52 protein-coding genes and 1 pseudogene (2 of these 53 cut by a window edge) are annotated in these 57671 nt (G+C 36.9%); 11 read left to right on the top strand and 42 right to left on the bottom strand.

What is annotated here, in order from left to right; translation table 11 throughout:
• The 4 genes from IGJ04_RS14425 to IGJ04_RS14410 all read right to left on the bottom strand — a co-directional run.
• A protein-coding gene (locus tag IGJ04_RS14425) for an ATP-binding cassette domain-containing protein (protein ID WP_202577579.1) crosses the window boundary here: on the bottom strand, window positions 1-762 show its 5' portion. Its footprint begins 6 nt before the window's first position; only the first 762 of its 768 coding nucleotides appear in the window; its start codon is at window positions 760-762; its stop codon lies off the left edge, out of view.
• The gene (locus IGJ04_RS14420; RefSeq protein WP_002357879.1) at window positions 759-1646 is read right to left on the bottom strand and encodes an ABC transporter permease; all 888 of its coding nucleotides are present in this window, start codon (window positions 1644-1646) and stop codon (window positions 759-761) included. The genes IGJ04_RS14425 and IGJ04_RS14420 overlap by 4 nt, the downstream gene beginning before the upstream one ends.
• 28 nt (window positions 1647-1674) lie before the next feature.
• Window positions 1675-2661 (bottom strand): tryptophan ABC transporter substrate-binding protein, encoded by a 987-nt coding sequence (trpX, locus tag IGJ04_RS14415; RefSeq protein WP_438840309.1) that lies wholly within the window; start codon window positions 2659-2661, stop codon window positions 1675-1677.
• Between the two features lie 940 nt (window positions 2662-3601).
• Window positions 3602-4261, bottom strand: coding sequence for a hypothetical protein (locus IGJ04_RS14410; RefSeq protein ID WP_002386659.1), 660 nt, complete (start codon window positions 4259-4261; stop codon window positions 3602-3604).
• 219 nt (window positions 4262-4480) lie between these two features.
• Between IGJ04_RS14410 and efbA the strand changes: the two genes are divergently transcribed.
• The 3 genes from efbA (at window position 4481) to IGJ04_RS14395 (ending at window position 7027) form a co-directional block, all read left to right on the top strand.
• The gene (efbA, locus tag IGJ04_RS14405) at window positions 4481-6193 is read left to right on the top strand and encodes a fibronectin-binding protein EfbA (protein WP_002407011.1); all 1713 of its coding nucleotides are present in this window, start codon (window positions 4481-4483) and stop codon (window positions 6191-6193) included.
• A 155-nt stretch (window positions 6194-6348) separates the two neighbouring features.
• On the top strand, window positions 6349-6612 hold the full coding sequence (locus IGJ04_RS14400; protein WP_002381957.1) for a hypothetical protein: 264 nt from the start codon (window positions 6349-6351) through the stop codon (window positions 6610-6612).
• Window positions 6613-6685: 73 nt separating this feature from the next.
• Window positions 6686-7027, top strand: coding sequence for an iron-sulfur cluster biosynthesis family protein (locus IGJ04_RS14395; RefSeq protein WP_002391631.1), 342 nt, complete (start codon window positions 6686-6688; stop codon window positions 7025-7027).
• 38 nt (window positions 7028-7065) lie between these two features.
• Here IGJ04_RS14395 and IGJ04_RS14390 read toward each other — a convergent pair whose 3' ends face one another.
• The 3 genes from IGJ04_RS14390 to IGJ04_RS14380 form a co-directional block, all read right to left on the bottom strand.
• Entirely contained in the window at window positions 7066-7524 is a 459-nt protein-coding gene (locus IGJ04_RS14390) for a DUF441 domain-containing protein (RefSeq protein ID WP_002357887.1), read from the bottom strand.
• Window positions 7525-7997: 473 nt separating this feature from the next.
• Window positions 7998-9047, bottom strand: coding sequence for an oxidoreductase (locus tag IGJ04_RS14385; RefSeq protein WP_025186595.1), 1050 nt, complete (start codon window positions 9045-9047; stop codon window positions 7998-8000).
• 24 nt (window positions 9048-9071) lie between these two features.
• A complete protein-coding gene (locus tag IGJ04_RS14380) occupies window positions 9072-10505 on the bottom strand; it encodes a glycoside hydrolase family 1 protein (protein ID WP_438840308.1) in 1434 nt (477 codons plus the stop codon).
• Between the two features lie 242 nt (window positions 10506-10747).
• On the opposite strand from IGJ04_RS14380, the gene IGJ04_RS14375 reads away from it, so the two are divergent.
• Entirely contained in the window at window positions 10748-11461 is a 714-nt protein-coding gene (locus IGJ04_RS14375) for a GntR family transcriptional regulator (RefSeq protein ID WP_002363775.1), read from the top strand.
• 270 nt (window positions 11462-11731) lie between these two features.
• Window positions 11732-12262, top strand: a complete 531-nt coding sequence (locus IGJ04_RS14370; protein WP_002384665.1) for a DUF5067 domain-containing protein — start codon at window positions 11732-11734, stop codon at window positions 12260-12262.
• Window positions 12263-12294: 32 nt separating this feature from the next.
• Here IGJ04_RS14370 and IGJ04_RS14365 read toward each other — a convergent pair whose 3' ends face one another.
• The 23 genes from IGJ04_RS14365 to IGJ04_RS14255 form a co-directional block, all read right to left on the bottom strand.
• Window positions 12295-13260, bottom strand: a complete 966-nt coding sequence (locus tag IGJ04_RS14365; RefSeq protein ID WP_002363772.1) for a LacI family DNA-binding transcriptional regulator — start codon at window positions 13258-13260, stop codon at window positions 12295-12297.
• Between the two features lie 15 nt (window positions 13261-13275).
• Window positions 13276-16551, bottom strand: coding sequence for a GH36-type glycosyl hydrolase domain-containing protein (locus tag IGJ04_RS14360; RefSeq protein ID WP_016627165.1), 3276 nt, complete (start codon window positions 16549-16551; stop codon window positions 13276-13278).
• Between the two features lie 17 nt (window positions 16552-16568).
• Window positions 16569-18719, bottom strand: a complete 2151-nt coding sequence (locus IGJ04_RS14355; protein ID WP_033626810.1) for a glycoside hydrolase family 3 N-terminal domain-containing protein — start codon at window positions 18717-18719, stop codon at window positions 16569-16571.
• A gap of 4 nt (window positions 18720-18723) precedes the next feature.
• A complete protein-coding gene (locus IGJ04_RS14350) occupies window positions 18724-19488 on the bottom strand; it encodes an endonuclease/exonuclease/phosphatase family protein (protein WP_002357896.1) in 765 nt (254 codons plus the stop codon).
• Window positions 19469-20386 carry an acetylxylan esterase gene (locus IGJ04_RS14345; protein ID WP_002382200.1) on the bottom strand — a complete coding sequence of 306 codons (918 nt, stop codon included), beginning with the start codon at window positions 20384-20386 and terminating at the stop codon, window positions 19469-19471. Before IGJ04_RS14345 ends, IGJ04_RS14350 begins: the two co-directional genes overlap by 20 nt.
• A complete protein-coding gene (locus IGJ04_RS14340) occupies window positions 20379-20972 on the bottom strand; it encodes a DUF624 domain-containing protein (RefSeq protein WP_002357898.1) in 594 nt (197 codons plus the stop codon). Before IGJ04_RS14340 ends, IGJ04_RS14345 begins: the two co-directional genes overlap by 8 nt.
• Before the next feature lie 56 nt (window positions 20973-21028).
• Complete coding sequence (locus IGJ04_RS14335) at window positions 21029-22627, bottom strand: sugar ABC transporter substrate-binding protein (RefSeq protein ID WP_438840307.1); 1599 nt, start codon at window positions 22625-22627, stop codon at window positions 21029-21031.
• Window positions 22628-22644: 17 nt separating this feature from the next.
• Window positions 22645-23526 carry a carbohydrate ABC transporter permease gene (locus IGJ04_RS14330; RefSeq protein WP_002357901.1) on the bottom strand — a complete coding sequence of 294 codons (882 nt, stop codon included), beginning with the start codon at window positions 23524-23526 and terminating at the stop codon, window positions 22645-22647.
• A 14-nt stretch (window positions 23527-23540) separates the two neighbouring features.
• On the bottom strand, window positions 23541-24452 hold the full coding sequence (locus IGJ04_RS14325; RefSeq protein ID WP_002382199.1) for an ABC transporter permease: 912 nt from the start codon (window positions 24450-24452) through the stop codon (window positions 23541-23543).
• Window positions 24453-24743: 291 nt separating this feature from the next.
• Window positions 24744-25634: a metallophosphoesterase gene (locus IGJ04_RS14320; RefSeq protein WP_002384670.1), complete on the bottom strand. Its 891-nt coding sequence runs from the start codon at window positions 25632-25634 to the stop codon at window positions 24744-24746.
• Window positions 25635-25891: 257 nt separating this feature from the next.
• Complete coding sequence (locus IGJ04_RS14315) at window positions 25892-26566, bottom strand: AP2 domain-containing protein (protein WP_002397195.1); 675 nt, start codon at window positions 26564-26566, stop codon at window positions 25892-25894.
• Window positions 26517-28007, bottom strand: a complete 1491-nt coding sequence (locus IGJ04_RS14310; protein ID WP_331457902.1) for a helix-turn-helix domain-containing protein — start codon at window positions 28005-28007, stop codon at window positions 26517-26519. The genes IGJ04_RS14315 and IGJ04_RS14310 overlap by 50 nt, the downstream gene beginning before the upstream one ends.
• A 411-nt stretch (window positions 28008-28418) precedes the next feature.
• Window positions 28419-29675, bottom strand: a complete 1257-nt coding sequence (locus IGJ04_RS14305; RefSeq protein WP_002357906.1) for an NADPH-dependent oxidoreductase — start codon at window positions 29673-29675, stop codon at window positions 28419-28421.
• A gap of 18 nt (window positions 29676-29693) precedes the next feature.
• Window positions 29694-30302 carry an NADPH-dependent FMN reductase gene (locus IGJ04_RS14300; RefSeq protein WP_024797184.1) on the bottom strand — a complete coding sequence of 203 codons (609 nt, stop codon included), beginning with the start codon at window positions 30300-30302 and terminating at the stop codon, window positions 29694-29696.
• A gap of 26 nt (window positions 30303-30328) precedes the next feature.
• On the bottom strand, window positions 30329-31264 hold the full coding sequence (locus tag IGJ04_RS14295; protein ID WP_002413405.1) for an FAD:protein FMN transferase: 936 nt from the start codon (window positions 31262-31264) through the stop codon (window positions 30329-30331).
• A 219-nt stretch (window positions 31265-31483) separates the two neighbouring features.
• Window positions 31484-32374 (bottom strand): helix-turn-helix domain-containing protein, encoded by an 891-nt coding sequence (locus IGJ04_RS14290; RefSeq protein WP_002385979.1) that lies wholly within the window; start codon window positions 32372-32374, stop codon window positions 31484-31486.
• 184 nt (window positions 32375-32558) lie between these two features.
• Complete coding sequence (locus IGJ04_RS14285) at window positions 32559-33887, bottom strand: amidohydrolase (RefSeq protein ID WP_002388842.1); 1329 nt, start codon at window positions 33885-33887, stop codon at window positions 32559-32561.
• Complete coding sequence (locus tag IGJ04_RS14280; protein WP_033626812.1) at window positions 33871-35655, bottom strand: adenine deaminase; 1785 nt, start codon at window positions 35653-35655, stop codon at window positions 33871-33873. The genes IGJ04_RS14285 and IGJ04_RS14280 overlap by 17 nt, the downstream gene beginning before the upstream one ends.
• Window positions 35631-36695, bottom strand: a complete 1065-nt coding sequence (locus IGJ04_RS14275) for an ABC transporter substrate-binding protein (protein WP_002357914.1) — start codon at window positions 36693-36695, stop codon at window positions 35631-35633. The genes IGJ04_RS14280 and IGJ04_RS14275 overlap by 25 nt, the downstream gene beginning before the upstream one ends.
• A gap of 26 nt (window positions 36696-36721) precedes the next feature.
• Entirely contained in the window at window positions 36722-37762 is a 1041-nt protein-coding gene (locus IGJ04_RS14270) for an ABC transporter ATP-binding protein (RefSeq protein ID WP_002384674.1), read from the bottom strand.
• 38 nt (window positions 37763-37800) lie between these two features.
• A complete protein-coding gene (locus IGJ04_RS14265; protein ID WP_002357916.1) occupies window positions 37801-38580 on the bottom strand; it encodes an ABC transporter permease in 780 nt (259 codons plus the stop codon).
• Entirely contained in the window at window positions 38573-39409 is an 837-nt protein-coding gene (locus IGJ04_RS14260; protein WP_002382189.1) for an ABC transporter permease, read from the bottom strand. Before IGJ04_RS14260 ends, IGJ04_RS14265 begins: the two co-directional genes overlap by 8 nt.
• A 207-nt stretch (window positions 39410-39616) precedes the next feature.
• Window positions 39617-39997 carry a hypothetical protein gene (locus IGJ04_RS14255; RefSeq protein ID WP_033626813.1) on the bottom strand — a complete coding sequence of 127 codons (381 nt, stop codon included), beginning with the start codon at window positions 39995-39997 and terminating at the stop codon, window positions 39617-39619.
• A 230-nt stretch (window positions 39998-40227) separates the two neighbouring features.
• Here IGJ04_RS14255 and IGJ04_RS14250 point away from each other — a divergent pair, with 230 nt between their 5' ends.
• Window positions 40228-40989: a WxL domain-containing protein gene (locus tag IGJ04_RS14250; RefSeq protein WP_002357920.1), complete on the top strand. Its 762-nt coding sequence runs from the start codon at window positions 40228-40230 to the stop codon at window positions 40987-40989.
• A 114-nt stretch (window positions 40990-41103) separates the two neighbouring features.
• Here the strand turns inward: IGJ04_RS14250 and IGJ04_RS14245 are convergent, their stop codons facing one another.
• The 3 genes from IGJ04_RS14245 to alsS form a co-directional block, all read right to left on the bottom strand.
• Window positions 41104-42186, bottom strand: a complete 1083-nt coding sequence (locus IGJ04_RS14245; RefSeq protein ID WP_016627175.1) for a PA2928 family protein — start codon at window positions 42184-42186, stop codon at window positions 41104-41106.
• Between the two features lie 157 nt (window positions 42187-42343).
• Window positions 42344-43048 carry an acetolactate decarboxylase gene (budA, locus tag IGJ04_RS14240; protein ID WP_016627176.1) on the bottom strand — a complete coding sequence of 235 codons (705 nt, stop codon included), beginning with the start codon at window positions 43046-43048 and terminating at the stop codon, window positions 42344-42346.
• Between the two features lie 11 nt (window positions 43049-43059).
• Window positions 43060-44712: an acetolactate synthase AlsS gene (gene alsS, locus IGJ04_RS14235; protein ID WP_002357923.1), complete on the bottom strand. Its 1653-nt coding sequence runs from the start codon at window positions 44710-44712 to the stop codon at window positions 43060-43062.
• A 277-nt stretch (window positions 44713-44989) separates the two neighbouring features.
• Here alsS and IGJ04_RS14230 point away from each other — a divergent pair, with 277 nt between their 5' ends.
• Window positions 44990-45901 carry an LCP family glycopolymer transferase gene (locus tag IGJ04_RS14230; protein ID WP_002385983.1) on the top strand — a complete coding sequence of 304 codons (912 nt, stop codon included), beginning with the start codon at window positions 44990-44992 and terminating at the stop codon, window positions 45899-45901.
• 52 nt (window positions 45902-45953) lie between these two features.
• On the opposite strand, the gene IGJ04_RS14225 is transcribed toward IGJ04_RS14230, so the two are convergent.
• From IGJ04_RS14225 to IGJ04_RS14215, 3 genes are all read right to left on the bottom strand, one after another.
• Window positions 45954-47297 (bottom strand): NADH peroxidase, encoded by a 1344-nt coding sequence (locus tag IGJ04_RS14225; RefSeq protein WP_002379347.1) that lies wholly within the window; start codon window positions 47295-47297, stop codon window positions 45954-45956.
• A gap of 185 nt (window positions 47298-47482) precedes the next feature.
• Complete coding sequence (locus tag IGJ04_RS14220) at window positions 47483-48175, bottom strand: response regulator (protein ID WP_438840306.1); 693 nt, start codon at window positions 48173-48175, stop codon at window positions 47483-47485.
• Window positions 48156-49706 (bottom strand): Spo0B domain-containing protein, encoded by a 1551-nt coding sequence (locus IGJ04_RS14215; RefSeq protein ID WP_002379345.1) that lies wholly within the window; start codon window positions 49704-49706, stop codon window positions 48156-48158. Before IGJ04_RS14215 ends, IGJ04_RS14220 begins: the two co-directional genes overlap by 20 nt.
• A gap of 147 nt (window positions 49707-49853) precedes the next feature.
• Between IGJ04_RS14215 and IGJ04_RS14210 the strand changes: the two genes are divergently transcribed.
• Together IGJ04_RS14210 and IGJ04_RS14205 are read left to right on the top strand one after the other, a co-directional pair.
• The gene (locus tag IGJ04_RS14210; RefSeq protein WP_002363749.1) at window positions 49854-51179 is read left to right on the top strand and encodes a 2-hydroxycarboxylate transporter family protein; all 1326 of its coding nucleotides are present in this window, start codon (window positions 49854-49856) and stop codon (window positions 51177-51179) included.
• Window positions 51180-51210: 31 nt separating this feature from the next.
• Window positions 51211-52379 (top strand): annotated as a pseudogene (locus IGJ04_RS14205) (NAD(P)-dependent malic enzyme).
• A 72-nt stretch (window positions 52380-52451) separates the two neighbouring features.
• On the opposite strand, the gene IGJ04_RS14200 reads toward IGJ04_RS14205, so the two are convergent.
• From IGJ04_RS14200 to ireB, 4 genes are all read right to left on the bottom strand, one after another.
• Window positions 52452-53300 carry a helix-turn-helix domain-containing protein gene (locus IGJ04_RS14200; RefSeq protein ID WP_002385984.1) on the bottom strand — a complete coding sequence of 283 codons (849 nt, stop codon included), beginning with the start codon at window positions 53298-53300 and terminating at the stop codon, window positions 52452-52454.
• Window positions 53301-53800: 500 nt separating this feature from the next.
• Window positions 53801-54106 carry a DUF1292 domain-containing protein gene (locus tag IGJ04_RS14195; protein ID WP_002357933.1) on the bottom strand — a complete coding sequence of 102 codons (306 nt, stop codon included), beginning with the start codon at window positions 54104-54106 and terminating at the stop codon, window positions 53801-53803.
• A gap of 37 nt (window positions 54107-54143) precedes the next feature.
• Complete coding sequence (gene ruvX, locus IGJ04_RS14190) at window positions 54144-54566, bottom strand: Holliday junction resolvase RuvX (protein WP_002357936.1); 423 nt, start codon at window positions 54564-54566, stop codon at window positions 54144-54146.
• The gene (gene ireB, locus IGJ04_RS14185; RefSeq protein WP_002357937.1) at window positions 54563-54832 is read right to left on the bottom strand and encodes a regulatory phosphoprotein IreB; all 270 of its coding nucleotides are present in this window, start codon (window positions 54830-54832) and stop codon (window positions 54563-54565) included. The genes ruvX and ireB overlap by 4 nt, the downstream gene beginning before the upstream one ends.
• Before the next feature lie 435 nt (window positions 54833-55267).
• Between ireB and IGJ04_RS14180 the strand changes: the two genes are divergently transcribed.
• Window positions 55268-56020 (top strand): threonine/serine exporter family protein, encoded by a 753-nt coding sequence (locus IGJ04_RS14180; protein WP_002379344.1) that lies wholly within the window; start codon window positions 55268-55270, stop codon window positions 56018-56020.
• 5 nt (window positions 56021-56025) lie between these two features.
• Complete coding sequence (locus tag IGJ04_RS14175) at window positions 56026-56526, top strand: threonine/serine exporter family protein (protein WP_002382172.1); 501 nt, start codon at window positions 56026-56028, stop codon at window positions 56524-56526.
• A 51-nt stretch (window positions 56527-56577) separates the two neighbouring features.
• Here IGJ04_RS14175 and IGJ04_RS14170 read toward each other — a convergent pair whose 3' ends face one another.
• Both IGJ04_RS14170 and IGJ04_RS14165 read right to left on the bottom strand, forming a co-directional pair.
• On the bottom strand, window positions 56578-57444 hold the full coding sequence (locus IGJ04_RS14170) for a TIGR03943 family putative permease subunit (RefSeq protein ID WP_002379343.1): 867 nt from the start codon (window positions 57442-57444) through the stop codon (window positions 56578-56580).
• 18 nt (window positions 57445-57462) lie between these two features.
• Window positions 57463-57671: the 3' end of a permease gene (locus IGJ04_RS14165; protein WP_002379342.1), read on the bottom strand. Its footprint extends 706 nt past the window's final position; the window shows 209 of its 915 coding nt (coding positions 707-915); the start codon falls outside the window, past its right edge; it ends in the stop codon at window positions 57463-57465.

The raw sequence follows: 57671 nt of genomic DNA, 5'->3' as shown, positions 1-57671 counted from the left end.
TACTTCTTCAAAGAACAGCAACAAATCTTGTAGCGTTAATTGTGCTTTTTCAGCAACGTTTAAATCTTGAACAATTTTACCTTTTTGTAAAACAATTAAACGATTGCCATATCGTAAAGCATCTTCCATTCGATGGGTAATCATCAAACAAGTTAAGTTCCCTTCTTCAATCCGTTGTTCCGTTAAGTGCATCAACTGCTTGGATGTTTTGGGATCTAAGGCAGCAGTATGTTCATCTAAAAGTAATAATTCTGGTTTTGTGATAGTGGCCATTAATAAACTTAAGGCTTGGCGTTGACCGCCAGAAAGGTTACCTGTCGGTGTATCCAGATGATTTTCCAAGCCATTGCCAACTTCTTGACAGATTTTTGTAAACAAGGCGCGTTGCTCATTTATCTTCCGTAATGTTAAGGGACGTTTTTGTCCGCGTTTCATGGCAAGCAATAAATTTTCTGCCACGGTCATTCTTGGTGCTGTCCCCATTTTAGGATCTTGAAAAACACGCGCTAGAGATTTAGCCCGTTTGACTTCAGAAAGATTGGTGCGATTGACTCCTTCAATTAAAAATTGTCCTTCTGTTAGTGTCAAAGTTCCTGCTAAACTATTGAATAGCGTACTCTTGCCTGCGCCATTTCCACCTAAAACAGTAATGAAGTCCCCAGGATAAATGGCTAAGTTCACATGATCCAAAATCACTTTTTTTTCATTCATCCCATTATCAATGATTTTTGTCGCATTTTTTAATTCAACAACTGGTTTCATTTCGTTTCCCCCTTATCAGAAAAGCCGTGTAGTCGCAATGCTTTTTTTAATTGCGGGATCATTAAACAGATTGCTAAAATCACTGCTGAGAAGATTTTCAAATACGTTGTATCAAAGCCTAATTTAATCACTAATAAAATCAATAGTTGATAAATAATACTGCCTACAACAATCGCCATCAACCGTTCACCAAACGTTAATTCTCCAAACAGTACTTCACCAATAATGAGTGAAGCCAAGCCAATCACAATGACGCCGGTTCCTTTACTTACATCCGCATATCCATCATTTTGAGCAATCAAAGCGCCAGATAAGCCAATCAAGCCATTCGATAAAACTAATCCTAAAATTTTCATGCGATCCGTTTGAATGCCAATTGAGCGAGCCATTTCTTCATTGTCACCTGTCGCAATATAGGCTTGTCCTAAACTAGTGTTAAAGAAAAATAACAGTAAAATCATTACCACAGCCAAAACGCTAATCCCTAAAAAAATAGTATCATAATAATCTGGTAAGGCCATTTTTTGAAAAACATCTTGAATCTTCGGTTGGTTTAATAAAGACTTATTTGGCGATTTCATCACAAATAAAATCACGGAATTTAAACCAGACATCACTAAAATTCCTGCTAAAATAATTGGAATTTTTCCTTTTGTAAACAGTAAACCAGTCACTAAACCGGCAAGCATTCCTGCTCCGACCCCTAAAAGAGTCGCTACAAATGGTGAAACCCCTGTTGTAATGGCGGTTACACAAACCGCCCCCCCTAACGGAAATGAACCTTCTGTGGTCATATCTGGAAAATTTAAAATACGATAAGTCATAAAAATACCTAGTCCTAACAAGGCCCATAACATTCCTTGTCCAATTGCTGAAACAATCATCGCTTCTCCTACTTTCTTTGATAATTAGTTAATCAATTTCGATTTTTTTTGCTAACTCTGCGGGAATCGTAATTCCTAACTTTTGCGCTTGTTTTTCATTGATAATTGTGTCGCCTGTATTAAAGGTATAAATGGGTGTAGTTGCTGGTTGACTTTTTCCAGACAGAACCTCTGCTGCCATTTTTCCGGCTTGTACCCCCAACGCATGTTGATTAATCCCTACAGTTGCTAAACCGCCTTGTTCTACCATCGTATCCACCGAAGGAATAATCGGCGTCTTGGTTCGATTTGCTTCTCCGACTACCGTTTGCATGGCGTTAGCAATCGTATTATCAGTTGGTATATAAATCACATCTGTTTCCTTAGTCATCACTTGAACCGTTTGTGCAATTTCATTACTTGATGGCACAGCATATGTTTTCACTGTCAATCCTTTGGCTTCAGCTGCTTTCTGCGCTTCAGCTACTTGGTATCGAGAGTTTTCTTCTGAGGAAGCATAGAGAATACCTATTTTTTTGGCAGCTGGTATCAATTCTTTTAGTAAATCCATCTGGGCTGACAAAGGAGATTGATCACTAACACCCGTGATATTACCGCCTGGCTTTTGATTGTCTTTCACCAATCCTGCACTAACAGGATCCGTAATGGCGCCTAAAATGATTGGGATTTCTTGGGTAGTGTTGGCTAAAGCTTGCGCAGCTGGCGTGGCGATGCCAATTAAAACGTCTGCCTTTTTTTGTACTAATTGTTGACTCATGATTGCTAACTTACTCTGGTCGGCTTGACCATTTTGAAAAATAATTTCTAAGTTTTTGCCTTTGTCATAGCCATTTTCCTTTAACCCTTCCTCAACACCTTTATAAATTTCATCCAATGCGGGGTGACTGACAAACTGCAAAACCCCTACAGTAACTATGTCTTTCTTTGAATTCGTCACTTTTTGATTCACAAAAAAAGCACCAATTAAATAAATAGCTAATAAAGACACGACAAACGTTAAACGTTTATTTTTCATTTTGCATTCTCCTAACTGCCCTTTTGTTTGGCAACTTTTTCTTTTTAATAATAAAACCATTATCTATAGGGCGTTTCTTCCGTTGAAAGTGAAACTGAGATTCGTAATCCTCTGCTTAGTCAAAATCCTAGGAACACTTTTTTACAAATGTCAGGATTTAGCTGCGACGAGGATCACAACTTTGGTGAGAATCGCAGGAGCACTTTTCTACGATTGTGACAACGTTCTCTTCGCTCACCTTGTACTACTCATCATCTACTCTGTCACTTCGTGCCAATCGTAGTGATTGTACGAATGGGACAACGTTCTCTTCGTTCACCTTGTGTTACTCATCATCTACTCTGTCACTTCGTACCAATCGTAGTGATTCGTAGCAAAAAAACAACGACTTATCCTAAGTGTTTAGGAGTGGTCGTTGTTTTTATGCAAAACAAAAACCACATAGATGGGTCCTCTATGTGGTCGTTTTTTCTTCTTGAATATAACCAGCATAGATACACTTTTTAGAATAAGTCTTCTAAAGTTGTATCTATGAAAGAATCATACATACAACTATCTACGCCAGTTTTGCCATGATTGGTGCATTTCTTTTACGTTAGATAATTGTGTCATGTATTTTCCCTCCTAGTTATGTTGTTAAAGGTAGTCTACACTATATTGATTTTGTTCGTCAAGAAAAAGTTTTTATTTTCTTGCATTTCTTTTACTTCTAAAAAACGAGCCACTCTTATGAGAGGCTCGTTTTTCTTTATTTCAGCATATTTACCACTTAATTGTTTCGGTTTCTTTCAATTTTCACGGGAACTTTAACTGCTTGTTTTTGCGATTGAATCAGCCATAAACTTACTAAAATCGTCATTGAAATTACTAATGCCATCGAAAATCCCCTCTTTCTAATTCCTTAAAACTTTCTACAATCTAAGTTTAACATAGCTAGCTATTATTCACCAGTTTCTGGTACTGTATCAGTGCTTTCTGTCGTCGTTTCAGTAGATTGAGCAACGCCAGTCGTGCTGGTCGTCGTCTGTGTTTCAGCGGTCTTTGCTGCTTCTTTTTCAGCTTCTTGGGCTGCCTTTTGCTGGTCTTTCAAAACGCCAGCCATTGGTAATCGATTTAATTCTGGTATTAATTGTGTTTTTAAGTCCATAGATTTTTCGACAACCGTCCGTGTCTTTTCTTTGCCGTTTTCAAAGAAAACAAGCGTGATCTCATCGCCGCTAACATTGTATTGCTCTTGTGCTTTGCCAGCATTATAAATTAACGGATAGATATACAGCGATCGATGAAATTCATTCATTTTATCTGAATTAAACAGCTTCACCATTTGATCGTATTGCTTGCCAGACGGTTTAGCAAACATGACTGACATGGCTCCTGTTTCTTGGATTTTCTTGTCTGCTGTTTTGTAATCTAAGACACTGACTTTCTCTGATTTGATGGGTCCTGCGACTAACGATTCAACTTGAGCAGCTCGAATATTTTTTTGCATCGTTGGAATAAAAATGATTGAGCCAATTATTAATACTAATGCTACAATAGCGGTAATCATTAACAGTTTTCTTTGTCTTAATTCATAAAGTGCCTCTTTTAGTTCTTCCATAAAATTATTCAACTTCTAATCGCTCCTCGCTTTTAGTTCTTATCTATTATACTAATCATTTTCTTTCTTGCCTACCCTTGCGCTTTAATTACTAAAAAAACCAGCAAACTTCCCCAGCTTTCTAAGGAAAACCCAACTCCTTTTTAACAAGCTTCTTTCTTAAATTCAAAAACTCCGCTATAATAAAGCTATTAGTCGGAAAGAAACGAGGGATTTATTATGTCATTTGATGGCGTATTTACTCATAGCATGGTTCATGAGTTGACAGAAACACTCGTAAGTGGCCGGATTTCAAAAATCCATCAGCCTTATGAAAACGAAGTCGTTTTAGTCATTCGTGCGAAAGGTAAAAACCATAAATTATTATTATCAGCACATCCTAGTTATGCGCGCATACAACTATCTACAATTACCTATAGCAATCCGGAAACACCTCCTAATTTTGTGATGATGTTACGAAAATTTCTGGACGGTGCCATTTTAGAAACGATTCAACAAATAGAAAATGATCGCGTGATTCACTTCACCTTTTCAAAAAGAGATGAACTAGGTGACTTACAAAATATTGTTTTGATTGTTGAATTAATGGGACGTCACAGTACAATCGTTTTAGTTAACCAATCTTCTGGAAAAATCTTAGATGCGATAAAACACATTGGAATGAGCCAAAATAGTTATCGTTCGTTGCTTCCTGGAGCAACTTATATTGAACCGCCAAAACCAATGGGACTTAATCCGCTCACGGCCTCAAAAGAAGAAGTCTTTGCGCTTCTTTCTACAGCTCCTGAATTAAACGGACGCTATTTACAACAACATTTCCAAGGTCTAGGCAAAGATACAGCAGACGAATTAAGTGCCCGTTTACTTGCACAACCAAATGAAAAAATGGCCATCTGGACGGAATTTTGGTCCTCAGTCACTGAAGCTGTTGTACCGACATTAACCGTCACTGAAAAAAAAGAATATTTTACGCCCATTCCTTATCAATCATTAGTTGGTGAACAAACAACGTATCCGACACTCAGTGAATTACTAGATGCCTTTTATTCTGGTAAAGCAGAGAAAGACCGTGTCAAACAACAAGGCGGCGAACTAATTCGCAAAATTGAAAATGAACTAAAAAGAAATCAAAAGAAACTTAAAAAATTACAACAAACCTTAGCCGATACAGAAAACGCTGAAAATTACCGTCGCGACGGAGAACTATTAACAACCTTCATGGCACAAGTCCCAAAAGGAGCCACCGAGGTGGAATTACCAAATTATTATGAAGAAAATGCACCGTTGCGTATCTCGCTAAATCCTGCACTTTCACCTAATCAAAATGCACAAAAATATTTTCAAAAATATCAAAAATTGAAAAATGCTGTCCGAGTTGTTAAGACACAAATTCAGCAAACGCAACAAGAAATTTCTTATTTAGAGTCAGTTGTGGCACAACTTGAAATTGCGACACCAATGGACATTGAAGTGATTCGTGAAGAACTGATTGAACAAGGCTATTTAAAACGTAAAAAAAATAAAAAACAAAAACAGCCGAAAAAAAGCCAACCCGATCTTTTTTATGCTACAGATGGCACACCTATTCTCGTTGGAAAAAACAATTTGCAAAATGATCAATTGACTTTACGAACCGCTAAAAAAACTGATTATTGGCTCCATGCCAAAGATATTCCTGGATCTCATGTAATTATTCGTGACGCACATCCTAGCGAAGAAACCCTTACTGAAGCCGCACTTCTAGCAGCTTATTTTTCAAAATATCGACTTTCTTCACAAGTGCCTGTTGACTATGTCCAAGTAAAACATGTGCATAAACCCAATGGAGCAAAACCAGGTTATGTGATTTATGAAAACCAACGAACGTTATATGTGACGCCAACAGAAGAATCGATCAAAAAAATCCAGCAAAATAAGGCTTCTGCTTCCTAATTATATTAAACTAAAAAACAACGTACTGCCGATTGATCGTACGTTGTTTTTTTGCATTGGCAAAGACATTTATCAAGTGATAAATAACACAAGTAAGCTCAATTAGTTTACAAACTAGCCATTTCTCTCTATACTGACTGTTGGAGGTGAAATTCATGGTCTTTTTACACATTATTTTTGGGATGTTTGCCTTTATTGGCGCTTTAGGTTTAGGTGTCGCCTTCCGCGATAGCTTTACAGAACTTTCAACACCAAAGAAAGCAGCGATTATTTTATCTTACGTAGGTGCGATTGGTTCAACAGTCCTAGGGTTCACATCAGCAACAAAAAATCCATTTGTTTTAGCTGCAACAGTTGTCTTAGTTGTCGCCTTTTCTATTGCTCTTTTCAAAAAAAGCAGTAAAGAAACAAGCAAATAACAAAACCTTTGAAGAGCGGCATAGCGACAAGCTACCCTCTTCCTTTTACATACTATTTAAAGGAGTGAGGCAAATGTCTCTGACTATTTCTGAAGAAGTAAAACAACGTTTAGCCCCTTTCTTAACTGAAACGAACACCTTCTTGTTGGTAGCAAATGACGGCTCTAATCCTTATTCTTCCGCAGAAGGTTGTTGTATGATTGGCGATCGTTTCATTATCGTTCCTGTTGATCAAGCAGAAGCGCCTTATACCGAAACAATTGCTAATGATTCTTTTCACGTCTATACTTCGACGTATGACCAAATGTTTTTAACAGGGCATTTACAGCTAGTGATTCATCCGAATGCGGGAACCATTACTTTAAAAAATGAAAGTGGCATATTAGATAGTAATGTGGACATTTATCAACACTAAAAAAGCAAACAAAACGTTTACGCGTTTTGTTTGCTTTTTTAGTGTTGAAAGGCTTGAAAGGTAGTAATGATTACGTACATCATCCCCGATGCAATAATCGGACCAGCTGCAATTCCTTTTAAAAAAACGACGCCAAGAATCGTTCCAAAAACTAAGGCCACCGTAATCTCAGGCGATTGATTAATTAAACCTACTCCTTTTGAGGATAAAACAGCCACCAGAATTCCACAAAGTATCCCCAGCCATCCCATCGGTGTTTTGAATGATTGAATTAAATCCTTTAAGCCAATTTGTCCTGTAGCAATCGGGACTAAAATGGTAATTGAAATAATTGTGACGCCTAAATTAATGCCTTTATCTGACAACCACGACATGATTTTCGCACTATTTGGTAAAGCTTTTAAAGCAAGCACAACAACTGACGCAATTAATAAACTTTGATTTTTTGCAACAAACGCAATCAAGGCAATCAGTAGTAAAAAAAGCCAACTTTCCACTGGTTGTCCTCCTTTCTGATTTGGTTCTTTCGTTAACCAAACTTTCTTGTCTTTCCTATTTTAGCAAAGAACCTCTTTAATTACCATTCAGCTTCAGTAATTATTGTCTTTTTCACCCGAATCTTGCTTAGAAAAAACGAGTTAAAAATTAATTTTTTCTCATAACAAGCCTTTTTCTCTTTGAAAAATTATTTTATGAAGTATACTAATATTAACTATAAAGTAGTTTACTTGCATTTATACTGGATATTCGATATCCTATTTAAGGCTCTTCAATTGAGCGAGCATCACAAAAGACATTTTAGTAGCAATTCTTGGGGAAGTAGTGCTACTAAGATGTCTTTCCTTTTTTTATTTTTACTAACAATATACGTTTCTTATATTAAAATTCACAATTCTTTATAAATAAAAGCGCCTGCCCCACAGTTGTCTGGACTGTGGGGCAGGTGCTTTTCAAGTCATTTAAACACGCTTTAGTTTTCTTTCAAACGATAAACACTTGGACTTGGGTTAAGGAAACCTGCTTCTAAAATTTCGATGTTAGTTAATGCTTGCTCTTCAGTTACTAGTTGCGGTGCACCATTTTTCAACGTTTCATAAACGGAATCATAATAGCGACCGTAATCACCTATAGGCGTTTTAATTTGTTTTTTAATCCAGTCGCCATTGCCATTACGGTAGGTCACTTCTCCATAATACATTGGTGAATCTTCTCCAAAGCCTGGTGCATCTGGCATGATTCCGGCTTTTAAATCATTTTCTTGTTGATCTTCGCCATATTTGATGAACGAGCCATTGCTGCCATGAACAATAAAACGTGGATACGGACTAGCGACAGAATGATTCGTTTTAACTTTTACTTTTAATTTTGAACCATAATGTAAATCAACGTCAAAATAATTATCGACTGCCTCGCTCACTTCATTATTACGAATATCATAAGTGACTTGATCTGGACGCCCGAAAAGAGCAATCATGCGATCCATTAAATGAATGCCTAGTCCGTAAAACGAACCATTTTCTTTAGGTCCTTGTTCCGTGATACTTCCTGGTCGATAATAATCAATATGCGTTTCCACTTCATTGATTTCTCCTAAAAAGCCTTGCTCTACTACTTGCTTCATCGCTAGGTAATCGCCGTCGAAACGTCGATTTTGATAAGGCATCACTACTACCCCTTTTTCTTGCCCTAATGCAAATAATTCCTCTGCGTGTTCTAACGTATCACAAAATGGTTTTTCCACAATCACTGATTTACCAGCTAAAATGGCTTGTTTGGCTAAATCATAATGTGTATGCGCAGGCGTACAGATTGTGATCAATTCAATTTCTGGATCCGTCAATAATTCATTAAGGTCAGTGGTAAAATTTACGCCTTTTTCTTTAAAGGGCGCCGCTGCTTTTTCATTAACATGTAAATCGAAAATTGTTTTCACTTCTAGTGTTTCTCGAATCATTACGTAAGGTAAATGGTAACGATTGGCACTTTTACCAAATCCAATAAACCCCATTTTTACTGTCATATTTTCCACACTCTTTTCTTATAATTAGATAAGTCCATTTGTTTCAATGACTTTTTGATACCAATAATAACTGTCTTTCGGGATTCTTTCTAAGGAACCTTTTTGTGTTTCATCTTGATCCACATAGACAAAACCATAACGCTTTTGATAGCCGTTAAGCCACGACAGTAAATCGGTGTAACTCCATGTACAATAACCAATAACTGAAACGCCATCCGTAATCGCCTCTTGAATCGCTTGGATATGGCTTCGCAAATAATCAATGCGATACGTATCATGAATTTGTTTATCTTCTGTTAAGGTATCATATTCGCCTAACCCATTTTCAGTAATTAAAATAGGCACTTGATAGCGACTAGCTAATCGTCGTAAGGCAATTCTCAAACCTTGCGGGTCAATGGCCCAATCCCAGTTCGTTCGTTCAACATATGGATTATTTACTTTTTTAAATAGACCCGGTACCCCAGATTCCGTTTCAGAACCCTTTTCACCCGTTGTATTCATCTTCCCTATTCCAACACCATCTAATGGATTAGCAGCAACCGTATCCGTCCGATAATAATTAATACCTAGAAAATCAGGCTTGGCTGAACGTAGTAACGCTAAATCGCCCTCTTTTATCGTTGGGGCCACATCTTGCTCCTGTAAGTAATTTAATGCGGCAATTGGGTATTCTCCCCAAAGATAGACATCCAACCAAAAATGCGACAACAAATCTTCTGCATTTTCTGCCGCCAAAACATTGGCAGGATGCGCATCAACGGCATAAACAGGCGTATAAGCAAAGCTAGGGCCAATTTTGCCAGGCATTTCTAATTCATGAAACGCATTAATCACTGCTGCATTGGCTAAATTAGCAATATGATTGGCCTCATACATCCGTTTATTATCTGTTACGCCGGGAGGATGCACGGCTAATTGATAACCTAACGAAGTAAACACATTTTGTTCATTTAAACTAATCCAATAGCGAACTTTGCCACGGAAAGCGTCAAATAAAATTTTCGCATAGGCCACAAAATCATCAATAATTTTTCTTGATTCCCAGCCACCATATTCTTTTTGCAAAACAGCTGGCAAATCCCAATGATACAAAGTTACCATTGGTTCAATTCCTGCCGCTAATAACTCATCAATTAAATCTGAATAAAATTTCAGTCCCGCTTGATTTACTCGACCACGCCCTTCAGGTAAAATTCGTGTCCATGCAATCGAGAAACGATATGCTTTTAAACCTTGTTGTTTCATTAAAGCCACATCTTCTTTGAAACGATGATAATGATCGACGGCTAAATCGCCAGTTGTCTCTTTGAACGTTTTTCCTGGTAGCCGAACAAATTCATCCCAAACAGATGCGCCTTTGCCGTCTTCATTCCAAGCACCTTCCACTTGATAAGCTGCCGAAGCAGAGCCCCATAAAAAATCTTGCGGAAATGCTTTTAGTTGATGATGTTCCATTGTCATACCTCCCTCTTTTCTGTGCTACCCTTTTATTGTAAAAGGTTTTCACAAAAAGTACCAATCAGATCAATAAGTTCTTCTGTTTACTTTTAAAACTATATAGTTTTAAAAAGAATAAGTCAACTACTTTTATTTAAGTACTTGATTATTAAGTGGTTACGTTAAAAATAAATATATAGTTTTAACACGTTAAATTCATGGTATAATGAGAGAAATACTGGTGATAAAGGAGGACTCTGATGCGGACAAATACACGTTATAAAGAAATTTATGCAGCTATAAAACAGGATATTGAAGCAGGTGTTTATCCAATTAATCAAAAGTTACCCCAAGGTCGTCTTCTTGCAGAAAAATATCAGGTCAGCGAACTAACCATTACAAAAGCCTTACATTTGCTTGTGCAAGAAGGTTATGTTGTCAGACGACGTGGCTCGGGCAGCTTTGTTCAAGACTTTCAAAATCGAACCATTACTAAATTTTCTCCGTTAACCGGCACTTACTCAACCTACGATGGAAAAGTTGAATCCGTGGTTTTAGGCTTTGCAACAGAAGTACCTGAGCCTTGGGTGACTGAAAAATTAAGTATTACAGAAGAAGAGTTAGTCTACAAAATTATTCGCTTACGGATTATCGAAGATGTGCCCTCAATTATTGAATACACTTGGATGCCCGTTGCTTTAATTCCGAACTTGACAATGAAAGAATTGAAAGTCTCCATTTATCAATATATTTCGGAACAATTGCATCAAAAAATTCAAAGTGCGCGGGTCAGCATTTCTGGGATTCGTCCTTCTCCGTTGGAAAAAAAATATTTAAACTTAACCGATAATGATTTCCTGATGCGTGCAGAACAAATTGCTTACCTAGGCAATGGGCATATTTTTGAATACTCAATTGCGAATCATATTCCTAGTGAATTCACTTTTGAAACTGTCTTAATTGCAGAAAAATAGAAAACTTTTATGTTGCCATTTCTCATTTCTAACAAAACGATCTCTTTACTTTGAGCCAATACTTTTTGTTAGAAATGTTTTTCTGCTAGTTAAAAATATTTTTCAAATTATATTTCCAAACATGAATTTTGATAAAAGTATTGCTATTTACTAGAACTACGATTAAAATATTGCTTGTAGCACTCTTTTTAATATAGATACAAGCAATTTGTTTTTTACATAGTCAATTAACCAAAGTGAGGACTTTATATGAGGAAACCCTACATTTTAATGAGCTTACTCGTTCTAAGTACCTTATTAAGTGCTTGTTCAACTGTAAGTGGCAGCCCAGCAAGTCAAAGTGCGCCCGCACCTGATGAAGTGTTGGCGACAAGTATTGGGACGTATGAAAATCGAACATTGTTGGTTCCAGATGGGCGTTTAGCCTTAACTGCCTTGCATAAAGGAAAAGATTATCAAGGCAAACCAATGTTTTATGTCCTGTTTGAATTAACCAATACAACCGAAAAAACACAAAATATTCAGCTAATGATTCAAAGTTTTATGGAAGTTAGTCAAACTGTCCACGGAAAAGCCCAAAATTTACAATATGCAGTCTTAACAGATTCACCTTTCCAAGACAAATTAGATCGTTTAGCAGATGAAATCAATCCTGGTGAAACAATCCAAGGCGCTTACCCGTATGAATTTATTAATGAGAACAAGCCGGTCCATTTTAAATTTAGAGATCGCCTTCTCAGTCTGGATGAACCCATTGCATCAGAAGAAATTACCATTACAGAAAAAAGTTTGGTCCGCTAGCTTAGCTAGCATTGGACCAAACTTTTTATTTATTATTCAGACGGAAAAGATTCTCCTTCTATAAAACGTGTGTAAATGTGTTCGCTCTCAGCAGCTTCTCCCCGCATTAAATGAATAATTTTCTCTGCAGCCACCATGCCCCATCGATGTTTAGAATAGGCAATTGTTGCTAATCGCGGTTGCACAAACGCACCTAGTTCAGAATTATCAAAACCAATAATCCGAATGTCTTTCCCCATTTGGTAATTTGTTTCTGCAACATATTTATAGACACCAATCGCCATTTCATCATTAAAAGCAAAAACATCGACTGGTTCTGTCTGTGGTTGACTCAAAATTTTTTTAGCAGCCGCATAGCCAGAAGGTTCGGTAAAATCGCCTTGGATAATTTCATAAGGTATCCCAAAACGAGTTAATTCTCGTGTACTAACAGCCAATCGTTCTTGGCTATCATAACCTTTTTCTGGTCCAGAAAGCAGAAGAACTTTTTTTGAACCCACATTGACAAATTGCTCAATTGCCTGCGTGGCACCGCCACGATTATCCAAGAGAACTTGCCGAATATTCCTATGTTCAGTGGTTCGATCAAGGACAACGATCGAATGGCCTCGTTCAGCAAACTTTTCAATTTCTTTTGTTGGAAATGTCCAATCTAAAATAATTGCCCCATCCACCATTTTTTCAGGAATGAAAAGATGTGACTTTTTACCGCTGCAGACAATCATCTCATAATCAAACAGTGCTAAGCCTTTCTTAATCCCCTCCAACAATTCACCATAAAAACTACCGCCATAATCGGCCAAATAGACACCAATAATATTGGTTTGACGACGTTTTAATGTGCGAGCGGCCATGTTAGGAACATAGTTTAGCTCTTCAGCAATTGCTTGGATGCGCGTTCGTGTTTCTTCAGTTACCTTTGAACTACCATTCAATGCGTAAGAAACGGTCGAGATTGATACGCCTGCTTTTTTTGCAATATCTTTAATTCCTACCATGGACTACTCTCCTTTCTAATGGTAAATTTCAATAACACTTGCTTCATTTAATAATGAAAGCACCTCGTCTTTTTGAACTTCTATTCCCCCTTCTCGATAAGGGTTTTCTTCAAACTTAAACGGAACTTCTTGACCATCGATAACTATTTTCGCTGACTGATTTGGATAAAATTTATATGTGACAGGTTTATCAAACAATTGGTAAGTTAGTGTTAAACCAGACAATTTTTCTGGTAACATGGGATCAAAAACCACACTTTGGGCCTTTTGCCGAATCCCTAAAACAGCTGTAATTAATTGATTTAAATAAATTCCCGGCCCGCTTGAATAAATTCGCCAACCACCTTTTACCCCAATACTTCCATCTTTTAGTTTACCAAAATTTTCTTGTGATTCATACCTTGTTTTAAAATCGCCATCGGAACTACTAAAATAGGCATTGGCTTGGCGTAACTCTGCATTGTGTACCACTTCTTTTAATTGAACTGGATTGATTTGCATTAATGCTTGCCAGGTTTTGTCTCGCTGACCAATTTTCGCCATCGCTTCTGTATAGCGAATGTGCGCATGAACATACTGTAAGCCAATTTCGCGACCAAAATTAGCCGCCTGTTCTGCTCGTTTAAAATTAGTGCTCACACCGCCTCGATAGTTCGCTGGTTTGTTCATTAAGCGCACGCCATCAGGAAACGTTAATTCTTTTTCAATAATTTCTAAATGATGACTTACTTGTTCCGGTGTTAATAATTCAGCTAACATACTACGAGTCATTGGCAATAATCGATATTGAATTCCTGTTTTTTGGTCATTTGGGTGAATCATTTGTTCAAAAGTTTCTGGCGTTTCCATATAAATAAACCCTGGAATCGTTTCATCCGCCAACATATATTTTTGAAAATCGTTCTTTATTCCTGCGACTAAAATTGTTAAGTGCTGACTATAAGTAGCATCGATTTCCGTAATTAAAGCCGCAAATTTTTTCAACACTTGATACGTTAAGGCAACGGTCCAACTACTAGCCATTTGCTCTTTAAGACGATTATCATAAGGTTGTAACGTGTCATCCCAATCGCCGTCACCGTAACAGGATAGAAAAGTTTCTGGTAAAAAATGTTGTTCAATATAATTTATTTCTTTTTTCAAATGTTCAAATAAAGATGCTGTTTCTTTTGTTTTGTGATTATCTTTGCGACTTGTATAAGGGATTTCCGTAGCTAAGATTGAATAATCTGCAGTTTGTTCCAAATAATCAGTCACTACTTTCAATGGCCAGACGATAATATCGCCATGGCTTTCACTGGCTTTTTGTTCTTCGTATCGGTCAAACATAAACCATTGCGGCCAGTTGCCATCGTCCTCAAATTGATTTTCAAATAGATGCTGAATAATGGAGGCCACGATCTTAGGCTGTTGCGTCGCAAAGAAAAATTCTGTCGGTCCTTGCGACACATCTCGTGTGCCCCAAGCTGCTCCACCATATTGTTCTAAGCCATGTGGCGACAAATAATGAACGAGCATATTATGAGTATACCAACGAGTTAATTGATTCATTTGCTGCACACTTGAGTCTGTGTGTGTTAACTCAAAATGATGCAACAAGCCATTAATGAATGCCAAATATTGACTTTCTGCTTTTTCAAAATCTAATGGTGTATTAACTAATGCTTGGTCCTCTATACTGCCCGTAATAAGTAGTGAAAATTTTTGGGTCTTTTCGATTGCCAAGACTAATAAGTCCGCTTCAGCTCCACCAAATAATGTGCTATCGGTTACTTGAAATGATTTATCAACTGTCAATGCATAGGTTAGTTCTGGGTAATAATTTTCTGTAGCAGAATGATTTCCCGTCACTCGAAGCGTTTTGCCAGCTTGTTCTAATTGATAGGTTGGTACTTCTTCCGGTCCTAATAACAAATGGTTAGAAACAGCCCACATATATACATCCTTTTGACTGGTCACTTCCAATTGAATCACTCTTGAATCAGGCGAAGTGAAAGTGCGTACACGAATTGTATCCTTTGGCAACTTATAATACCAAGTAGCAGAGTTCAACCCCATTTCAAAAGCAGAAGGCATTGTTAGTAAGCGCCATAAGCCATTCTCTAAAATGTAGATTCGTTGACCAGAGCGTTTCATAACGTTTAAAGCGTTTCGGCTATTACTCATTAATTTGTTCATGGTCGTATTTCCTAAAACTACTTGTGAATTGAAAATGCCATACATATACACTGTCGTACTAAGCAAAGGTTCATCAACCGTTAAGCCTTTACCACTTAATAAAATGTGGCCATGCGCTCTTTCCATGGCAATTTCTTTTTCTTGAAGAACAACATGATGGTAATTTTCCGTGAAAAAGGAATACGTCTGACCTCCTACTTTTTCAATTTGTGTCTGAAGGGGATAAAGTGCGGCCAATTCTTCTTCTGTTAATGGATTTCCTGTGATAGGTTCTCCTAAAAGTTTCGGAGGATAGTCCTGTGTTCCTTCTAATGAATCGAATGTCACAGTTTCATAAATAGCTTGTAAGGCTTCTTTCGATAAAAAAGGTTCAGCTAATGCTTGCGGATGTGTTTCTGTTACCGCACCATAAAAAACAAATTCCTTACTTTCATTCGTTAATTGGACGGCTTCCGTTTGTAAAGCGGTGTAAGCAAATTCATATTGATAGACTTCATTTGCTAAATATCTTTTCCCCAATGCTTCTGGTGTGTTTGTTTGTTTAAATGAACGTCCGAAAAATTGATAGCCGTCCGTTGAGTAGCCTACTAATTTTTGAAAACTCCCTTGAATAAGGGCTGGAAACTTCTCATTTTGCGGTTGATTTTGTCTTGATAAAACAACAAGCTCTTCGCCCTCTTGCCAAATGTGATGATCAAGATACTGCGACACATACGCTTCATTTGACTGAACAGCTCCTTTTGTCGCTAAGCCAATATCTTGACCATAAACAATATCTACTAAACCAGTTCCAGTGACATTAACCCGCCAGAACCATTGATTGCTTGGTCCCAAACGAAAGTCAACTTGGTAACGAACCGCTTCAAATTCGCCCCGCCACGTCAATTGGTTATCTGAAAGATAAAAATCACTTTGACTGTTGGAACCAATCATTGGTCGATAATTAATTGTGTCCCCTGTAATTATCCGCAAATAGAGTTGGTTCATACTGCCGTCTAAAGGATTACCTTCTAATTGATTAATCATCATGCCACAGCTACTCAATTCTTTTAAATCACCTGTCTCTAGAAATGTAGCGACTGTGTCTGCTTGCTTAAGCTTCTTTATCTGCATAACTTATCCTTCCCATCTTATTCATTTAACGTGACTGTTGCGGTTTGTACATCGCGACTATTTCCACCAATCATTACGATAAATTCACCTGCATCACTGGTTACCTGATTGTCTGAATGAACATAGCGCACCATATCCTCTGAAAGAAGAAACTGAACTTCTTTTTCTTCCTTTGGTTCCAGCCAAACTTTTTGAAAATCTTTTAACTCTTTAATTGGGCGAACCACTTGTCCCACCAAATCACGTACATAAAATTGCACGGTTTCCTCTCCAGCGATTGGACTGTCATTTCTTACTAAAACAGAGACCGTGACTGGTTCTTCTTTGGTAAATGTTAATGCACTTAGTTGAATTGGTTGATAAGAGAAATGACTATAACTTAAGCCAAATCCAAAGGGATATTTAGCGTAATTAGAGACATCTAAATATTTAGAAACATATTTTTCTTCTGGTGCTGACTCATAAGGGCGCCCAGTATTGTCGACATTGTAAAAAATTGGCACTTGACCAACCGTTTCTGGAAACGACATACTTAAACGACCACTTGGATTGTACTGTCCCCACAAAATTTCTGCTAGCGCATTGCCCCCTTCTGTTCCAGGTTGCCAAGCTTGCACAATTCCTTTTGCAACATCTATCCCTTGTAAATCTAAGGGCCGGCCACTGTAGACCGTGACAACAACATTGGGATTTTTCTCAATAATTTGTGCCACTACTGCTAATTGTTTTTCGGGTAGACGAATATCACTGCGGCTGGCAGCTTCCCCACTCATCCAATCTGTTTCGCCTAGTGCCACTACTACTTTATCTGCTTGACTAGCTAATGTTAAAGCCTCTTCAATGGCCGCCACGGTCGGTTCAAAGTAATCAAAGGGTTCTTGGGCAACTAGGAGATTTGTAGTTAATTTTTGGGCACCAGCCACGAGGGAAATGGCTTCTTCTTTCTTTCCTTGCCATGACCAAGCCCCTAAAATATCTTGTGATTGGGCCCCTGGGCCGACAAGCGCGATTTTTTCTTGCGGCGTAAAAGGCAAAATATTTTCATTTTTTAAAAGAACCATTGATTTTTGAGCAATCTTTTTAGCTATTTCTCGATGTTCTTTGCTTAAAATCACTTCTGCTTCCGCTTGTTCATCCGCACCACGATAGGGATTTTCAAATAAGCCTAGCTCATTTTTTAGTTTTAAAATTCGCATAACTGCTTCATCAATAAGTGTTTCAGCAATCCGGCCTTCTTCAAGTAATTCTTTTAAATAATCTGGATAACACGTGGTCATCATTTCAATATCTACACCAGCTTTGATAGCCAATTCTGCCGCTTGTTTTTCATCTTTGGCAACGCCATGAGGAATTAATTCTTTAATCGCTCCCCAGTCTGAAATCACAACCCCTTCAAATCCAAATTCATTTCGTAATACGTCTCTAAACAGCCATTGGTTGCCTGTAGCAGGAATCCCATCCACTGTATTGAAGGACGTCATGACAAGTTTTGCACCCGCATCTAATCCAGCTTTATAGCCAGGTAAATACATTTCTCTTAGCTGCCGTTCAGACATATCTACCGTATTATAATCCCGACCAGCTAAGGCACCACCATATGCCGCAAAGTGCTTCACGCACGCGGCTACTCGCCAATTGTCTTCTTTTAAATTTTCTCCTTGGTAACCTCTAACCATTGCAGCAGCTAAGCGGCTGTTGAGTAATGGATCTTCACCTGTTGACTCCATGACACGTCCCCAACGTGGATCGCGCACTAAATCAACCATTGGTGAAAAGGTTACATGTAATCCTGAAACAGCAGCTTCTTTTGCTGAAATCTCCGCCATTTTTTCAACCGCTGCTTCATCCCAAGTGCTTCCTAAAGCCAAAGGAATCGGAAAGATGGTTCTGAAACCATGAATAATATCCGCCATTAAAAGTGTTGGAATATTTAATCGATGATTTTGCATATATTCTTTTTGAACACGTTTTGCTTCATTTGCACCGGAAACACCCAATGTTGTCCCCGCCGTATCAATCGTTTCTTGACTTAGTCCTAGCTCTGACATAGGGCCGGTCTTTTCTTCTGCTTTATCTGAATAAAACGCTGCTGCTAATTGTAATAATTGATTAATTTTCTCATCAATTGTCATTTCTTCGACTAATTGAATCAGTTGATTTTCTTTCATACTCTCACCTTTCTTCAATACATACTTCTGCTTCTAAAGGAAAATGGTCGGAGGGAAAACGTCCATCAATACTATCTGTTAAACTTGCGGTTTGCTGTACTTGCCAACCTTTTACATAAATATAATCAATTTCTTCTAATTCCGCCCAAGGTTTTGTGTAAGTAAAATTTTGAAATGTTCCTCTTGGGCCATAATGAGTAGCTAAATTTTTGCTATCTTGAAATTTTTTTTGAACAAGTTGATGAACCTCTTCCCCCGACTCTGCATTAAAATCGCCCATTAATAAAGTTGGATACTGTGCAATTTTGTCATGTAACTCCTCTAAGATAACGGTCATTCCTGCTAAACGAGCATGAGCTGAAATATGATCCAAGTGAACATTGATGACTAAAAAAGGCGTATTTTGAGTCGTTTCCTTAAATAGTCCCCACAAAGCAATTCTTGGACAGCCAGCTTCAGGATGGATACTTGGCTGCTGAGGTGTTTCAGATAACCAAAAATACCCTGTATCAATAGCCTGAATTTTTTGTTCGTTATAGAGAATCGCTAGTCCTTCTCCTTGACCATCCCCTTCTCTTTCCGCAGAAAGACAGGTGAATGTTGTATACGCCTTTAAATCCCTGACTTGATTCGGTCGTACTTCTTGAATACAACAAAGGCTCCAATCATGAAAATTGATTAACTGACAAACAGCCTCTTTACGAAAAGACCATTGCCAATCTTGGTCATACTCTGTATCTACCCGGACATTATACGTAGCTATTTTCATTTTTAACCTCCTGCAATAGTTGTTGAATTTGACGCATTTCACGACGGATCTGGGTTGTTTCACCGCCACCATGACCTTTTTTCCAATATACTCTGACTGCTTTTCTTGCCTTTATCTGATGATAAGAAGGGAAAAAATCTTTCATTGGACATATCGGATCGTGACTCCCAACAGAAGCAAAGACTGGATTTTTAATTTGCGAAACAAAGTGACGACTATCAAAATAAGGAAGAACCGCGGCAATTTTTTCATGCGCTTGAGGATGCTCTTGTAAGTACTGATGAATAATTTGATACGAACCCGTTCCTTCTGCTACTCGATTTTCTAAACAAGAATGACTTGGAACATCTGCAAAAGTAGCTAAAATCGGGAAGTCGACTAAACTGTTCACCATTAACACTACGCCACCCCCTTGGGAACCACCACGAAGAATGATTTGGTCCTGATTAATTTCAGTAAAGGTACGCACCACTTCTACGCTACGTAAATGGTCGGCAAACAAGCGGCGTTGGTACCAATCTTCTTTGTCTAGAAATCCTCGTCCCATTGGTGCTTCATGCCAAATTGTTTGATATGGCACGCGATCTTTGGTTAATCCCCCTTGACCTCGATTATCAATGACAAAACAAGCACAACCAATTTGTGTCCAATGAGCAAATTGCCAAGGTTCTTGAATATGATTCATATAGCCTAAACAGTCAATCACTATTGGCTGTTTCCCCGCCGTTTTAGGAAGTAACAAATAGCCAAAGATGCGCTCACCTAGGAAACTTAAAAAGTCGACCTGTTCCACTTGAACATTTTCCAATGGATAGTCAATGACCCGCCGATGGATATCTAGCGGTATTTTTTGAAGTTCTTCCTTGGTCTTTTGCCAAAACTCAAAATACTCATTCATGTTCCACACCTAACACTTTCTGAAAAAACGCAACTTGAAGAAAAGCCGTTGTCCCGAATCCTAACGCAATATATAAAAACAAATTAAGCTTATAGAAAAAAACAAACGTTAAAAGAGGTAAAATAAACAAAATAATCGCATTTGCACTATTACTTAAGACCACATAAACCGTCTCACCTAGTGTCTTTTTAACGGACCAATTAAAAACGGAAAAGAGAAAAAGAAAACTCGTCAAAAATAATGCAACAAAACTTAATAGAAAAATAGCTAAGAAACCTAAACTAGTGGCTATTTTAAATAAACTTGTTACGACAATACCGCCCAGTAAAAAAGCAACGAACAAGACACCTGTTAAAATAAAACCTCGCATGATGTTATTTTTTAATGCTGTCCAAAACGTTCGCAAAACAGGAATATCTTTTTCACGATACAAACGATAGATCGTTCGATACAACGCAATTAAGCCGACACCGCTAAAGATGCCTGTTATACAGGTAATTAAAAAGAGAAAATTAATAATGATCAAGTTGGCAATAAAAGAAAAAATCCGATAATACCAACCTTCATATGCAAATAACTTATTCATATTAAAAGAGAAAAGCGGATTTCTCGTTGCTTTATCCGCTTTTCTCTCCTCCTCTCTTACTTAAGTTTGTCTCTGTTTTCCGCCATTTTCTCAGATTTTATTTTTTCAATTGCATCCCATTTATTTGATTTTAAGAATGCTTTGTAGTCTTCTAAAGATTTGTCAAAGGCTGTATCATCTTTCGCACGAATCATTGAAATAACGGTTGTATTTAGTTTGGTTTCAATCGCTTCATTCGCCCGAGCTTCCGGCGTTCCCGCATCTGGATTAATATTTTCAATTACGAAATGTGGGACTAATTTTCCTTTGCCCCATTCTTGCATTTGCGTTAAAGCACTTTCCATTGGCACTTTTAGTTTATTAACACGGTCATTGTTAAAGTATAGGAAACGACTAATGCCATATTTTTTGTTATAGGCATCATTGTCTGTTTGTTCTAATTTTTTCACTTCTGGTAAATAATCAATTTTTCCTTGATCATTGTACGCATAAGTAACTCCTTCAACGCCATATTTTGTTAAAATTTGTCCCGGTTCATCAATTAAATATGTGAACAGTTGAGTGACTTTCGCTGGATCTTTCGCATCTTTCGTAATGTAATTACTTAACCAACCTGAAATGCCGGTTTGATTTAATGTTGGTTTTCGGCCAGAAGTGCTACTTGGTCCATCAATGGCTATATAACGTGTGCCAGATTTTTTCATAAATTCTGTGAAGTTCCCACCTTGACCACTGGTTCCGGCAACGAGCATGGTTGCATAATTTCCTTGTTTCACTTTTTCATCAAACGTCGCCCCATCATCTGTGAAGCTATCATCACTAATATTGCCTGCTCGGTAAACATCATTAAATGTTTTTAACCATTCTAAGTATTCTTTATCTAAATTTCGATCATAGTATTTACCATTTTTATCCTCTAAAGGAACACCTAAGAAGTCTTGTAATTTGTCTAAAAATGGTCCTGCACCATCGCCCACTGTGGTGAAGCCCATTGGGGTCATCTCAGGATATTTTTCTTTAATCTGTTGCATGACTTTTTCAAAATTTTCTGGTGTTGAAACGTCTGGCTTGCCTAATGCATTATAGACATCTTCACGAATAACAAAATTATCATTTACTGGGATATTTCCACTTTCATAATCCGCTTTTGTATTAGAGTAATTAGGGTAACCATATGTTTTTCCATCCTCTAAGGCATACCATTTAAACGTATCTTGGTTAACAATTTTCATTAAATAGGGGTCATATTTTTTAGCTAAATCGTTTAAAGAATAGGCCCAAGAATCTGCTTTCAATGCTGCTTGTCCAGTTTTTTCAGTTAATGTCACGATATCAGGCATATCTCCACTTGAAATCATGGCATTTAATTTTGAATCATCGCCGGAAATAAATTCAATATCCACATTTAAGTCTTTTTTAATCTGCGCAGTGGTCACGTCTTTTCCAAAAGGCAGCGCCGTCCAATCTGAGTTAATATACCATTTAATCTTGGTCGGTTCTTTCTTCTTATCTAACTTCCAAGCAGGCGTCTTTTCATCTAATTCATACCGATCCTTAATTGAGACATCTGAGCTAGCTTTCTTTTCCCCACCGCTACATGCCGCTAAACTAACGACCGCCGTTGCCACCAATAAACCGCCTAAAACTTTTTTCATATTGTTCCCTACTTTCTTTATTCTTTTACTGCACCGGCCATCATACCGCCGATAAAGTGTTTTTGTAGTAATGGATAAATGATTAAAATTGGTATCGTTGTAATGACAATTGTTGCCAGCTGAACACCACGTGTCGTTGCCTGCACCACCATATCTGTACTGCCGCTCTCTGTCATGGTACTCAAGTTGGATTGAACAATAATTTCATAAATTTTCATCTGCAATGGATACAGATATTCTTTGGTAATATATAATTTCGTGGTCATAAAGTCATTCCATTGACCAACCCCATTAAATAAAATGATGGTGGCTAATGCCGGTTTTGTTAAAGGTAAAAAGATTTTATAAAAAATTTGAAACTCACTGGCGCCGTCTATTTTGGCGGATTCTTCTAAAGATGGTGGAATTTCTCGGAAAAAGTTCATTAAGATAACTACATCATAATAGCTAAATAAAGCTGGAATGATATATACCCAGAAGGTATCTAAGAGTCCTAATGACTTAATCAAAAGATACGTGGGAATCATGCCCCCACCAAAGTACATTGTAATAACACCCATCGTTGTATAAATGTTACGCCCGACTAGTCTAGATTTACTAAGTCCATAGGCGACAATCGCACAGAACAGTGTATGCGTCGACGCACCGATGACTGTTTTTAAAACAGAAATCAAAAACGCTCGCGGAATGCTACTATCCGAAAAAACTTTCCGATAATTTTCTAGCGTAAATCCTTTCGGCCATAAAACCAAGCCTTTACCGGCTAAACCCGAACTTGACGAAACTGAGGAAACTAAAATATTCCAAATTGGCACGATAATTAATAAAGAAAACAACACAAGAATTAACGTATTGAAAAAGTAAAACCATTTGTTTTCTTTTGATTTTCTTTTAATCACAGCTGTTGCCTCCTTTATAAAATAACCGACCGACCATTGTTCATTTTTCTAGTAATGCGATCTGTAATGACTAATAAAACAATTGAAATAACAGAAATCCCTAAACCAACTGCCGTCGCATAAGAAAAGTCCCCTTGCGTTAGCCCCATACGATAAACAAATGAATTAATTACTTCTGATTTGTTTTGGTTTTGAGCATTCATTAAAACCAACGTTTGATCTAAGTTCGATCCCAATAAACCGCTAACATTTAGAATTAAGTTCAACGAAATAATCGGCGCTAATAAGGGCAAAGTAATCGTTCGGATTTGTGTTAATTTTGAAGCACCATCAATTCTCGCTGCTTCATAAAACGTTGGATCAATGCGAGACATGCCAGCAAGATAGAGAATCGTGCCCCAACCTACTTCTTTCCACAAATCAGAAAGAACAGCAATCCACCAATACTTATCAGGATCTAACAAATGATTGACGCCCTGATTCATTAAGCCTAACGACATCATGACTTGGTTGATAAAGCCATTTGTTGAAAGCCACGAAATCAACATCCCGCCTAAAACGATCCAAGAAAAAAAGTGCGGAATATAAGAAATTGTCTGAATCACTTTTTTTAAATGTCCATCTCTCATTTCAAAAATCATTACCGCTAAGATAATCGGAATAGCGAATCCTAAAAAAAGTTTCATTAAACTAATCGCTAAGGTATTACGAACTGCTTCCCAAAAAAAACTATCTTCCATAATGATTCGAAAATTTTCAAGTCCAACCCATGGTGCAGAAGAAACCGTGTCAACAATCGTATAATTTTTAAAAGCAATGATAATTCCATAAATTGGAATGTAGTTAAAGACAATCATGAATGCTACACCCGGAAGTACCATCCAATGCAATTGCCGCTGATCATAAAACTTTTTTAGTTTTTTCATAAGCAGGGTTCCTTTCTTTTTAGTGAAACGTTTCTACAAACAGATTATACATTCACTTCAAACAGTTGTAAACCCTTACATTATGGTTTTATTTAAAAATAACAGCATTAAAAAGCGCTATAGACCATTTATAAAGAAATTGTTTTCCCTGCTTCTTTTTCCATAAAAATACTCTTTTCTAGATATTTTAAAGCATTTTATAGAAACGTTTCACCAAAATATGAACATCTTTTTCTTAAAAATAATTCTGTTAAATAACAGAAAAAAGTCTGGTCGGATTGACCAGACTTTTTAAATATAGATAGTAAAATGTGTAATTTCAGGGATCACCCCAAAACGGGCATGAATGGCGGTCGTTCCTAAGCCTGTATTAACATATAGTTGCGTTTCTTGGTCCAACTGATACAATCCTCTGGTATACTTTTCTGCTAAAACATTTGTGATTGGATAAAAAGGAATCCAAATTTGTCCGCCATGGCTATGTCCTGCTAAAACTAACTGTGTACCCGTACCAACAAATGCATCCGCGACATCTGGTTCATGGGTCATTAATAACGCATAGTCATACGTTTCTCGATAGGATAATGTTTCTGAAACGGAAGGATTTCCTAATAACGAGTCATCTAAACCACCAATAAAAAGACGGCGTCCATCTGCTAAGGTTACTGTTTCTCCTTGGTTTTTCATAACGGTAAAGCCACTGGCCTCCATGACTTCATCATACACCGCAGAAGCACCGCCACCATAATCATGATTTCCCCAAACTGCATATTTTCCAATTGTCGCTTGTAACTGTTTTAACTTTTCAATCATCGGTTCTTTTTGTTGCGGATTTTTGGCATAATTGTCAAATAAATCACCTGTAAAAACGATAATATCTGGTTTTTCACGATTGACTTTTTTTATGACTTTATCTAACCGCTTCGTCTCATAAAATTCTGAAACTTGTATATCCGAAAGTTGCACAACATTCAATGGTTCTCGTTGATTTTTCTTTCCCAAAGTCACCTGATTAACGTGAACTAAATTCGGCTCAATCTTCCACGCATAGATTGGGAGTGCGATAATTAAGAAAAAAAATAAGAGCATTATACTTAAACCAATTTTTTTAACCACATCACTCGCTCCTTTCTTTTCTTTGATTTCCGAAGACTTAGTATAGAGAAAAATCTTCTTAACCACAATCTAAAACAAAGGAAATTAAGGCTTTGTTAAACAACCTAAAGAATTTCCACAATCTCTTATCCTTTTCTTAGCTTTTTTATAAAAAAAGCTAGATAATTTCATCTGTCGATGAAATTATCTAGCTAGAACATTCTTCTCTTAATGATGATGTTTTCGAAACGTTTGATAACCAATTAAGCAAAATAAAATCCCCAATAAAATCATTCCAGTTACTGAAAATAAGCCTGCTAACATCTTTCGCATCCTCTCTGTTGCTAAACTTCCTTATTTGTAGTCACTATTTCTTGTTGTAAAATTGGTTGAAATAGACGACGTTCTGCTAATTTTCTTGCTAAAATTGCTTCACTTTTTTTCGTAAAGATACCTAAGTTATGGCGCTTGCCTTTTAAAGAGATATAAGCCAGCCATTTCCCAGAAGCGGTCTGGCTCACTCCTTTGTGTCCACTGCTATTATTTTTGGGGCGTTTACTTTGTAACTTCCCTGGAATTACGCCAGCAACTCTTTGTCGGTAATCCTTCTTTTTACGATGACCGCAACTTTTGGTATGGCCATTCAACAAATTTTCACAGCGAACCCAGCAAGATTGTCCGCACGAACACAGACAATACGCTTTCATTGTCTGTTGAATACTTTCAATCCGTACCACGACTAATTCATGATAGTTTTTTTTCAACATTGTTTGATAGCGATGGTGAGCACATTTCGTTCGATACCCACGAATTAGTTGTCTTCTTGAAGCTTCTGCATAGCTCCCACAAGAACAGCGACAGGCCCAAACAATCAGCCCTTCTTTTCTTTTTGCCGTTGGTGCTACTACTGTCAACTCACCAAACTTTTGACCAGTTAAGTCTTTATAGTTAACTGCTTGTCTCAATTGACTATCCTTCGTATTCTTGTTCTCGCCACATCTTGATTGGGTCTCTCTCATAGTGCTCATTTTTCTGAGTCTCTCCCTTTCTTAGTTCTCTGACTACCTCAGCAAATACTTGCCAATCTTTTGTTTCCGGCAAATGACGCCATGTCAATTGACGACACCGTACTTTCGAACTATAAAAATCGGACAAATACAAATCGGTTTCTAAGGTTAATTTGTGATCAATCATAACATCCATATAATTGAAAGAAGCAATAATTTTTGCAATAAAGCGGTTATAATCCTCCCCACCAGAAAAATCAACAAATACATGAATCGTTTTTTCAATTGCGCAAAAAGAACGATCATTTAACAAACAAAACATAAAATCATAGTATAGATGCACGCGTTCATACATTAAAAATCGTTTTTGATGCAGCGACTCTGTCTTTTGTATAAAACCATCTAAGGCGCGATGAATTTGAGGAAACCGCTCTTCAAAGAAACTGCTCTGCTTGGCGGGAATAAATGCAGCCACTGAAAAGTATAGGCGGTCCCAGCGATAACAAATCAACTTTAATTTTTCTTTTGTTTCCACCGTAATTCGCTTTTCAAAGAAAGGAATAACACTATTCATATGATCAATAAATTCGTCTAACATGGTTAACTTATCTGGAAAAACAATCGGACTATCAATGTATTCATTTAAACTTAAAAAAAGAAAAATATATGAAGTCTCTTTGCCAAAATCCTCTTTAAAAAGAGGGGTTTCGCTTGTATAAATTTTTTCAAACGCATGCTGTAAACAGCTAGGCACATGAACTTCCGTAAAAGAGTCCACTACATGATCAGAAAATACACGAAAACGTTGGATCGTTAAAAGAATAAATAGTTGTGCGCTTTGATTAAGACTAAACGTTCTTTGATACATCAGTTGTAAATCGTTTATAAATCGTTTAATGCCAGGACTATTTTCCATCAAAATGTTAGGCAGCCTTTCTTGATTACTTCCATAAAAATAATACAAGCATTGAAAACAAAAACTTCGGATATTTTTCTCTTCTCCAACCAAGCCTGTTGACTTTAATTTAATATGCCAATTAGCTAAAATCAGATTTAGTTTATACGAGAAGGCATAAATTTTGCTTTTGCTCATAAAATGAATTTGAGAAAATTCTTGAATCGTGTGCTTTTGATAGAGGCCCACATCAAGAAGCAACTTGGCCATTAGTGATTGATCAAAATAATATTTTCTTAAGGCTTGATAATCAATTTGCGATAATTTTTGCGCACTAATCAGTCCTTTAGCTGGAAAAAGAATTTGACTCCTTGAAGAAATCTGTGTACATTCATAATTTATTTGACGGCACAACGATTCTAACTTTTGAGTGGATAAATCAAAATATCCATAAAATTCTTCTTTTAATAATGGACCTTCACTATTCATAAAAGTTTGATAAATAAGTAATTTATCTCGGAATTCTTGGTCTAATAATTCATCTAACAAAGTAGTCACATTTTCAACTCCAAACTATCACGCCTTAAGTATCTATTTTTTTAACAAGACGTGAGTGTCAATCTTGCTTATTTTTTCCACAAATTTAAAAATGATTCTTTCAATATTTAGGAATCTTCATAGAAAAGTATTATTTTAACCAAAAAAAGCCCCCTTGCGTCACCAAGGAGGCTTTTTTTGTTATTTTTTTACTTTAAATTTAAAGAAAAGCTGATTTGTTTGACTAATTTTCTGTTTCTTTTCTAGCCTATTCGTCAAAAATGATTGAAACTTTTGGTTCGTCTTCTATACTATCTTCCTATAAAGTTCTTACTCTTTTAAGTATCAGCTTCTGTCAATAAAAGTCCTCATTTGGCATTGCTAATCTGAATACAGTATGACTACTTGTTGCCGCTATTTTTTGCTGTTATTTTACTCTTTAATTGAAGCGCTAGAAACGCTGTCAACTGTTGGCTTTTCGGTCGCTGACTCTTCTTCATGGACTGATGCACTTGAGACACTATCTGCCGTTTCTGGCGCTTCTTTTTTGGAGGCACCACTGACTGCATCGACGTTTTTTCCACCGACTAATTCTTGCCCAGTTTGTTTTAAATACCAATCAACAATTGGTTTAAAGTCTAAAATATACTCATTAATTCCCGCGTAATTTCCATTATCATCATACATCGCTTGATAGTTATGCACTACATAGGTATCTGGTCCGTGCATTGGAACATGAACGCGAATAGCATCTGTTTTTCCTGACCGTAATTGTTGAATCACCCATTCTACATTTTTCAATGCTTTTGGCGGATGGCAATTCGCTAATGGATTACCAACTTGTCCTGGTTGCCGTTTAGCAAACATTTCTTCAGCAACCATTTTTTTATTGTAATATAAAAATTGATTGTTACTGTCTGCATAAGTCAATTCCATTGGCATTGATTTTAAGAAATAATTTAGCTGATCTACGGTTAAAATGCCTCGATCTAATTTTACATATGTGTCGCCTTCCACAGCCTGAACCGCTTCTGCTGCTTGTTCTACCCAATCATCTGCTGCCATATCAACCCCTTCGATCGTTGTTTCAATGGTTCCTTTTGCATGTAAATCTTCAGGTAAGTCTTTTGGCTTAGCCCCTTCTAATTTTGAAATCACATCAATGAATTCCACGAATTTTTGTAATGTGCTTTCTAAAAATTGACGTGTTCCCTCCGCAATTAAGTTGCCGTTTTCATCAAATGCTTCTTTAGCTTTTCCTAATAAAAACTCGTTTCCAGGCATCACGATTGCATTGACACCAGGTGCATCAAGAATTTGACGGAGATGTAATTGCGCACGCGAGGTTCCTTGATCATAATAAGAGCAACCAACAATCATTACTGGTTTATTTTCCAGCGGATGAATTTTGAAAGATAACCATTCTAACACACTTTTCAAACCGGCAGGAATGGTATGGTTATGTTCGGGCGTCGCAATAATTACGCCGTCTGCTTGTAAAATTTTGCGATTCATATTCTGAATCAAGACACTGTTCGTTTGATCCTTACTTTGATTAAACATTGGAATATCTTTAATTTCTAAAATTTCCAAGTCGAACATTTTATAAAACTCTTTGCCAATATATTGCAGTAGTAACCGATTATAAGAAGAATCAGCGTTTGATCCGACGATCCCAATTAATTTCATTTTATTCACTCCATTTCGTTAAATCGTTTCCCATGAGAAATTTTCTGCTTCTTTTTTATTTTGCGCATGCGCATGTTTCAGCTGTTCTGTAATTTCAATAAATACACAAAAATCTGCAAACAAACCAGCTAGTTTATCTATTTGTTCTGAATCTTTTAACGCATTGTTTTTATCAAAAGCTTGTAAGGAATGCGCTAATAAAAATTCAGAGCTTGGCATAATTCGTGCTTTCAATTCAGGAGCATCTAAAATTTGACGCAGATGCGCTTGTGCTCTAGAGGAACCTAACGTGCCATAGGATGCACCAGTAATCATAACTGGTTTATCAACAAACGGAAAAATCCCGTAAGATAACCAACTTAGGGCATTCATCAAAGAAGCCGGCACCGCATGGTCATATTCAGGCGTACTGATAATGACGCCATCTGCTGCTTCAATTTTTTCAGCAACCGTTTTAACTATTTCTGGCAAAACTTTGTCTTCTGGCTTGTTAAACATAGGAAAGTCAACAATTTCAACTAGTTCAATGTCAGCCTCCTGCGCAAAATAGTGTTGCATAAATTGCAAAAGTTGACGATTGGTTGATTGCTCTGAGTTCGTTCCTACTAAGCCGATAATTTTTTTCATAATGAGCTGTCCTTTCTTTTTCGGTTCTATGAATGGATAATGTGAAGAGTATCTGCTAACCCGCTGCTATATAAAATTTGCTGGTCTTGTGTAATGATGACTCCTTCAATCCCATCTAGTTGATTGAGGATTTCAAGCGCTTCTGGAATTGGATAACCAAATAAACGCGTTGTCCAAATCTCACCATCCACTGAAGCATCCGAGATAATTGTGATGCTGGCCATTTCAGTTTCCAATGGGTATCCGGTTGTCGGATCCAACAAATGGTGATAGACTCGCCCAGCTTCGGTTAAACTTCTTTCATAAATGCCCGACGTCACAACCGATTGATTAGCCACTTCGACAAGTAAGCTGATTGTTTCTCTGGATTCTTGCGGATTGCGAATACCAATTCGCCATTTTTTGTTTTGATGCGTAGAGGGCCCCAACGTCACAATATTGCCGCCCAGATTAATCAAAGCAGACGTCACATGGACTTCTTTCAAATAGGCAATTAGTAAATCAGCGATATAGCCCTTTGCTAAAGCCCCCAGATCTAATTTCATTCCTTCTTCTTCCAAAAAAACCGTTTGTTTTAAGGGATTTAAGTGAATCTTTTCTGGATTAATTTTTTTCAAACAGGCTTTAATCTCCTTTTCTGACGGGACACGGGCATCTTTAAAACCGATTCGCCACGTTTGAACTAGTGGGCCAATGGTAACATTCAAATGACTAGCTGGATCACAACTATGCTTTTTCCCTAATGCAATTAATTGATACAACTCTGGATGAACGCTGACTGGTTTTTGCCCAGCTTGTTGATTGACAGCCATCAGTTCCGAAGTTGAATCATTTGCACTAAAGCGTTGTTCATAAGTGATCAATCGTTGATGCACTTCTTCTAGAATTTTTTCAGGTTCTTCATGGTCTACAAATACATCTATTACTGTGCCCATCAAATAAATAGTTTGACTTTGTTGCACCTCAAGACTTCCTCTCCACGAAAGATTGTGTTTTATTTCACATTTATTCACAAATGAATCATACGCCTTTATTTGATGCCAGTCAAGTCGTTTATATATTTTTTTATATAAAATAACGACCTTAAAATTTTCATTTAAGGTCGTAACGTGTCTTTAACTCTTTTAAAAAACGCTTTTTTTATTATATTTTTAAAATAAATATATAATTTTCTATATAAACTAATTCTCCTTAGATAAAATTGTTTCTTTCAATGTTTGAATTGCTTCCAACAAGATGCGGTTTTTATTGATTTTTGCATACGCGCGGGCATCTTGTAGTAGTTCTAAAATTTGCTCTTGCGGCTTTTCTTCAGCTAAGGCATTTTTCGCAAGTTGGAAAGCTGCTCTTGCCAAGTAATACGTGACGTGATTATCAGAACAGATGGAAATCGCATACTCTAACAAAGCATCACTTGTTTCTAAATCGCCTTTTTCTGCATAAAAAACACCACAGTGAAAGACAACATTTAATACTCGCCAAGTATCTTCCATTGATTGAATAGTATAGAGATAAATTTCCTTGAAGACCTTATTGAAATAAAATTCGGCTTTCTCAATTTCGCCTTCTTTGGCATAGGCCATGCCAATTCCAGTAAAAGCTAACAAACGGTAAATATCGCTCGTGTATTTTTGCTCTTCAAACAGAAGTTTTTCAAAGGTAAATAAGCAATCCATCAACGAAGCATTTTGAAAAATCATGACAAAGCCTTGTAAATAATAATATTCTAATAACAGTTGGGAATCTTTGATTTCATCAAAAGGAATATTTTTTAAAATTGTTTGCAATTGGTCATGTTCGCTGGTAATCAAGAAGAATTCTGCTTCTTCCATTTTTTCAAGAATTTCAGGTTGTTTAATCCCTACGCGCGGGAAGAGTTCCCCCAAAGGTAGCTCTAAACGATTACATAGTTGGATCAATATTTTTAAAGTTGGGACTTGACCATTCTTTTCAAAGCGACTAACCGTAACTTGCGTACAAATCCCTTTAGCCAATTCACTTTGCGACAAACCACGTGCTTTGCGTTTTTCTATAAACCGTTGTATATTCATTGCTTTTCCTCTCATTCTCATCTTCTCAAACTTACTATAATACAACTTACCTTAAAAATATATATAGAAAAAGAAAAATGTTTATAACAAAAAAGAACACAGACAACTCTTTCATTAAAAGTTTGTCTGCGCTCTATTAGAACCTGAATCACTAAACGTCAATTCAGCGTTATTTAATCAATCCGATACGTCATACTTGCTTTGTTTAGAGAGCAGCTCTTTTTTTAGCTTCTTTCACAAACGTATTCATGGCCTGATATAATTTTTCCTTGATTTCTTTGAGATTAGCTTGTTGTAATTCTTTATTGGCAACTAACTGTTGACCGTTCACCCAAACGGCTTCAACATTGCTAGCATTTGCTGAATAAACCAACGCTGAATAGGCATCAAAAATCGGAAACATATTAACTGATTGCGTTTCAATTAATGTTATATCCGCTTTTTTGCCCACTTCCAATGAGCCGACTTGCTCCGCCAAACCTAATGTTTTAGCGCCCCCCATCGTTGCCAGATAAACAATTTCTTTCGCAGGAAACAAGGAGCGATCTTGGTGTGCTGTCTTATGAAAATTCGCAACCATGCGCATTTGGGTGAATAAATCTAATGTATTCCCACTACTAGGTCCATCCGTGCCTAAACCGACAATAATCCCTTGATCAAGCATTTGCTTAATCGGCGCTACGCCTTTGGCTGATTTAGTATTCGCACCGATACAATGAGCGACACGCGCTTTTCCATTAGTCGCAGCTAAACTCGCAAGATCTTCATCTGTTGCCAAAATACAATGCGCTAAAATAAACGGCTCGCTCAAATAACCCAGTTCTTCTAAGAAAGCAATTGGTGTTTTTTGATAGGCTTTTTCAAACTCAGCCATTTCATAAGTCATTTCAGCAACGTGCATGGTCACAGGAACTTGGTATTGCCGACTAAGTTCAATAATTTTCGCCAACACTTCTGGTGAATTGGTATTCGGTGCATGCGGCGCAAGCATAGGCGTAATCAACGGATGACCTTGCCACTTGCGAATAAAGGTTTCCGCGTAAAAAAGACCGCCTGAAGGTTCTGGACTATCACAAGTGGGCATATCAATGATCGTCTCTCCGAGCAAAGCACGAACACTCATTTTTTCACAACTTTTAGCAATTTCATCTTCAAAATAATACATATCACAAAAGCTCGTAATACCACTCAGTAACATTTCAGCAATTGCATAATCACTACTGCATCCTACTAATTCTTTTGTCATGAATTGTTCTAATGGAAAAAGAAAACGCCGGAGTCGATCTGGCACATCGTCTCCTAACGAACGAAACGGAATCATGCCTACATGGGTATGGGTGTTAATCATCCCAGGCATTAAAATTCCATTTTGGCCATCGATTACTTGATTTGCAGCCATTCGCTTTTCATCAAGTGTGGTCATTGGTGCTAATTCCACAATTGTGTCTTCTTCAATCACTAAATAGCCGGCTTTGATTTCTGAAAATTGCTCATCCATTGTTAGTATATGCACATTTTTAATGAGTGTTTTCATGCAAAAGAACTCCATCCTCTGGAAAAACTAATGGATAGAAACGTTGTGACTTCGTATCCATCATCCCAAAATCTGTCACTTTAATGGCTGGCGAGACAGGCAATGATAGTGTAGAAAAGGACATGATTTCATTCATATTTTGATAGCCTAACGCTTGCATAGCTTGTCGGACTTTTTGTAAAGAAGCGCCTAATTGATCAATCGGTGCTTGCGATAAAATCCCACCAATTGGTAAAGGACAAGTTGCCATCACTTGCTGATCCGAAGCAACCAAATAGCCGCCTTGCATCGCTAATAATTCATTCTGCGCTAACAGAATATCCTCAATCGTATTACCCATCACCATTAAATTATGATGATCATGGGCCCAGGTTGTCGCAATGGCTCCTTTCTCGGAAAGGGGTTGATCCATTAAAGAAAAAGAAATATTACCATTTTTTCCGTAACGTTCCATCACAATTAATAAGGCACAGTTGGCTTTTTGCCATTGCAACAATCCATTTTCAACAGGAATTTCTTTTGTAATTCGCTCTGTAAATGTGCCAATTTCTTGTTTTTGAATCACATTACAACGAACTGTTTCTTTTGTTGTAGCCACCTTTAAAAGTAAATCTTCTTCTGTTAACTTTTTACATTGGATGGTTTGTTGGTAAGCGGCTGGAAACTCTTCAATTTTTTCTGGATAATGGAAGGGCTCGCCTTTTTCAAAAACAACCTTTCCAGATTTATAAACCGTAGTAATATCAAAACTTTCTAAGTCATTTAATAACAAAAAGTCAGCTTTTTTACCAGGTGCAATTTCGCCACGATCATGGAGACCCATTCGTTTGGCCGGCGTATAAGTTGCCATATAAATGGCTTTTTCGATAGGCAATCCTGCATGAACGGCTTTTTTGACATTTTCATTTAGATGACCTTTTAGCAAATCATCAGCCATCACGTCATCCGTGATAATACTTGCATAATTGTAGAAGTCATTGTCTACTATCACCTGAATGTTTTCAGGAGTGATTGATTTATTTTGAAATTGAATAAAGACACCCGCTTCAATTTTTTCTTTTAACGTTTTAGGAAATTGATGAGTATGATCTGAAGTGATACCGCTATATAGAAAATCTGCTAACTCTTGATCTTCGATTTTAGGACAGTGGCCTTCTAAAGGCATGGTTGGTCGTTGTTTTTGGCACAAATCGATAATTTGACGAATTAAAGAATCTGGCTCATAGGAAATCCCTTTAAAATTCATGGCTTCCCCTAAACAAATCACTTTTGGTTCTTTGAGTAATTCTGCTACTTCTGCTAAGCCGATAATCCCACCAGTTGTTTCTAATTCGGGAGTGGTCGAAGGAACCGAAGAAGGAATTGCGTGAAAGATATCTAGTTCTGTTTCAGCGGCCATAAAAGCTTTTAAGCCTTCTAAGCCAAATACGTTAGCCATTTCATGGGCATCGGCAATCACCGTTGTCACACCGTAACGCACTACTGCTTTGGAAAAAATAGTAGGTGTCGTCATGGAACTTTCAATATGCATGTGTGCATCAATTAAGCCGGGAATCATCCATTGATTCTCGGCATTAATTGTTTTTTGGGGCTGCAAATTGACGTTCTCTTCTTCATAAATGTAATAAAATTTATCATTTTTAATCGCAACATTTCGTTGAACGAATGTTTGAGTGACTGTTTGATACAGCCACACATTTTTTAGTAATACATCGACGTTCATTTTGTCCCTCTTTTCTAAAACTATTGATTCATCGTCCGATTCCATTGATCAATCCAATCCGCTAGTTGACTATTAATAAAATTAAAATCGACTGTTTTGGCACGTTCGGCAATGGCACCATATGTTTTATTTTTCGCTTCTTTTTCGCTTAACGTTACTTGTTGATTTGTAGGTCCTTCATTTAATGAAATCGCTTTGGCCTTTTGTGATTCTTCACTAATCCGTGCGTTAACAAATTTAAAGGCGGTTTCTTTGTTTTGTGCTTTTTTAGGAATATTGACTGTATTATAGTTGGCATACGTGCCGCTTTCTGGGACGACATACGTCACGTTTTCTGCTGCGCCTTGAATAATATCAACCGCAAAATCAGCAACCACAGCTGCTTCAATTTCACCAGATTGGAACATATTAGCTAAGTCTGACGATTTTGAATACGTTTTAACAACGTTTGGTTTTAATTCTTTCATCGCTTCAAAAGCGGCCTTCCCGTTATCTTTTGTAATATCTTGACCAGCATGTTCACTGGCAACGTATAACATTAAAGGACCTGCCGTCGTGGCAACGTCTGGAACAGAAATTTTACCTTTCAAATCAGCTGACCATAAGTCATCCCAGTTTTTAATTTCTTTGCCTAATTTTTCTTTGTTGTAAACAATCCCGATACTGTTTACAGCGATTGGTACGCCAGCACCACTTTCAAAAACCTCTTTTGCTCCCGGCGTTAACTGACTTAAATTAGGTACTTCTTTTTCTGTAATTTTTTCAAATAACCCTTCTTTTCCACCTTGTGCTGCATTTGCTTGTGCTAATTCAATGACATCAATTCCCGCATTGGGATTATTTTTTAATTTCGTAAAGCGGTCTGCGCTATTGCCTACTTCTAAGGTAACTTTCGCTTCATTCTCTTTTTCAAATGGAGCGATGATGTCTTTTTTGACAATATCTTCACTTAATCCGAAAGTTGAAACGACTAAAGCATTACTTCCACCTTTGCTCTCGCTTTTCGTAGTTGCTTCGCTGTTTCCACAAGCAGTCATTAATAACGTTGCAGCGACTAATGTCCCTAAAATTACGCGTTTTTTCATTTTTAAATCTTCCTCCAAAATGGTTTTTATTTTTCTAAAATAACTAATTTCTCAGCTGGAAAAGCCAAGTGAATGGTTTCGTTTGTTTCATATAACTGTTCACTTGTTCCATTAACCAGCAATGTACCTAACGCTGTTTCCACTTCATATTGATAGCTTTTCCCTAAAAATGTTCGGACAGCGACAGTACCTGCGACAGTATTAGTAGCAGCTTCTGAAACAATCTCAATGTCCTCTGGACGAATCGTTGCCACCGTCGTTGTAACATTTGGTTCAGGATTAGTCGTTTTCACTATTTGATTTGTTTGTGTCCGATAATGACCGGCTTCCATTTTTTCGACAGAGAAAAAGTTTTCAAAACCGATAAATTCTGCAACAAACTTAGTACGAGGCAAACGATAAATCGTTTCTGGTGAATCATATTGTTCAATCACGCCATTATTCATAATGGCCACTTTATCTGAAATAGAAAAACATTCTTCTTGGTCATGTGTGACAAAAACTGTCGTAATGCCTAATTGTTGTTGAATCCGTTTGATTTCAATCCGCATTGCCACTCGCAATTTTGCATCTAAATTACTCAACGGTTCATCTAGTAGTAATAGTTTAGGTTCAATAATCAGAGCACGTGCTAGCGCAACCCGCTGTCTTTGACCACCAGATAATTGTTTTGGATAACGGTCGCCCAAGCTTTCTAAACCACATACTTTTAGCATTTCCGTGACTTTTTGGTCCATGGTTTGTTTGCTTTCTTTGCGTAATTTCAACCCAAAAGCGACATTTTCTGCAATCGTTAAATGGGGAAATAACGCATAGCTTTGAAAAACCATCCCGAAGTTTCTTTTATGGACAGGAACCTTTGTTAGTTCTTCTTGGTCAACGAAAAACTGTCCGTCGTTTGGCTTAATTAATCCAGCAATCACTCTTAGCGTAGTCGTTTTACCACAACCACTCGGTCCTAATAAAGAAACTAATTCTCCTTTTTCCATTGAAATATTTAAATCTTTTAAAATATCTTGTTTTCCGTCATAGCTGACGCGAATATCTTTTAAATCCACAAAAGTCAAAATTTTCTCCTCTTTCTATCTCGTGCTTCTTCCATGTTTTAGGCAATGGAAGCTAGTCCCAACGTTTTTTCAATTAAAAACATTAAGCCCATTGTTAGTAGCATCAACAATACAGAAATTGCTGAAACAGTTGGATCATAATTGTATTCCATATAACTTAATAAAGAAGTAGGCAGCATCGTCACACCGGGACCTGATAAAAACATCGATACAGGAACATTGTTAAACGAATTGACAAATGCTAACATAAAGGCTGCAAAAATTCCTGAAGACACATTGGGTAAAACAATTTGAATAAAAGCTCGCAATCTTGTACAACCTAATGTCCAAGCTACTTCTTCCATTGAATAATCTAGTTGTTCCATACTTGACCCAACCACTCGAATAATATAAGGCAAACTAATTAAAAAATGCCCCATTAATAATCCTTGAAAGACAGGCAAACCTAATTTAATAACAATATATTGAAATAACGTATACCCGACCACAATTCCTGGAATCACAGTTGGGGATAAGAAAAAGCTTTTAATAAAGTTGCGCCCGCGAACGGAATAACGTGCCAGCGCATAGGAAGCCGGAATCCCTACTATTAATGCTAAAACAGTTGCTAATACCCCAATCAACAAGCTTAACTTAAAACTGTCCATAAACGTTTCCGATTGTAAGGCTTTGGCGTACCAATCTAAAGTAAATCCTTTAATCGGAAATTGAATCGCTGCGGCTGTTCCAAAAGAAGTCACCACAATCAAACATAATGGTAAAAATAAAAACAGAAAAACTAGAATTGCAATAACAGATAGTCCTTTTTGCTTACGCATGATTTGCTTCTCTCCGATCTACTTTCTTAGCGACCATGTCTAGGCCTTTCATCACAATTAATGTTGTTAAAATCATAATAAATGCAAGAACACTCGCCGATTGCCAATCACCTAAAGTATTAGCCTTTTGATATAAGAAGGTCGACATCATCATTTTTTGGTTACCACCTAACAGCTGTGGCGTCGTATAAGCCGTTAAAGTTCCTGTAAACACTAATATACTTCCTACGATGGTGCCTGGAATTGATAAAGGTAAAACAATTTTCCGAAAAGCCGTCATTGGATTGGCGCCTAGCGTCTCAGCCGCTTCTAGCATTTCTCCTTCAATGTTTTCCATAACCCCAACTAAGGTCATAATCATTGTTGGTAAAAATAAATACACTGAACCGATAATAATTGCAAATTCTGTATACAATAAATTCAGCGGTTGCTCAATTAAGCCTGTTTTTAATAACAACGTATTCACTACACCGTTTTTTCCTAAAATGTTAATCCAAGCAAAACTTCGAATAACTGAATTGGTTAATAATGGAAACAAGGTCATAGCCATTAAAAAGCCACGCCATTTTTTGGAAACTCCAGCAATAAAGTATGCCGTTGGAATGCCCAACACGATTGAAATACCCGTCACAATTAACGAAACTCTTATCGTTCGCCAGAAAATTGAAACATTATAGTCATCTTTAAAAAAAGTAACATACTGATTTAGTGTCAAGCCATGATCAGTAAAAATGGTTGGCAAAATGCTAGTAATTAATGGAATCATTAAGAAAAATAATAATAGTACTAGCCCCGGCGCCACAATTAAATAAGGAACTTTCTTGTTCATTCGTACACTCCTCGTTCGTTTTTTCACTTCATCAGTATACGCAAGGAAAACGTATATTTCAACACATTTTCATCTTTTTGTTCGTTTTTAAACCCGAACGTTCGTATATTTTTTCGAAAAAGGTTATTAAAAAATAAAACACGAACATTAAACAAAAAAACACAAACAAGACTGTTTGTGTTTTTTGTCAACTTTTTTATTTATCACTTAATTTTCTTGGAACGTTTGATCCTTTTCCATCATTTTCACTATAATACCATCTTGATACACCTGATAATATCCGAACAATTCATTCTCTTTTGAGACACTATTCTTTTCAGATATAATTTGAACAACATAACTTCCTTTATTTGACTGCTTAAACTTATAATGAAACGCCGAGTCATTCGTTGGTATCCCTAAACCATTTTGTAAAAATTCAATCGCTTCCTGTTTAGTATAAGATTCTGCTTCTAATTGCGTTCCTAAATGCGGATTTTTTTGATCAACAAATTGTCTTGCTTTGTCATTATTAGCAGACTTTTCTATAACGACTTCCTGTTGCGAATTCCTACTTCCTGAACAGCCAGATAATACAAATAAAATCATCAACAACCCCAAACACTTACTCAAAGTTTTCTCCTCCTCTCCATTTTGATTAGTAATACTTGATGATTTCTTTTATATTTTAGCATGCTTGATATAACGAATTGTGCTCAAAAAAGACAGAATCAACAAGTAAAAATTGTCGACTCACCTTTCTCAACTAATATTAAAAACTATTTGTCTCAATATTTTCGAATTCCCTGTAAATTACTGATAAATAAAAACAGCTCCTTTTGCGTATACTTATATTATCAGCACCTAAAGGAGGAACTTTCTTGAAGCAAAAAAATCTACTCACTTATCAATCACTTGCAGCCTTGTTGCTAGTATTCAGTCTCTTTAGTTTTGACCCATCGGTTTCTTTTGCCACCCGTTCTGGAAAAACGCCTGTTTCAGTTGAACTAGAACTTGGAGGGCTGCCTGGTGATGAATCGGTTGACGATGCCATTGATCCTGATTTAGAAAATCCTAACACTAGTTTTGACTTGCTCTTTATTCCAAAAGAATTTACTTTTGAAACCCAAGCGATTTCTGGTGATTTAACGGCAGTTCCTATACGACCTTCTGAAGGCAATACTCATACAATGAGACACTTCGGGATGGGGGATGTTCGCGGAGCCTTAACTGGTTGGCATGTCACTGCTGAAATCCCACACATGCGAAACGAAGCTCATTCTTTACTAGGCATCATTACGTTTCAATTAACAGGCGGCTATGCTCGCTATGACAAAACGTTAAGGCGTTTCTTTATGACAAATACAATGTATGGACTGGATTTTTCAGAAGATCCTGCTGCACCCGACTTCCCGACCAACCCAATTATTATCGGTAACGGTGCGACTTTAATGAGTAACGCTGGTGATAGAAAAGGACAAGGAATGTGGAGCGGCCGCATGACCGATATTTCTCTTGCAATCCAAACCCCTGTTTCACAATTATTTCCTGGCGCATATACAGGTTCGATTATCTGGAATTTAATCTCTGGACCTGCATAAAATAAAAAAAACGCTTAGAAAACTAGCGGAATCACTACTCTTCTAAGCGTTTTTTTATATCATAAGGACTATTTGCTCCTTCTATTTGTCTAAGCATGCTTTACCACTTTTCGTTTAACGAATCACTTGGCCCCAACGGTAATCAAACTGATACTCTTGATTACCATTATTCAGGTTAATTTTGTATAAATAACGCGGGACTTTAATGAATAACGCATCCTCTACTTGAAAAGCTTCAATAGGTACATTTTCTTTAGTTAAAAGCAACGGTGTTTGCCACTCGTATGTTTTTTTCTGCCAATTGTATAAGCCAACTATCGCTTGATTACTTTGTCTTTTCTTGTATGACAGAACATAATAATTTGCTTCATCTTTCTTGCCTAATAAAACTGGTGCTATTAGTTGCTCTTCTAGTTTTCCTTGCACTGTTGTACGCTCTTCCGATGACAGCTCTTGACCAATTTGACTCTCATTTGAATCTACCGTCCATTTAGGCGCTTCTTGTGTTTGAAAGACTTCTTTGAAAGTTGGGTCTTGTTTTAACTGCCAATTTTTCAAATCTAATTGATAATATCGATTGTTTAATCCATAAATATAGAGATAGCGATTATCCATAAAACGATAATCAACGAAATCAGAGCTTAAATAGTCTTTTAATTCAGGGAATTTCTTCACTAAATCCGCTTCAGAAAACTGTTTTTTCCCTGTTTTTGTATCTAGTAAGTAAATGGCCTCGTTATCAGCACTATTCAAAACCACATATTGATCTGTTTGACCAATTAAATAATCACGCCAGCCTAAACGTTTACTCCACATTCGTTCGCCCGTCTGACTATTAACAGAAATCACTTGGAACAATGAGTTACTGGTGCTAATGCCATTCGTTCGTCCATTTGGAATAATCATTCGCTCGATTGAAGTTAAGCCTTTCGTTTTTTCAGAATAAAACGTCGCACTTTTCTCTTCAATCGTTACTGAACGAAACATTCCGAAAAAGATTAAACCAGCAAAATGTACCACTGCAAGATAAACCAATAAAATTAACGCATAGGGAACCAGTCTCCTTGTACTCCGCCTTCTTATTAAGGAAATAACCAAAATACCACTAATTACTATAAAAATAATTGCTACAATGATGACAAAAATATCATGATAGAGCCAACCAGATAATTGCCAACTTCTATAAAGTGTGTCCATTACGCCATCCTTTCCAATTGTTATTTGCTTATTATAAAAAGGATACTATTTTTTTTTGAAAAATAACAACAAAAAGCGACGAACAGCAATAAGCCCATTCAAGTTGACTAACTAGGTCAACTTGAATGGGCGTGGAGAAATGTGCCTTGTTATTCAGTTATTCCGCTTCTTCAATTGCGGACAAAGCTTTTGCAATATCAATTTCTTTATTCCGATAATCAGCATCATGAACTGGAAAATGCTGTCGCAATTCTGCTGTTTCCATCCACGAAACAGTCCCTTGTTTAATGCCAAAATCAAGAATGTGCCCACCAAATTGGTGATCCTCACTGATAAAGTGCAAATGAAATCCTGCAGCAGAAGCACCATGAAATAATTTAGGTGTAAAGAACCCTACAACTGTTCCCTGAATATTCTCCGCTGTAAATTCAGGTTGATTGCGTGCTGCTTCTACAAATGGTGGATACGGTTTTTCTTGTTTAGGTGCCACACGGACATGCATATTCGCAAAAAGACCGCTAATTTTAATTGCCGCAAAAAAATTAGGACTAATTTTTTCTAAAATTTGTGCTTTAATATTTTCATCGGTTTCCGTTGATACAGGGAATGCGCCATCTTCTTGAAAACGAGTAACTGCGGCATATGGCGTTAATTCTTCGCCTTCTAAAATAGTAATTTCGCCAGTTTGATTCGCATGATACAATATACCGTCCAATAAAATAATTTCGCCATTTGATCCTTCTAATGTCCCAATTCCAAAATCACCTTGCGTGAGTAACGTACCAATTTCTGCCGTTCCTGCCATCAAACTTTCCATTAAACCGCCTAGCGTACCATGTTGATAAACATATTGTTCGCTCATTTTTCCATCTCCTAATAAAGTTGATCTGGTAACAATGTTTTACCTAATTCTTGATTATCTGAATAATCCACAGGAACATCAATAATCACTGGGCCTTCTGTTTGCATTCCTTCTTCTAAAGCTGCGGCAAATTCTGCTTGTGAATGCACTCGAACCCCTTTGGCTCCAAAAGCTTCAGCATATTTCACAAAATCAACTGGACCAAAATCTACGCCAGAGGATCGATTATATTTCATTTCTTCTTGGAATTTAACCATATCATAACTACCATCATTCCAAATAATATGCACGATATTTTGCTTTAAACGAACCGCTGTTTCTAATTCTTGCGCTGAAAATAGGAAACCGCCGTCCCCAGAAACAGAGATAATTTGTGTATTCGGACGAACCAGCGCAGCCGAGATTGCCCAAGGCAAAGCGACACCTAATGTTTGCATACCGTTACTAAATAATAAATGACGCGGTTCATAACTTCTAAAGTGGCGAGCCATCCAAATGTAATGGCTCCCTACATCAACAGTAACTGTCATTTCATTCGTGGTTTTTTCTTGAAGCGTCTGAACAATTTCTAATGGATGTAATCGATTTTCAATTGTACTTGTTTTTACTTCTTTAATCGTTAATTTTTCTTGAAGCGTTTCTAAATAATCTTGCGCATCTTCTGTTAATATTGGTTCACTAAATGCTTCTGATAATTTCAAAATATTTTTAGACATATCACCAATTAGCTCTTCTTCCGGTTGCATATATTGATCAATTTCCATTTGAACTTCATCAATAACAATAACGCGCGCATCTTTTTCTGCGTTCCAATTACGTGCTTCATATTCAATGGGGTCATAACCAATAGCAATCACTAAATCACTTCTTTTTAACAAACGATCCCCAGGTTGGTTTCGAAATAAACCAACACGCCCAAAGAAATGTTCTTCTAATTCTTTTGAAATAATTCCTGCTCCTTGGAACGTTTCCACGACTGGCAAACCAGTTATAGCAACCAATTCACGAATGGCTGCGGTAACTTTTCGTGCAGAGGCCCGCATTCCTAAAAGTAAAACAGGTAATTTCGCTTGCTTGATTCGTTCAGCTAAAGCTGCGATTGTTTCTGCTGATGCATGGCCCAGTTTCGGAGCCGACAAAGGCTTAATTGCTTCGCCTGTCACCGGACTATCTGTGACATCTTGTGGGATCGATAAGAATGTTGCGCCTTTTTTCGCTGTTTTGGCGATACGGTAAGCATTGGCAATATTTTCAGATAATGTTTCTGGATCTTGAATTTCTGTACTGAATTTTGTTATTGGACTAAATAATGCAGCATTATTCATGCTTTGGTGAGTTAATTTTGACAAATCGGACCGTTTTACCTGTCCAGCCAATGCTAAAACAGGGTCCCCTTCTGCAGTCGCAGTTACTAACCCAGTTGCTAAATTGCTGGCACCAGGTCCACTAGTCGCAATAACTAAGCCAGGCTCTCCCGTCAAACGACCAATCCCTTGTGCCATAAAGGCTGCATTTTGTTCATGTCGAGCTAAAATTAATTCTGGACCTTTGTCAACTAATGCATCAAAAACTCCATCAATTTTTGCACCGGGAATCCCAAAAATATAGGGCACTTCGTGATTGATTAAACTTTCTACTATGATATCTGATCCTTTTTTACTCACTGTTATACCTCCAATTAAAATCTGTACTAATTACAAATACAAAAATACCACTAAAATTCTAATTAATCAACAATGAAACACCTTGAAAACGTGTAATATACTAATTCGCATATTTTAATAGAATTGAGATATTTCAAAAGATTAAGCAAAAATAATGCAAAATACCTTAAAGTTTTATAGTCTTTCAACAATTATTATATACTTCTTCACTAAAAATTAGTAAGATTAACCTATAAGAAAAAAATCACAACCTGTGATAAATTATTGGAGGAAAAATATGTCAAAAGGGAAGAAAATTTTTGCCATTATCTTTGGAATTATCTTGGTTCTATTTCTTGCAGTTGTTGGAATGGGAGCAAAACTTTATTGGGATGTTTCTAAATCAATGGATAAAACCTATGAAACAGTAGAACGATCTAAAAAAAGTCAGGTCAATTTAAACAATAAGGAGCCTTTTTCTGTTTTATTATTAGGGATCGATACAGGCGATGATGGGCGTGTCGAGCAAGGTCGTTCGGATACAACAATTGTTGCAACAGTTAATCCTCGTGACAAGCAAACAACCTTAGTCAGTCTTGCTCGCGATACCTATGTAGATATTCCAGGTCAAGGAAAACAAGATAAATTGAATCACGCCTATGCTTTTGGTGGGGCATCTTTAGCAATGGACACAGTTGAAAACTATTTAAACATACCTATTAATCATTATGTTTCAATTAATATGGCTGGTTTAAAAGAATTAGTCAACGCGGTTGGCGGAATCGAAGTGAACAATAATCTGACTTTTTCTCAAGACGGGTATGATTTTACGATTGGTAAAATTTCATTGGATGGTGAACAAGCACTCTCCTATTCAAGAATGCGTTACGAAGATCCTAATGGTGACTACGGCCGCCAAGAACGTCAAAGAAAAGTGATTGAAGGCATCGTCCAAAAAGTCTTAAGTCTTAATAGCGTGAGCAACTATCAAGAAATTTTAACAGCTGTTTCTGATAATATGAAGACAGATTTAAGTTTTGATGACATGAAAAAAATTGCCTTAGATTATCGCAGTGCCTTTGGTAAAGTGAAACAAGACCAACTTCAAGGTACTGGTTTTATGCAAGATGGTGTTTCCTATCAACGTGTGGATGAACAAGAATTAACTCGTGTCCAACAAGAGTTGAAAAATCAATTGAATACAAAATAAAAATAAAACCCACGAGTACTATAAATACTCATGGGTTTTATTTTCTCTTCTATTAACGTTCTTGTTTCACCGCTTCTAAAGCCGCTGTATTAATAATATTCCAAGGTTTGTCAAACGCTGGTTGGAAGAAGAAATCCGCATAGGCTAAGTCTTCAATCGTCATTTTGGCTTGAATCGCTAATGAAATAGCATTAATGTTTGCAGTTAAATCTGCTTTCGACATTAATTGAGCGCCTAAAATTTGTGTTGTTTCAGGATCATACACTAATTTAAACCAAGCTTTTTGTTTGTCTGGATTGAAGTCCATCAAGTAGTCTTCTACTACTGTCACCGCTTTTGTTTCTTTTCCTAATTTTTGAGCCATGACTTCGTTAATCCCTGTTGAAGCAAATTTATAATCAAAGACGGCCAAGCCAGAAGATCCTTGAACACCAGGGAAAGGTTTAACTGGTTCCTCTAGGTTTTTCACAGCAAAGCGACCTTGTTTACGAGCATTCGTTGCTAAGGCAATATTTACTTCTGTGTCTGCAGGATTGTATTTAATTAACGTAGCATCCCCTACTGCAAATACATCCGGCTCACTTGTCCGCATGTATTCATCCGTCTTGATTAGGCCATTCGGATGTAATTCCAAGGTACCTTTTAACCAAGCAGTGTTTGGACGGACACCAACCGCTACAACGACCAAATCAGCATCGTACGCATTTTTATCTGTAACGATTTTTTGCACACGACCGTCGCCTTCGTAACGTTCAACTGTTTCACCAGTTGCAATGGTAATATTATTAGCTTCCATCTCTTCTGTTAAAACATCTGTAAATTCTTTATCTAGATATACCCCTAATGGACGATCTAAAATGTCAATAACAGTAACCTTTTTGCCGGCTTTTGCAAATGCTTCGGCAGCTTCAATCCCAATATAACCACTACCAATCACAACCACATTATTGACTTCTGGATCTACTGTTTTTTGTTTTAATTTAATGGCCCATTGACGACCACGCATCAAGTAAATATTATCCAAATCTTTACCTGGAATATCTAATTCAAATGGGACAGCTCCGGGACTGATGATTAATTTATCATAATTTTCAACACGTTCTTCACCTGACACTAAATCTTTCACTGTCACTTGATGTTCTTTTGGTTGAATCGCTGTAATTTCAGTATTAGAAAAGACATTTACACCACGGCTCTCCATTTTTTCGCCAGTCATATAGCGAACAGAATTAACATCTTTCACTTTTCCTTCTAGGTACAACTGCATGCCACAAGACAAGAATGAGATAAAATCACCTTTCTCATACCATTGAATTTCTGCATCAGGATGAAGATTTAGTAATTCCTCTACCGCTTCATAACCTCCATGTGATGATCCTAAAACAATAACTTTCATCGCTCGTTCCTCCCATATAATATTATTTCTTACATAATAAAGAATATCATATATTCTCAAAAAATAACAAATAATATCCTCTTTTCCATTCTCAATTAAGTGCTTTAAATGAGAATAAAAAGGAGTATCCTCTGTATTTCGCCACTTTTCAATTACTTTTTTTATTTACTAAAAAATAAAAAATACTAAATTCTCCGATACGATTGATAAGGACGCCCCACTTTTAAATAGCTATTTTTACTTTCTAAAAGGTTATTTTTTTCTAGAAACAACACATATTTGCGAACAGAAACATGTGAAAGCTGACTCGCTTCTGATAATTCTTGAATCGTAAAATAGTCGGTAAATTCGTCTATTTTTTTTAACAATAATTGTAATGTTGCTTGTGTTAGTCCTTTTTCTAAGGACATGTTTTGAAGAGCTTGTTCATTTTTACGTGCGTTTGTCTGTGAATAATGAAATAATTGGTCCACTTTTGTTTGCGAAAGCTCCTTCGTTTCCAGCGTGAATTGAGCAGTTTTTTTCTGATAGTTTTCGATACTTTGTTGAAATCGCTCAAAAGAAAAGGGTTTAACTAAATAGTCTAAAACGCCTAAATGTAAGCTTCGTTTAACATTTTCCAACTCGTTGGCAGCCGTAATCAGGATAACTTCTGTATCAATTTTTTCATCTCTAATTGTTGGCAGATAGGTCAAGCCATTGCCATCTTTTAAATGAACATCTAATAAAACAAGTGCTGGTTGTTTTTCTTTCGTTAGTAGTAGACCTTCAGCAATTGTTGCAACCGTAAAAATAGTCGGTTGGTGAATTAATTTTTCAAGATATTTTTGATGTATATATGCAACCATAGGATCGTCTTCAATAATCAATAGGTTCATTTTCCTCTGCTCCTTCGTAATGAACATTTATGCGAAGGACAAGCCAATTGTTTTGTTGGTTTTCCCAAGTCAATGTCGCTTCCGCATTCTCTAATAATCTTGCCAAATAAGAAGTGAAAAACTCTTGCTCAAAGCGTTCCAGTTGTTCTTTTGGATAAGCAAACGAATAAGTCGTCGTCAAACTTCCTGGCTGATAATCAATGGTTTCAATGATCTCTTCTGGCAACGTTTGCTCCATCAGGAAACGATGAATATAACGGTAGATAGCAATCAAATTTTGCGTATCTTCATCTCGTTTATTTGGTGGAATTTCTGGATAAATTTCAATAGCTAATTGTGTTTTAATTTCTGCAAACTTGATTCTTTCCCCACTTAAAAAACCTGCTAGAATAGGATTTCTGACCAAAATAGCTAAGCGCTGTGCAAATTCCTTTTCTGGTTTCAATAAATCGGCTAGATAATGTTTTAGCGCCTCATAATCTTCTAAATCGACTAAGCCATAAATGACATGCATCTTATTCATAAATTCGTGTGATTGACTTTGTAATGCCGAAGCATATGTTGTTGTGCTGACAAGCTGTTCTGCGACAATAAACGTTTCTGTCGCATTTTTCAGAAAGATAACATGCCCAATTGTTTTTTTACGGACATTAATCGGGGCGATTGAGACGAAATAATCCTGGCCATTTTGACGATAGAATTGCTCTGTTTTTGAATGTACGACTAATTTTTCAGGAGATAAAACCAATGCTGAAAGTTTCTTTCCTAGTAAATTTTCTTCACTATTTGTTATATTATGATACATTTTAGTCGCCTCAATATTTGCTAATAAAATATTTTGATCGGTATCAATCACAAGGATTGCGTCTTTCGTTTCCTCAAGCATGGCGTTTCGCTCTTCTAATAGACGAGCAATTTCTCTTGGCTCTAAATCGTGAAGTTGTTTTTTTAAATAATAAGAAACCACGATGGCTAATATAAAGCCAAAACCAACACTTAAAAGGACACTCACTGTGTAATCATTTTTTGTTCGTTCAATCAATTGTGAAAGCGAGGTCATTTTAATGCCCATTGCCACAACCCCAATTTGTTTTCCTTGATCATAGACTGGGACAAAACCTCGTAATGATTCTCCTAAACTCCCTTGACTAACAGACAAATGTTCCTCCCCTTTTAATGCTCGCACTTCATCGCCACCTTCAAAATGCTTACCTATTTTTTGGCGATCAGGATGTGTTAAACGAATCCCCTGCATATTCATAATCACGATAAAATCCAACTGATGGATTTCACCTAAACGAACCGTATACGCTTCCAATTCATCTGAATAGTGATCATTCTTTAAGGCTTCAATAACATTCGGTTCAATAGCCAACTGTTCCCCGACGGCTAAAAGTGCTTGCTCTTGGTTTTTACGAACTTCTTTAATTGTTTGAACCGTCGTTACTCCGTAAAAGAAAGTAATCATAATAATTAATGTTGCAATAAAAATCACTGATAAGAAACACCATAATTTCCCGCCACGCTTCATTCCATCCCTCTTTTCTCTTCAAATAAAGTATAGCATAGGAAGATTTGGTTAAAAAACTTTTCTTTAGTTAAATTAATTAAATAATCTACTCTACAGAAAACGTTTACATTATGATGAATATAGATTAAAGTTATAGGAGGAAATAGCATGGAAAAGAAATTGCCCGCAACAGCTGCTAATGAAACAGATTGGCGCAACAAATTAACCAAAACGAGGATTGGTTCGGTTACGTTACCTGTTTATCTTGTAACAGCTAGCATTATTCTTGTTACGGCTCTATTAGAACAACTACCAGTCAATATGTTAGGTGGTTTTGCCGTAATTTTAACAATGGGTTGGTTACTTGGAACAATTGGTGGAAATATTCCTATTTTGAAACATTTTGGCGGTCCAGCAATTTTATCTTTATTAGTACCATCAATTATGGTCTTTTTCAATTTACTCAACCAAAATGTCTTAGACTCAACAGATATTTTAATGAAACAAGCAAACTTTCTCTATTTCTATATTGCATGTTTGGTCTGTGGAAGTATCCTTGGAATGAACCGCAAAATTTTAGTCCAAGGTTTAATGCGCATGATTGTCCCGATGGCATTAGGAATGATTTTAGCAATGGGCGTTGGGACCCTTGTTGGAACACTGTTAGGTCTCGGTTGGAAACATAGCCTTTTCTATATCGTCACTCCTGTTTTAGCTGGTGGAATCGGTGAAGGCATTCTTCCTTTATCCCTTGGTTATAGTGCCATTACTGGATTGCCAAGTGAACAATTAGTGGGGCAATTAATTCCCGCAACCATTATTGGTAATTTTTTTGCTATTATGTGTTCTGGTTTACTTAGTCGTTTAGGAGAAAAACGCCCTGAACTTTCTGGACAAGGTCAGTTGATTAAAATTACCAATTCAGATGATTTAAGTGATGCTTTAGAAGAAGACAAAGCACCAATTGATGTAAAATTAATGGGCGCTGGTGTTTTAATTGCGTGTACCTTATTTATTACAGGCGGTTTATTGCAACACTTAACAGGCTTTCCTGGTCCTGTTTTGATGATTGTTGTCGCAGCCTTTTTAAAATACTTAAACGTAGTACCGAAAGAAACCCAACGCGGATCAAAACAGCTTTATAAATTTATCTCTGGCAATTTTACGTTCCCGTTAATGGTCGGCTTAGGTATGTTATATATTCCTTTAAAAGATGTCGTAGGAATGCTTAGCTGGCAATATTTTGTTGTGGTAATTAGTGTCGTTTTCACTGTTATTGCTACAGGATTTTTCGTTTCACGCTTCATGAATATGAATCCCGTTGAGGCTGCCATTGTCTCCGCTTGCCAGAGTGGTATGGGTGGGACTGGCGATGTGGCTATTTTAAGTACAGCCAATCGAATGAACTTAATGCCGTTTGCACAAGTTGCGACACGTTTAGGCGGTGCCATTACAGTAATAACAATGACTGCTATTTTTAGAATGCTTTTTTAACTATAAGTGAATTATTTAGGAGGAAAATGATATGTCAACAAAAGATGTAAAAGAATTAGCGATTGAGCAAGCAAAAAAATTTGGGGGGAAATTAGAAGTCTGCCCTAAAGTTCCGATTGAAACAAAAGCAGATTTAGGAATTGCCTACACACCAGGTGTTGCGGCTGTTTCTTCTGCCATACATGAAAAAAAGAACGCGCTTACGAATTAACGACAAAGAAAAACACCGTCGCCGTTATTAGTGATGGTTCAGCAGTTTTAGGTTTAGGTAACATTGGTCCTGAAGCAGCGATGCCTGTCATGGAAGGAAAAGCTGCATTGTTTAAACGCTTTGCTGGTGTGGATTCGATTCCCCTTGTTTTAGATACACAAGATACCGAAGAAATTATTCAAACGGTGAAATTTTTGGCTCCAACCTTTGGGGGGATTAACTTGGAAGATATCAGCGCTCCTCGTTGTTTTGAAATTGAACAGCGTTTAATCGATGAACTAGATATTCCCGTTTTCCATGATGATCAACACGGGACAGCGATTGTTGTTCTAGCGGCTTTGTACAACAGCTTAAAATTAATCAACAAGAAAATAGAGGACATTCATGTGGTAATCAACGGCGGTGGCTCCGCTGGTCTTTCGATCACAAGAAAATTTTTAGCTGCTGGCGTAAAACATATTATCATTGTTGACCGTGCAGGGATTCTGAGCGAAACAGATACAGCTCTGCCACCACACCACGCAGAAATTGCGAAGCTAACCAATCGGGAACACCGTACCGGTGATTTAGCTACTGCTCTTGAAGGCGCTGATGTCTTTGTTGGTGTTTCGGCACCAGGTGTTTTAAAACCTGAGTGGATTCAACAGATGAATGAGCAGCCAGTTATTTTTGCAATGGCTAACCCAGTTCCTGAAATTTTTCCTGATGAAGCTTTAGCGGCAGGCGCTTATATTGTCGGAACTGGTCGTAGTGACTTTCCGAATCAAATTAATAATGTGTTGGCCTTCCCTGGTATTTTCCGCGGTGCCTTAGATGCTCGGGCGAAAAAGATTACGATTGAAATGCAAATTGCCGCTGCCAAAGGTATTGCAAAATTGATTCCCGATAACGAACTCACGCCGACCAATATTATTCCCGATCCATTCCAAGAAGGAGTCGCAAAAGTCGTCGCCGAAAGCGTCCGTAACGCTGTCAAAGAAACAAATTAAAAAGAGAAAAAAAGAACAACCTAACTCCTCTTGAGTTAGGTTGTTCTTTTTAAAATCTGAAACGATAATTCATTATTTAAAACTGATGTTAAACTCTTGCATATCTTTTTCAATATAAGTAAGTAATTTTTTATTTTCAAAGAAACGTGTAAAGTAGTACGCAATACGATAATCTTCAACAGCATCTAGTCCTAGCATTTGTTTATTAAACGCTTTTTCGTATAATAAGCAATCTAAAGAGTAAATAGAACTGTGTGTCCGATTAATTTCGATTCCTTTATCACTTAATTCAATACTCTTTGCATAGTCTTTAATTAATGAATAGAATTTTGCGGTATTATAATAAATACGGCATTGCTCTAATGGATAATCTAATTTGAATTCGCTTAGCAATTGTAAAGATTTATCGTAATAAACTTTTGCTTTTTCAATATCATCTTCTAATTCATATAAAATACCGATCGCATTCATACTCAAAATATTATAAATATTAATATCACGACTAATTTCAGAACCACGATGTAAATAGAACAATGCTTCGCTATTATTTTTCTTACCTAATAAACTCGTAATTCCTTTATAATAGAAAAATTTTGTTTCTAAAATTCTGTTTGAACTTTCGATATCATCTGGATAGTCTTTCAACAAATCATAGGCTTCATCGTGCTTAAAGTAAAAGCATAATTCTTCTACTTTATTTAATAAGCTTTCGAGTTTTTTCTCACTAGAACCTTCGATACATTCTTCTACTTGTAAGTCTAAACGTAGACATACAGATGAGAAAATGTCTAAACTGTCACACACATTTTTGTTTTCAATGTTACTAATTGTTGCTTGTGTACAAATTCCTTTTGCCAATTCAGCTTGCGATAATTTTTTCTTTTTACGCGCTGTTTTGATTTTTTCTCCCGCTACTCTCACAGTCAAAACTCCAATCTTTCTATTTTTTTTGTATTAAACATACCATCATTTTACAGATAATGTTATAATGAAGCTATCATAATAAAGGAGGTGAAATATATGTTTGATTTACTTGCTTTATTAACTGGAATTTCAGTTCGTGGCAATGCACCACACCAATAATTACGTGTTTGTTTAACTGAATTTCTGACGGCTCTACCTATGCCAGTAGGTGGAGCCATTTTTTTATTTAATATTATAAAATTAACAGTATTTCTAAAACCTCATACTTAGTATAACACAAATTATAAATTATGCTAGATAGTTACTAAATTAACGTCATTACAAGGATGTTACGTTTTTACAACATCTTGTAAAACTAGACAATGCTGTCCTTCTTTATCCATCACACTCAATGATAGTGATAGTATCTTATGATAGAAACAACATGTACATTATAACAATTATTATTAAGAAAGCTACTTCTCAATAGGAGAAGTAGCGCTTCTCTCGTTACAGTTTTACTCTTCTTCTTCAGCCATGAATGTATTGAAAACTTCTTCAATCATATCCCATTCAGCGTCTGTTTCGATTTGCTGTAAATCGCCTTCTGTACCTTCTGCGTTTTCCACATAGGAGTAAGCTTGCAATTCAACATCTTCATCCTCAGGAATTCCTGCTGGATATAATAAAACATAATTTTTACCGAATTCTTCTTGACCGTCAACAGTTAGTAAGATCTCGTATAATGTTTCATTTCCTTGTTCGTCTACTAAAGTAATGTGTTCATGTCCTTCGTGATCATGATCGTGGTTATGTTCTGTCATTCTTCTTCTCTCCCTTGATGTATTCAAAGCTCGATAATTATCGGCTATGTGCATCTAAATAATTTTGTAGAATCATTACTGCCGCTAGTTTATCAATCACTTTTTTTCTTTTGGCTCTTGAAGCATCTGCTTGCTCCACCAAGAAACGCTCTGCTTGGACAGTTGTTAATCGTTCATCTTGATAGTCAACAGGTAATTGAAATAATTCTTGAATCTTATCACCATATGCCATGGATGCTTCAGCTCTAGGACCGATGGAATTATTCATGTTTTTCGGTAAACCTACGACAAATTTCGTGACTTCGTATTCTTTCACCAATTCACCTAATCGCTCAAAACCGAAGTTCTCTTCCTCTTCATTGATGCGAATAATTTCGATGCCTTGTGCTGTCCAACCTAATAAATCACTAACAGCCACACCGACTGTCCGTGAACCTACATCTAGCCCCATGATCCTCATTTGATATCGATTCCGTGGTTCGCTAAGTAATATTTGGTTAATTCTTCCATGATTTCATCACGTTCATGACGACGAATTAAGTTTCGAGCATCTTGATAACGAGGAATGTAAGCCGGGTCCCCAGAAAGTAAATACCCTACTATTTGGTTAATAGGATTGTATCCCTTTTCTTCTAATGCCCGATATACGGTTTCTAACGTTTCACTGATTGCTTTTTTTCGATTATCATCAAAATCAAAGCGTACTGTTTCGTCTGTAAAACCCATTTTACTACACCTCACTTCTACTTTTATACAATTTCATTTTACTAGAAAAGAACCGAAACTACAAACAAAATTTCTTCTCCTTCTCTCTTTTTTGTTATTTCTTAGTCTTTTATTAATAAAGGCTTCGTAAAAAAATGACAGCCATCGATAATTTTAAAATTATAAAAACAAATACACAACTTTATAAAACAAGAATAAAACTCTGCTAAATCGCCAGAATATCACCTTTCCCTCCAATTCATTTTGCGAAAAAATCGACGTTTTTCTTTTAAAAACTTTTAAATATCTATGATTAAATAATATCAGCCTTTTAATGTTACAATTCGCTAACAATCTGTTTACGATGTAAATTTTCGATTGCAGCTGTTATTTATTTCCTCTTTTTGGTTCGTTTGTAGTACACTAGAAGAAAATACATAAAGTGAGGCTTGCTCAATGACTCCTGCTCATTTGGATTTACTTTTAGAAACCTGTTTGTTAGCTGGTAAAATTATGATAGAAAGCGATGCAGAAATGTACCGTGTTGAAGATACAATGAGCCGAATTGCGCTTGCTTCTGGCAACTATCGAATGGTTAGCTATGTGACACAAACCGGGTTATTTGTTGGCATAGATGGAACCTCCACGATTCGTATGGTTCAAGTAATGAAACGTGGTATTGATTTAGAAAAAATCTCTCGTGTGAATCAGCTGTCTCGTGCTTATGTGGCTGGTGATTTTTCTTTAGAGGAATTACTGAATAAACTAAAAGTGATTGATAGTGAACACCGACATTTTCCAATTAGCGCACGCATTGTTAGTGCGGCCGTTGTCAGCGCTACAATTATGATTCTTTTTGGTGGTGTCTGGTCCGATTTATTCTTGACTTCTCTGATTGGTGGTTGCGGCTATAGTCTTTATTATTTTAGTTTAAAGTTTCTCAAGATTAAATTTTTATCTGAATTTTTAGCTTCGTTGTTCATTGGTGCAGCCGCTATTCTTTCAGTCAAATTGGGACTCGGACAATCACAAGATTTAATCATCATTGGTTGTGTCATGCCTTTAGTGCCTGGTGTGCAAATTACCAATGCTCTTCGCGATTTGCTAGCTGGACACTACTTATCGGGTGTTTCTCGTGGGACTGAAGCATTAATGACTTCAGGAATGATTGGTTTTGGCATTGCTTTTGTCTTTCAACTTTTCTATTAAAAGGAGTGACTTACTTGCTAGGAATCGTTTTGGTACAATTTATCTTTAGTTTTTTAGCTTCTGCGGCGTTTGCGATTATTATTAATGTTCCTCGACGATCACTGGTGGCTTGTGGTCTAACTGGTAGTGTGAGCTGGATGCTTTATTGGGTAATCGTTGAAGTTTTTAGTGGAAATGCAGCATTAGGTTCCCTCATCGGTGCTGTCGGTGTTGCGGCAGTAAGCTACCTATTCTCAAAAATATTGAAAATGCCTGTCACGATTTTTAATATTCCTGGTATTGTTCCATTGGTACCTGGTGGCTTAGCTTATCAAGCTGTTCGGAATATCGTAATTGGCAATTATGAAAAAGGTGCCTATTTTACCGTGCAAGCTGTAATGATTGCTGGGGCAATTGCGTTAGGCTTAGTCGCTTCTGAGGTTTTCAATCAGAATATCCGCAGCTTTCGAGAAAAAAGAGAATCTTTGGGTTTTATTCGTCGTAAACGCAACAAAATTAAAAAATAGACAGCAAAAAAGTTGGTTGCTTCCATTTGATAAGGAAGCAACCAACTTTTTTTAAAAGGAACGATAGACATATTGATTTTTTGGTGCTTGATCTGCTTTGACTTTCTCCACTTGCACAGTTGGTATTTGTCGTTTAAACGGTGGATAATAGGACAACTCAACCGTGCCGGTAATCGTTACCCAATCATTGTTTTGAAATTGAGTATGTTCAGGAAAATGAACCAACAAGCCAAAAACACCAGAATCAGCGACACAATGAATAATCCCAAAACGGAAGACAAACTGGTCAACACTTTCTTCTCGTTTTGAATTATAGACAAAGCCTTTATAAGAAATCCTTTTCCCTGCAAATTGACTTGGATAATTATAGATTAGTTCCATAATTTCCAAATAGTTTTCATCCGTAATTGAAATCACAGATTGGCCATCATATTGTTTCATGGCTTTTGCCATCTGCTTGTCATAATCCGTCTTATTGAAATACATACTTGTATCAGGTTTCAAATATTGCGTTTGCATATCAGGATCCCCTACTGATTCTTTACTTACTGGAAAGTTAAATCCTTTTGCTTCAACAATTGTTGTGTCTAAACTAACTGTCGGAAATAATAAGCCAACAATCAACGGTAAAGAAAGTAGTAAATAGGCAAGCCCTCTTTGGCTGGGTTTTTCCAAATTATGCTGATGGCCATGATGTTCATGTCCCCCATGTTGGTGCATGTCTTCATGTTTTTTTTGTATTGATGGATCTGCTTGGTTCCACAAAATCAATTGGACAATCGCCATAATAAAAGCTAAAACCATTGATAAAACAGCTAAGTAATTATAATGAATATTGATATATTGGTTCAGTTCACCTGAAATTTGAAGATACATCATCAACCCCATATATCCAATTAAAATAATAAATCGTATCATCGATTGTAGGCCTCCTTTCTAAACTACTGCCGCATAAATAGTTACGACAAGCGCCACTATCAAAACAAATTGTACAATGAATGACATCTTAAAATAACGTTTCATCATCAATAAATTTTTAATATCTACCATTGGACCAAAAACTAAGAAGGCGACAATTGGTCCTGTGCCAAATAAACTCAAAAGAGAAGAACCAATAAATGCATCCGCTTCTGAACAAAGTGATA

The sequence above is a fragment of the Enterococcus sp. AZ050 genome (genome assembly GCF_051715085.1).
Lineage (GTDB): Bacteria > Bacillota > Bacilli > Lactobacillales > Enterococcaceae > Enterococcus > Enterococcus faecalis.
Note: the sequence above shows the minus strand (reverse complement) of the source record. Positions and strands in the feature narration are given on the sequence as shown.

Excerpts from the sequence above, each read along its gene's own strand:
- IGJ04_RS14420 (WP_002357879.1), bottom strand. The coding sequence starts at position 1,646 with ATGATTGTTTCAGCAATTGGACAAGGAATGTTATGGGCCTTGTTAGGA.
- trpX (WP_438840309.1), bottom strand. The coding sequence starts at position 2,661 with ATGAAAAATAAACGTTTAACGTTTGTCGTGTCTTTATTAGCTATTTAT.
- IGJ04_RS14410 (WP_002386659.1), bottom strand. The coding sequence starts at position 4,261 with ATGGAAGAACTAAAAGAGGCACTTTATGAATTAAGACAAAGAAAACTG.
- efbA (WP_002407011.1), top strand. The coding sequence starts at position 4,481 with ATGTCATTTGATGGCGTATTTACTCATAGCATGGTTCATGAGTTGACA.
- IGJ04_RS14400 (WP_002381957.1), top strand. The coding sequence starts at position 6,349 with ATGGTCTTTTTACACATTATTTTTGGGATGTTTGCCTTTATTGGCGCT.
- IGJ04_RS14395 (WP_002391631.1), top strand. The coding sequence starts at position 6,686 with ATGTCTCTGACTATTTCTGAAGAAGTAAAACAACGTTTAGCCCCTTTC.
- IGJ04_RS14385 (WP_025186595.1), bottom strand. The coding sequence starts at position 9,047 with ATGACAGTAAAAATGGGGTTTATTGGATTTGGTAAAAGTGCCAATCGT.
- IGJ04_RS14380 (WP_438840308.1), bottom strand. The coding sequence starts at position 10,505 with ATGGAACATCATCAACTAAAAGCATTTCCGCAAGATTTTTTATGGGGC.
- IGJ04_RS14375 (WP_002363775.1), top strand. The coding sequence starts at position 10,748 with ATGCGGACAAATACACGTTATAAAGAAATTTATGCAGCTATAAAACAG.
- IGJ04_RS14370 (WP_002384665.1), top strand. The coding sequence starts at position 11,732 with ATGAGCTTACTCGTTCTAAGTACCTTATTAAGTGCTTGTTCAACTGTA.
- IGJ04_RS14365 (WP_002363772.1), bottom strand. The coding sequence starts at position 13,260 with ATGGTAGGAATTAAAGATATTGCAAAAAAAGCAGGCGTATCAATCTCG.
- IGJ04_RS14360 (WP_016627165.1), bottom strand. The coding sequence starts at position 16,551 with ATGCAGATAAAGAAGCTTAAGCAAGCAGACACAGTCGCTACATTTCTA.
- IGJ04_RS14355 (WP_033626810.1), bottom strand. The coding sequence starts at position 18,719 with ATGAAAGAAAATCAACTGATTCAATTAGTCGAAGAAATGACAATTGAT.
- IGJ04_RS14350 (WP_002357896.1), bottom strand. The coding sequence starts at position 19,488 with ATGAAAATAGCTACGTATAATGTCCGGGTAGATACAGAGTATGACCAA.
- IGJ04_RS14345 (WP_002382200.1), bottom strand. The coding sequence starts at position 20,386 with ATGAATGAGTATTTTGAGTTTTGGCAAAAGACCAAGGAAGAACTTCAA.
- IGJ04_RS14340 (WP_002357898.1), bottom strand. The coding sequence starts at position 20,972 with ATGAATAAGTTATTTGCATATGAAGGTTGGTATTATCGGATTTTTTCT.
- IGJ04_RS14335 (WP_438840307.1), bottom strand. The coding sequence starts at position 22,627 with ATGAAAAAAGTTTTAGGCGGTTTATTGGTGGCAACGGCGGTCGTTAGT.
- IGJ04_RS14325 (WP_002382199.1), bottom strand. The coding sequence starts at position 24,452 with ATGAAAAAACTAAAAAAGTTTTATGATCAGCGGCAATTGCATTGGATG.
- IGJ04_RS14315 (WP_002397195.1), bottom strand. The coding sequence starts at position 26,566 with ATGAGAGAGACCCAATCAAGATGTGGCGAGAACAAGAATACGAAGGAT.
- IGJ04_RS14305 (WP_002357906.1), bottom strand. The coding sequence starts at position 29,675 with ATGAAATTAATTGGGATCGTCGGATCAAACGCTGATTCTTCTTATAAT.
- IGJ04_RS14300 (WP_024797184.1), bottom strand. The coding sequence starts at position 30,302 with ATGAAAAAAATTATCGGCTTAGTAGGAACGAACTCAGAGCAATCAACC.
- IGJ04_RS14290 (WP_002385979.1), bottom strand. The coding sequence starts at position 32,374 with ATGAGAATGAGAGGAAAAGCAATGAATATACAACGGTTTATAGAAAAA.
- IGJ04_RS14285 (WP_002388842.1), bottom strand. The coding sequence starts at position 33,887 with ATGAAAACACTCATTAAAAATGTGCATATACTAACAATGGATGAGCAA.
- IGJ04_RS14280 (WP_033626812.1), bottom strand. The coding sequence starts at position 35,655 with ATGGAATCGGACGATGAATCAATAGTTTTAGAAAAGAGGGACAAAATG.
- IGJ04_RS14275 (WP_002357914.1), bottom strand. The coding sequence starts at position 36,695 with ATGAAAAAACGCGTAATTTTAGGGACATTAGTCGCTGCAACGTTATTA.
- IGJ04_RS14265 (WP_002357916.1), bottom strand. The coding sequence starts at position 38,580 with ATGCGTAAGCAAAAAGGACTATCTGTTATTGCAATTCTAGTTTTTCTG.
- IGJ04_RS14260 (WP_002382189.1), bottom strand. The coding sequence starts at position 39,409 with ATGAACAAGAAAGTTCCTTATTTAATTGTGGCGCCGGGGCTAGTACTA.
- IGJ04_RS14255 (WP_033626813.1), bottom strand. The coding sequence starts at position 39,997 with ATGATTTTATTTGTATTATCTGGCTGTTCAGGAAGTAGGAATTCGCAA.
- IGJ04_RS14245 (WP_016627175.1), bottom strand. The coding sequence starts at position 42,186 with ATGGACACACTTTATAGAAGTTGGCAATTATCTGGTTGGCTCTATCAT.
- budA (WP_016627176.1), bottom strand. The coding sequence starts at position 43,048 with ATGAGCGAACAATATGTTTATCAACATGGTACGCTAGGCGGTTTAATG.
- IGJ04_RS14230 (WP_002385983.1), top strand. The coding sequence starts at position 44,990 with ATGTCAAAAGGGAAGAAAATTTTTGCCATTATCTTTGGAATTATCTTG.
- IGJ04_RS14225 (WP_002379347.1), bottom strand. The coding sequence starts at position 47,297 with ATGAAAGTTATTGTTTTAGGATCATCACATGGAGGTTATGAAGCGGTA.
- IGJ04_RS14220 (WP_438840306.1), bottom strand. The coding sequence starts at position 48,175 with ATGAACCTATTGATTATTGAAGACGATCCTATGGTTGCATATATACAT.
- IGJ04_RS14215 (WP_002379345.1), bottom strand. The coding sequence starts at position 49,706 with ATGAAGCGTGGCGGGAAATTATGGTGTTTCTTATCAGTGATTTTTATT.
- IGJ04_RS14210 (WP_002363749.1), top strand. The coding sequence starts at position 49,854 with ATGGAAAAGAAATTGCCCGCAACAGCTGCTAATGAAACAGATTGGCGC.
- IGJ04_RS14195 (WP_002357933.1), bottom strand. The coding sequence starts at position 54,106 with ATGACAGAACATAACCACGATCATGATCACGAAGGACATGAACACATT.
- ruvX (WP_002357936.1), bottom strand. The coding sequence starts at position 54,566 with ATGAGGATCATGGGGCTAGATGTAGGTTCACGGACAGTCGGTGTGGCT.
- ireB (WP_002357937.1), bottom strand. The coding sequence starts at position 54,832 with ATGGGTTTTACAGACGAAACAGTACGCTTTGATTTTGATGATAATCGA.
- IGJ04_RS14180 (WP_002379344.1), top strand. The coding sequence starts at position 55,268 with ATGACTCCTGCTCATTTGGATTTACTTTTAGAAACCTGTTTGTTAGCT.
- IGJ04_RS14170 (WP_002379343.1), bottom strand. The coding sequence starts at position 57,444 with ATGATACGATTTATTATTTTAATTGGATATATGGGGTTGATGATGTAT.